Below are 57,671 nucleotides of genomic sequence, written 5' to 3' on the forward strand. Positions count from 1 at the left end.
TTGTTGTAACAACGGCGCTGGAATCGCAGCTGCTTCATCAACAATCAACCATTGCGCTGACCGCTCAGCGGTTGAAGCGAGAATGGCATCCGGAGCCATAAAATGAAAATGTTCACCGGCAAACGACGCCAGCACGTCAGTGGAAACTTTGGCCGGTGCCGTCACCAGGCAGTGCTGATTCTGTTGCGCCAGCATCCCGGCCAGCGCCGATTTGCCCCGTCCGCGCGCGGCGGTGATCACCGCCACACCAGAGGGCATCGACAGCAACCGTTGCAGGATCCGCGCCTGCTGCTGCGGTGCCTGGCATTGCCAATCGGGTAGGTCCAGCAACGCAGGTGCACGCGCAGGCTGGTGCTGGTGCTGCAACATGACCTGCGGATCCTGCTCAATCAACCGCTGCAGATGGTGGATAAAATGAGGCGTGGCGATGGGTTCGGCGACATCGGCCCAACGCAGGCTGTCGCAGTCCGGTTGCGTGGCCCACTCTTGCCACGGCGGCGTCAGTAACAATAACCAGCTTCCCGCACGCAACGTGCCCGCCAACGCCGCTAACGCCTCCGCATGGAAACCGCTGCGCGCATCGAAAATCGCATGCTGGAATTCACGCCCCAGCAGCGTGCGCAGGGCGGCGGGCGCCACGCGTTGGGGGAAATCATCGCTGTCGCTCAGCGTGAGCCAGTCGCCGGGCAGCGCCGCACGCCACTCAACGGCCTGTTGCAGCGCCCAGTCAGCTTCACCGGCGATCACACACAAGCGACGAATGCCCGCTCGCTGCATCACGGCGGTGATATCAACTAACGACATCAGTTGGCGGCGAAGGTGTTGCAGTCGCCCGGATTTCCGCTGTCAAAACCGCGTTTAAACCAGGTATAGCGCTGTTGTGAAGTACCGTGCGTGAAGCTATCCGGCACCACGCGGCCCTGGCTTTTCTGCTGTAGTCGGTCATCACCAATCGCTTCTGCGGTATCCAGCGCTTTCTTAAGGTCGCCCACTTCCAGCATATTTTGCTGCTGCACATAATGGCCCCACACGCCGGCAAAGCAGTCTGCCTGCAACTCCATTTTCACCGACAGCTGATTGGCCTGTGCCTGAGTGGCACCCTGCTGCATCTGGCGCACTTTAGGCTCGATGCCCAGCAGCTTCTGGATGTGATGGCCGACTTCATGAGCAATCACATAGCCCTGCGCAAAGTCACCGCCCGCACCTAGCTTGGTTTTCATATCATCGTAAAACGACAGATCGATGTAGACAGTTTGATCCGCCGGGCAGTAAAACGGCCCCATCGCCGACTGGCCAGTGCCGCAGCTGGTTGAGGTGTAGTTGCGGTACATCACCAGCTTAGGTGGCACATACTGTTTTCCCATTTTCTGGAACAGCGTGCCCCAGGTCTCTTCGGTGGTGGCGAGAATCACCTTAGTGAATTTGGCATCCTCATTATCCTGCGCAGAGTTCACCGGGCGCTGCTGCTGTTGCGTCACCGGAGTTCCCCCCTCCAGCAACGCGGTGAGGTCGTAACCGTAATAACCCGCCACGGCCACCACAATCAGCAGAATGATACCGCCCTTGCCGCGCGGAATGCGGATTTGCCGACCGCCGCCGCCCAATCCGGGTGAATCATTGCGACGATCTTCTACATTGTCGCTTTCACGACGACCTTGCCAGCGCATGGCTCGCTCCTGTTAAAAGGTTTTGCATGATTTTAGTTGGCGGCATCGCTAATCACCAGCGTTGCGGCGCATGTGTAGCGAGATTGAGAGAAAGGAGGCGTATTAGATAACGTGCAGGCAGGGCAGAAACAGAAAAGGCCGCCAGCGATGACGACCTTTCATTTATCACGACACCCTGTTTACAGTGCGCTGGAATGCGCACCAAAAAGATATCGCTGAAGACTTAATCCAATTTCACACCCAGGCGGTGCGCCACTTCTTCATAAGCTTCGATCAGGCCGCCGAGGCTCTGACGGAAACGGTCTTTGTCCATTTTGTCCATGGTATCTTTGTCCCACAGACGCGCGCCGTCTGGCGAGAACTCATCGCCCAACGTCACTTCACCGTTGAACAGACCGAACTCCAGTTTGAAGTCGACCAGGATCAGACCGGCGTCATCAAACAGTTTGCTCAGTACGTCGTTGGCTTTGAAAGTCAGTTCCTGCATGCGCGCCAGATTGGCTTTGCTGACCCAGCCAAAGGTCTCGCAGTAGGATTCGTTGACCATCGGGTCGTGTTTGGCGTCATCTTTCAGGAAGAGATCAAACAGCGGTGGATTGAGCAGCATGCCCTCTTCCACGCCCAGACGTTTTACCAGCGATCCTGCCGCACGGTTGCGCACTACGCACTCCACCGGCACCATCTCCAGCTTTTTGACCAGCGCTTCGTTATCCGACAGCAGCGCTTCCATCTGGGTCGGAATGCCCGCTTCCTGCAGTTTGGTCATAATGAAATGGTTGAACTTGTTGTTCACCATTCCTTTGCGATCAAATTGCTCGATTCGTGCACCGTCTCCTGCTGACGTATCGTTGCGGAATTCAAGTACCAGCAGATCCGGATTATCGGTGCTGTATACGGTTTTCGCTTTACCGCGATACAACTCAGCTCGCTTTTGCATCTCATTAACTCCAAACATGAAAGAACCCGTGTTCAGCGGTGTTTCACCGCGCGATGACTGCCTGACGCAATCGTTTACTTCGCCGGGCGCTATTATGCCAAATCCAAAACAAAAAGGCCGGAGAATCTCCGGCCCTTTGGCAATTTATTTGTTCAGTGCACCCTGGAACACCGCCACCAGCGCATCGTTCTGCGCCTGAGTAAGCACATGGCCCTTAGGATCAATGAACTGCAGACTGCTGCGGTTATCCAAATCACCCACCTGCAATTTGTAATCGCCGTTTGGCAGTTCAGGATCCTTCGCACCAATCGCGTCAAACGCGCTGCTACCCGGCTGCTTGTAGGTCACTTTCAGACTACCCTGCGAGCGGTTGTCATCGGTCACTTCCATGCCCACACGCTTCAGCGCCGCTGGCAGACGCTGCCAGGTGACGTTAAACGGTGAACGCAGCACCAGCAGTGGCAGACCGGTATCATCTGCGCCGCTCTGGACGTCAATCTGCCCGGTCGCACGGCCTGCAGCGGCATCGGCGCTGGCGGTATCAATCTTATCCAGACCGGTACTGATGTCGTTCAACATCTGGCCGGTATAGCGTTGGATCTGCGCAGGTGCAGTCACCGTCTCACCTTTCTGCTGCAATTCCAGCAGACGAACCGTCAGCACCTGCTGATAGCTCTGGTTCTGTACGCTGATCTGGTAGCGACCGCGATACTGGTTATCTTCATCCGCACGGTTCCACTGCACCCAATCGGTGGTCAGCTGCTGCCCAGCATCATCACGCTGTGCAATCGGGAACTTGTAGGACTGGATCACATTCACCACCTGTGACCAGATAGAGCCACGGCTGCTCTCAACCGCCAGCACTCCGGTATTACCGGTGAACTGTGCACGCGTGCCGTTGAGCAGCGCCAGAGGTTGAGCCGGAGGACGAATATCCAGTTCTTTCCCTACTGCACCCTTCGCAACAGTGTGCGGCACATCGTAATCGCCATTCTGCAGAGGCAGAATCATCCCCGCCGGGGCTTTTAAATCATGCAGTTCAGGCGCCTGCAGGTAAGATTCATCACCGCTGACCTGGCGCTTATAACGCTGATCGCTGGAACAAGCTGTTAGCAGCATCAGGGTGGACACGCCCACCACGGTTGCCAGCGTCGAGCGCTTAACTGAATAACTCATTGATTCTCCCTAATTTATCGCAGACCCGCTTTAATCAGCGCCTGAGCCGTTTTCGCCTGACCGGCTTCGGTCAGTGGCGTCATCGGCAAGCGCAGCGTGTCATCCGCGATTAATCCTAGCTGTTTCGCTGCCCATTTAACCGGGATTGGATTGGGTTCACAGAAAAGCGTCTGGTGCAGGTGCATCAGACGCTGATTCAGGCGACGCGCTTCGGCAAAATTACCCTGTTGCGCCAGCGCACAGAGTTCTACCATTTCACGCGCTGCAATGTTGGCTGTAACCGAGATTACGCCTTTGCCGCCCAGTTGCATGGAGTCCAGAGCTGTCGCGTCATCGCCGCTGACAATAATGAACTCATCATTAACCAGCTCTTGGATCTGAGAAATACGCGATAAGTTCCCGGTGGCCTCTTTGATTCCGATAATATTTTTAATTTCGGCCAGGCGAGCCACGGTTTCTGGCAGCATGTCGCAGCCAGTACGTGATGGGACGTTATACAGCATCTGCGGCAGATCGGTACTTTCGGCAATCGCTTTGAAGTGCTGGAACAGACCTTCCTGGGTTGGACGATTGTAGTAAGGCGTCACCGTCAGACAACCCACCACGCCGGTGCCGGTAAAGCGCTTAGTGAGAGAGATACCTTCAGCAGTGGCATTGGCGCCGGTTCCGGCGATAACCGGAATACGACCATCAGCCAGCTCCAGCGTCTGCATCACCACATCACCATGTTCTTCATGGCTGAGGGTGGCAGATTCGCCGGTGGTGCCAACAGAAACAATTGCCGCAGTGCCGCTGGCAACATGATAATCAATCAGTTTTTTCAAACTCTCGCGGCAGACATTGCCTTTTTCATTCATTGGCGTAATGAGCGCAACAATACTTCCGGTGAACATGGGCTATCCCCTCGACAAACAAGTGCCTCATGTTACGTTTTACCCCGAAAGAAAAGCAAGCGAGCCAAGCCATTCCTACCCTTGTCAGCAGTTTTTTTTATGTTTACCTTATGGTTATTAGCGAACGTACAGGAAACGCCATTTTGTCGCAGTCACAGCCTCACCATTTGGTGATCACCGCATTGGGCGTTGATCGTCCGGGAATCGTCAACACCATCACTCGCCATGTCAGTAGCTGTGGTTGCAACATCGAAGATAGCCGTCTGGCAATGCTCGGTGATGAGTTCACCTTTATCATGCTGCTTTCAGGAAGCTGGAACGCGATTACCCTGATTGAATCCACACTCCCCATGAAAGGTGCCGAGCTGGAGCTGCTGATTGTGATGAAGCGCACCAATGCACGCATTACCCCGCCGATGCCCGCCACGGTATGGGTGCAAGTGGAAGTGCCGGACTCACCCCACATCATTGAGCGCTTTACTGACCTGTTCGATAAACATCAGATGAATATCGCCGAACTGGTTTCACGCATTAAGCCAGCACAGGATGGTGTGCCTCCTACACTCTATATTCAGATGACCGCCCACAGCCCGGATAACCAGGCCAGCGCACCGTTTGAACAAGCCTTCAACAAACTGTGTGAAGAACTGCATGCACAAGGCTCAATTCGTCTTTATAGTGTCACCGACGATGCCAACAACACCCTGTAAACTAACGCCGGGTTATTTCTCCACACACTCTGCCATGCGGCATACCGTGTAGTGAAATAACCCAGAGGGTGGCACCCGCTGGGGCTTTTTGCCGCGAGGGTGTATTACCCACAGCATGAAGAAAAAAATGGAGAGTTGTGATGAATCCACTGAAAGCCGGTGATACCGCACCGAAATTTAGCTTGCCCGATCAGGACGGCGAACAAGTAAATTTGGCCGACTTCCAGGGACAGCGCGTTCTGGTCTATTTCTACCCGAAGGCCATGACGCCGGGTTGCACCGTTCAGGCCTGTGGTCTGCGCGACAACATGGATGCGTTGAAAACCGTGGGCGTGGAAGTGCTGGGCATCAGCACCGATAAGCCTGAAAAACTGTCACGCTTCGCCGAAAAAGAGGTGCTGAACTTCACCCTTTTATCTGATGAAGATCACCAGGTCTGCCAGGAATTCGGTGTCTGGGGTGAGAAAACCTTTATGGGTAAAACCTATGACGGTATCCACCGCATCAGTTTCCTGATCGACGGTAACGGCAAAGTTGAGAAAGTCTTCGACGACTTCAAAACGTCGAACCACCACGACATCGTGCTGGATTATCTGAAGTCGGCATAAAACAAAACGGGTGCACAATGTGCACCCGTTCTCTTTACCCCTGCTGATGCTCCAGCGCCGTTTCCGGCCAGGCGCGCACCACCGCCTTGATTAACGTCGCCAGCGGGATAGCAAAGAACACGCCCCAAAAGCCCCACATCCCGCCAAAAATCACCACCGAAAGAATGATCACCAGCGGATGCAGATTGACGGCCTCTGAGAACAGAATCGGCACCAGCACATTACCATCCAGCGCCTGTACCACCAGATAAACGATAAACATCGTCCAGAAATCAGTGCCTAAGCCCCACTGGAATAGACCGACGCCAATCACCGGAATCGTGACCACCATGGCGCCGATGTAGGGAATCAACACGGAAATCCCTACCAGCACCGCCAGCAGCAGCGCGTAGTTGAGCCCTAAGACCAGGAAGGCAATCCAGGTGACAAAACCTACCGCGACCATTTCCAGCACTTTGCCGCGAATGTAGTTGGTGATTTGCTGATTCATCTCCTGCCAGACCACGCCCGCCAAACCGCGATTGCGCGGTAATACACGGCGCACGGCATTGAGCATCTGCTCTTTATCTTTCAGCAGGAAAAACACCATCAGCGGCACCAGCACCAGATAGATCATCAGCGTCATCAGCCCCACCAGCGAGGCCAGTGAGTACTTCACTAATGATTCCCCCAGCCCGGTCAGGCGACTACGCAGATTCTCAACGATGATGTCGATGATGCCCGCATCCACCAGCGCCGGAAAACGCTTTGGCAATCCGGCGGCATACACATAGAGCTTGTTCAGCATATTCGGGAGATCACGCAGCAAGTTGATGCCTTGCTGCCAGGCTACTGGCGCGACAATCAACACCATCACCAGCAAAATACCGGCAAAAACAATCAGTACCATGCTGGTGGCACAGGTGCGGCTGCATCCCAGGCGCTGTAATCGAACGGTTGGCCACTCCAGCAGATAAGCCAGCACCAGCGCGACCAGCAACGGTGCCAATAAACCACTGAAGAAAAACAGGATACAGAACGCCATCAGCAGGATCACCAGCAGGCCAATCGCCTGCGGATCGCTAAAGCGACGTTTGTACCATTGGAAAAGCAGTGCCAGCATTTCACTTCCTTGACGCCAAAAACGGGATGATGATTGTACAGAAATTTACGGCGAAAACCTGATGTGCATAAACCTGCATCTTAAGAAACCCGATGAGGATCTGCGCTGAGGTGCAGGCGGCAATGCCTGCGCAGCTAGCGTCCAATCGAGCCTGATAAATCACTCGATAATGTGCGTTAATGCATACCGGATAAATTGCAGAATCTTGTGCGTCTGTGCACACCGGATAAATCCTGCACGCTGGTGATAGGGCCGCCATTTAGGTCGACCCTTGCGGCACTAGCGGGTAATACTGCTCACCAGCGCGTCCTGGCCGGCAATCATCACACAGTTACGTCCGGCATTTTTCGCCTGATAGAGTGCAGCATCCGCCTGTTTCAGGCTCACATCTTGCGGCTCGTTATCGGCCTCCCAATGTGCGATGCCCACTGAGAGCGTGATATGCCCAACATGGTCAATCCAGCTCTCGGCAATGCTGGTGCGCACGCGCTCGGCAATCACCCGCGCTTCTTCCGTCGAGGTGGCTGGCAGCAGCATCAGAAACTCCTCGCCGCCGTTACGGCACACCACGTCGGTCTGGCGCGCACTGTTACGCAGGGTTCGCGCCACCTGTTTGATCACTTCGTCACCGACATCATGGCCGAAGTTGTCATTCACCCGCTTGAAATGGTCGATATCCAGCGCCAGCACCGCAAAGGGCTGACGCATGGTTTCGAAGTAATCCAGCACCGCACTCAGGCCCCGGCGGTTAAGCAAACTGGTCATCGGATCGGTTTGTACTTCCGATTTCAGCCGACCGATTTTGTCCTGTACCAGTCCGATCCCGGTGAGCAAGGCGCGCTTCACCTGAGCCGCTTCGAAGTACCAGGCATGAATGCCGCCAATTTCACCCGATACGCCCTGGGTGTCCATCTGACTGGCTTTACGCGCCAGTTGCCACAGCGGCAAGGCAATCAGACGGGCGAAGATCACCGCCATTATTAGGGTCAGCAGCGCAAACGGCACAGAGTTTTTCAACACTTTCAGCAGCAAACCAGAGAGCGGTTGCAGGGTGACGTCCGTTGGCTTAAGTGCCACCACCATCCAGCCGGTGGTTGGCACGATGGCGTAACCCGCCAGTTTCGCCGTGTCCTCTTCTTTGACCTGCACCTCGCCATTGGTGCTCTCATTGCGTTGACGTTCGCTGACGATCTCCGGTGCAATTTTGCCTATCAGCTGACTGTTCTGGTGATAAAGCACCTGATTGTTGCGATCCAGTACATAGACGCGCGTGCCATCCCGGTAGAATTGCTCACCGAGTAAGGCATTAAGAATACTTTTCTTCTTCAGATAGATGGTGCCGCCCACATAGCCGAGATAGCGCCCTTCGTTGCTCCAGATCGGCCAGGAGACAAACACAATCAGATTGTTGGCCGCTGAAATTGTCGGCTTACTCACCATCGGTTGACGCTGTGCCAGCGCCTCCCGTGAAGCCTGGCTGGTGAGCTGCATACCTTTAAGCATCAGTGACTCAGGCGAAATCGCTTTGACTATCCCATTGGTGTCGACCACGGCAACGGAGTTAAAGCTATTGGTTTGCTCACGCAGACGGTTCACTTCCTGCTGCGCCAGCTCCGGATTATCAAAATCCTTGCCTAACTGGGTCGCGCTGTAATGCAACTGCGACTGCGCCAGCTGGAAAAAGACTTCTGTCGTCGCGGCGAGTTTAGTGGCATAGGCGCGGTTGGCCTCAAGGGTGCTTTCGATCAGCACCATACGCTGCACGCGCCAGGTGGCGTACAAGGTATTGGCGAGCGTAATGACGATACTGGTGATTGCCAGCAACGCAATCAGCGTACGCAGGTCAGTTTTTGGCCGGATGCGCATCAGCATGACGCAACCGCCCTGGTGTGAAAATTCATCATTCGCGTGCCTGACAATATAGTTATAGTTGGACGAGCTACCCCTGGTGAGGGAACCGCCAATTGTACACCTGCAAACCAAATTGAGCACGAACCATCCTGTCAGACACGCGTAATTATTCAGCAAACGTTGGCGCTAATCGATCAGACCATTCGCATCATAGAACGGCCACGGGCCTGGATAATCGCCGATAGCGCACTGGTGCGTCGTCATACCTTGCTGAGGATGCCAGCGATGTAGCAGGAAACCCGGCGGCTCCAGCACGAAATTCGCCGGACCGTTTTCAGACAAATCAAAGGCCACCTGATGCGACACGCCTGGCGCAACGCAGGCTATCGTACCCGCAAAGCGCGCCTGCACCGAACGATGCAGATGGCCGCTCAGCACACGTTCAACCTGCGGATGCTGGCGGATAATCGCCGCCAGCGCGTCGGGATTGCGCAGCGGCTGCTTGTCCATATGACCAATGCCGGAGATCAAGGGTGGATGGTGCAGCATCACCAGCGTGGGTAATTGTGGTTCGCGCTCCAACTGCTCTTTCAGCCAGGCCAGCTGAGCTTCATCCACGTAACCCCACGGCTGTTGCGGCACGCTGGAATCCAGTGCCAGCAGCTGCACCCCTTTCACCTGCGCCTGCCAGTTTAGGGTTTCGCCACGTTGCAGATAGTGGTGATCCGGGAACGCCGCGCGTAACTGCTGGCGATCGTCGTGGTTGCCCGCCATCAGCATGTACGGCAGTTGCAGACGACGCAGCGCCGTCCGCAGCGTTTGATACTCTTCTGCGGTGCCAAAATCCACCAGATCGCCGGTGATCACCACAATATCCGGGCGCGGCGTCAAACGATTCAGGGTGTCGATGACCCGCAACAGCGCCGCCTGAGTGTCGACTTTTTTGTAAGACAGGCGACCGTTCGCCTTGATGTGTAAATCGCTAATTTGCGCGATCAGCGTCAATGCTTCAGACACGAGTTTCTTCCTCAGGATGCAGAAAACTGCAGGGCGGCGTCTTGCGCCAGCGTCCAGCTCACCGGTTGCCCGGCATGCCAGGCTTCACGCGCATGGCGATCGACCTGAATCGGCATTGCAAGGCCGATGTCGATCATCAGCCGCTGCGACGCGCCTAAAAAGGTGCTGGCAAGGATAAAGCCCTGGCGTGCGTAGCGATTATCATCGGCGAGTAGCACATCTTCCGGACGACAGAAGCGCTGAGGATTGCCGCGCTTATCCACATCGATGCAGTTAATCGCCCCGACAAAATCCGCGACAAACTTCGAAGCAGGATGCTGATAGATATTTTGTGGCGTATCGATCTGCACCAGACGCCCCTGCTCCATCACCGCGATGCGATCGCCGAGCGCCATGGCTTCTTGCTGATCGTGCGTGACGTACACGGCGGTGATCGCCAGCTTCTTCAACAAGGTGCCGATTTCCAGGCGCAGGCGATCGCGCAGACGTGCATCCAGCGCAGCCAGCGGCTCATCAAACAGCAGTACTTTGGGTCTGGCTGCCAGCGCACGCGCCAGCGCCACACGCTGTTTCTGTCCGCCGGAAAGCTTATCAATGCTGCGCTGCGACAAGGCGCTGAGATCCACCAGCTCCAGCATCTCCTGCACGCGCGCTTCACGCTCGGCACGCGCCACGCCCTGCACTTTCAAGCCGTAAGCCACGTTCTCGGCAACGTTAAGATTGGGAAACAGCGCATAGTTCTGGAACACCATGCCAACGTTGCGTTTCTCAATCGGCAACGCGGTGACGTTACGATCGTCGAACCACACCTCGCCGCCCGCATCGCAGCGCTCAAGCCCGCTGATGATGCGCAAGGTGGTGGTTTTTCCGCAGCCAGATGGCCCGAGCAACACCAGGGTTTCCCCGGGATTCACGGTCAGATCGAGTGGATGCAGTGCCAGTTGGTGATTGAAGTGACGTGAACAACCACGCAGCGTCACGGTAACGGCTGCAGGATTCATGCCGCCTCCTTGTTTTGGCGCGATACCGCGCGGTTAAGCCAGTGATTCACCGCATTCAGCATCAGCAGCAGCGGCAAGATCATCAGAATGAAAATCAGCGTATACGCGGAACCCACTTCCAGTCGCATCGAGGCGTAACTGTCCGCAAGGCCGACCGGCAGAGTTTTGGTCAGCGGCGTATGCAGCATCCAGGTGATGTTGAACTCCCCCACCGACAGGGTGATCACCATAAAGGCACCGGCCAGAATGCCGTTGCGGCAGTTGGGCACCACCACGGTAAAGAAGCGCTGCCACAGGCTGGCACCGAGGCTGGCGGAAGCTTCTTCCAGACGCGGCATATCGATCGCCTGCATCACCGCCAGCACCGGTCGCATCATAAACGGCAGCGTGAACAGCACGTGACCAATCAGAATAAACACCCAACTGTCACGCAGGCCGGAAAACTGGCCGTAAAGCAGAATGATGCCGAGCGCAGTGGCTAAGCCGGGCAGCGCCACGGGCAACATCAGGCACTCTTCAATACGTGCTGCCCAGCGGCCGGGCGCTTTCAATAAACCCCACGCGGCTGGCACGCCAATCACCAGAGTGACCAGTAAGCAGAACAGCGCTATCAGCAACGACAGCCAAAAGGTGTCGGCATACATTTCCCACACCTGCTCAACCCATTTCAGGGTCAAACCGCTGCGCAGGCCGATAAAGTAGTTATTGGTGACACCTGCCAGCATTGACAGCACCACCGGCACAATCATAAACAGCGCGGTGAGCGTGGTGACCAGCAGCTGCAGGCTAAACAATCCGCGACGATTCATGCTGCCCCCTTGTGTGCCAGACGGCGCGCCAGCATGAGCGCCAGCCAGGCGACTGCGCCCATGACTACCGACAGTGCCGCCGCCGTAGCGAAGTTAGCGTAATTAGTAAATTCGCCATAAATAGTCAGCGGTAACACCGCCAAATTGGTGCCGAGGGTAAAAGCGGTACCAAACGCGCCCATGCTGGTGGCGAAACAGAGTGCGCCGGTCGAGAGCAACGCCGGCTGCAAACCCGGCACAATCACATCCCAGGTAATGCGCCACTGGCTGGCGCCGAGTGAACGTGCCGCCTCTTCCAGCGAGCGGTCAAGTTTTTCACTGGCCGCGACAAGCGTGACGATGGCGCGCGGCAGCGAGAAATAGAGATAGCCAATAAACAGGCCGGTCAGTGAGTAAGCCAGCGTCCAGCGCTCGTGCACCAGGCTCATGCTAATTTGCGCCAGCAAGCCCTGACGGCCAGCCAGCATCACCACCAGAAAACCGACCACGACGCCGGGAAAAGCCAGCGGGAAGGTCAACAAGGCGAGCAAAGTGCCGCGCCCCGCAAAGCGTTTACGCGCCAGAAAACAGCCGACAACAGCGGCAATCACCAGCGTCACGAGCGTGACAGCCAATGACAACAACACGGTATTCAACAGACTGAACAGGTAATTAGGCTGACTGATCACCGTCCAGTAGCCACTGTGCTGTGTGGTGCGATCGTTCTGCATACCGATTTGCAGCAGACGGGCAAACGGCAGCAGCCAGAAGGCACAGAAAAACAGCAGTGCGGGCAGCGTCAGCCACAGCCAGCGGCTGCCCGGCAAAGTGCGAGCCTGGCGGCGTGAAGCCGCCAGGGTGTCGGAAATCGACATGATCAGTGGATCTCGCTCAGGTACTTAGCAGAGAAGGCTTTCTGCGCATCGGCCATCTGCTGATAGTCGACGGTTTGGGCGCGGGCGTAGTCGCTATCCGGCAGGAAGAATTTTTTCGCTTCGGGTGACATCGCTGAAGTACGCACTGGTCGCAGGAAGGCATTGGCCCATATCGCCTGACCTTTGTCCGACAGCACATAATCGATCACTTTCTTGCCGTTGGCTTCGTGTGGCGCGTTCTTCACCAGGCTGATGACATAAGGAACCGTCACCGTGCCCTCTTTCGGGATCACAAACGCGACGTTGGCGTGATCTTTATACTTGGCGCGATAAGCGTTGAAGTCGTAGTCGAGCAGAATCGGGATTTCGCCTGAGATGAGACGCGCGTAGGCCGTCTGCTTTGGCACGATCGGCTGGTTGGCCTGCAGTTTTTTGAACCAGTTCAGCGCTGGCGTAAAGTCCTGCATGTTGCCGCCTTTCGCCTGGTTGACCGCTACCGCCGCCACATAGCCGACAAAGGCACTGGCCGGATCGAGGTAGCCAATCATCCCTTTGTACTCTGGTTTCAGCAGGTCATCCCAGGATTGTGGCACTGGCGCGCCGCCGAGCGCATCCACGTTGACCATAAAGCCCATGGTGCCCGAGTGCAGCGCGACCCATTTACCGTTCGGATCTTTCATTCCGGCGGGGATATCATCCCAGTGTGCGGGCTTATAGCCGGTGATGACGCCCGCGCTGTCGGCCTGGATGCCGAAACTGACGCCGTAATACACCACATCTGCCACCGGATTGCCTTTCTCCGCCACCATTTGCGCCAGCGCCTGGCCGGAGTTTTTGTTGTCTTGTGGCACGGTGATGCCGGTATCTTTGGCAATGGCTTTGAGCTGTGTGCCCCAGTCAGCCCACTCGGGCGGACAGTTGTAGCAGATCGCGGTTTCCGCGGCCTGCGTCATCATACTGAACAGCGAACCGGCGGTCAGCGCGATCGCTCCTGCAAAAATTTTCATTTTTCGTTGGAATTTCATGGTGGTTCCCTGGTGTTGGTATCAAAAAGCGGTGGCTGGCGCGGCGATACTCTCACCGCTCCGCAACCGATGGGCCAGCACGCGGGTGCCGCGACTGGCTTGTTGTAACAACATATCGATGGCACAGGCACCGAGCATGTCGGCTGGCTGAGTGACGCTCGCCAGTGACGGCGCAATCTGCTCGCCAATATCGATGCCGTCGAAGCCCATCACCGAAAGTTGCTGCGGGATGCGTACACCGGCACGCGCCGCCGCACCAATCAGGCTGATGGCGAGCAAATCATTGGTACATATCACCGCCGTCAGCGGTGCTGCGCCCTGCAACTGCGGTTGCAGCAGCGCGAAATCAGAATGGGTATGGCTGGTCATCTCAATCACCGGCAGCGCAGACAGCCCGGCACTGTGCATCGCGTCGCCATAGCCCTGATAACGCAGGCGCGCACGATCCGATTGCAGCATCGGCCCGGCGACCATACCGATATGGCGATGCCCGAGAGACAGCAAATGTTCTGTGGCTTCACGCATCGCCTGGCGGTTGTCGACGCAAATGGCGGGCCAGTGACTTTGCTGAGGGACGTTGTGCGCCAATACAAACGGCATGCTGGCTTCATGCAGCGTAGTCAGGACCGCGCTGTTATCCGCATCGGCCACGGTCAACACCAATCCCGCCACACGCTGGCGCAGCATATGTTCGACAATCGCCGCTTCACGCTCTGGCTGGTAATCACTGGTCGCCACCAGCAAACCGTATCCGGCCGCACGCGCCTGACGCTCCATCGCCTGTAACTGGCGTGAGAAAATCGGGTTAAGCAGCGAAGGCAGCAGCACACCCAGCGTGGTGGAGCTTTGCGTACGCAGTTGACGTGCAATGTGATTGGGGCGAAATCCGAGTTGCTCTGATGCCGCCAACACCTTTTCCAGCGTGTCAGGCCGCAACAGATGGGGATCAGAAAATGCGCGTGCGGCGGTAGCGCGAGATACGCCAGCCAGCTTTGCCACACTGATTAAATCGGACATGTTCGCCTCGTGAATGAGCAATGAGATCGATCTCATTGGCGCTTAAAATAGCGGCGAACTGTGACAGCAACATCGCGGAGAGATGACGAAAAAATGACAGCAGCGCGAACTGCTGTCAGGCAGGAATTACAACATCAGGAAGGCGTAACCTTCGTTTTGCAACGAGGCAACCGTGGTACCGCTGGAGAGGGTGTGCGTCACGCGGGTGTCGATCCAGTCCCGCTGTAGTTGATGGAAGGCCACCGACTGATCGCAGATTGTCACCTTCACACCCGCCTGCTTCAACTCATCGATCAATTTCAGGTTCGGGTTATCTGTGCCGTAAGCTTTGCGGAATTGATCGTTATTCAGCGCGGCAGGCACGGCATCGCTGTTGATTGACACCACAAAATTCAGCTGATTGAGCGGCACCCCGGCAGCGTAATAAAGGTTGGTGACACGCGCCACGCGTTCCAGTCCGAGGTTAGGCTGGCGCACATCCCCTTCCGTGCGGTTGATCTGAAAAACGATCTTATTGCTCAGGCCTGGCGTATTCGCGGGGTTGTAATCCGGCGTATTCACAAAATGGATTTTGCCGTAGCCCGCGATGGCTGGCGTGCTCCAGAAGTCCGCTGGCTCGCTTTTGTTGTCAGCAAACTTGCTGCTGACCTTATCCACCAGCTCTGGAAGCTGTAACACATTACCGCCCACGAAACCCGCCAGTGCGGCGATGACAATATAGGACGCTGGACGCATTTCACTTCTCCTCGATAGAAGACCCTAAGCCCAATTACATTTGCAGGAAGGCATAACCCTGATTTTCCAGCGTCGACACCGTGGTCGGACTGGACAACGCATGAATAACCGATTGATCAATCCAGTCTTTCGGGAAGTGATGGAACGCCACTGACTGATCGCACACCGACACTTTGACGCCTAATTTGTTGAGCTCGCCGATCAGCGCCAGATTGGGGTTTTCAGCTTTATAGAATTGCTGGAAATGCGCGTTATCCAGCATGGCAGGCGTGGCATCACCGGTCACAGAGACCACAAAGTGCAACTGATCGGCCGGCACGCCTGAAGCGATGTAGAGGTTGACGACGCGGGCGACGCGCTCCAGCCCAAGATTAGGCCGCTTCATGTCCCCTTCGCTTTTGGTGATTTGAAACACCACTTTGTTGCTCAGCCCGACGACCGGTTTAAAGGCGGCATCAGATTCGTAATGGATTTTGCCGTAACCATCGATAGCAGGCGTGCTCCAGAACCCGTCCGGATCGGTTGGCTCGGCAGAAAAATGGCTCACCACTCGCTGATAAATATCATCACTTTTGCTGACGGTGGCACCAACAAACCCACCCACGATCGCAATCAGGGCGTAAGAGACAACAGAACGCATAAAAACTCTCCGGCATGCACTGCGCTAATTCACAGTCCGTTTGAATAAAGTGCCTTATCTATATCACAGCGTGAGCAGGGCAAAAGTCCTGCAGTTTTGGCCTGTCCGGGGTTTTCATTGCAGAAATAATAATTAGTCAGGCTAATTGAATAATGCTTTCGATTGAGACGAAGAGATGCCTAAAAAAATAACTGGCTTGAATCGACTGCCAGCTGTTTAGGTTTTATCAAGCCAGTGGCGCTGAAAATATGACCATACTTAACTAAAATTTCGGCGACTCTATAAAAAATCACCATTAAAATCACTGATGGATAAAACAGGCCAGTTCACTGTTTTGACGTTTGTTTTTCAGAGTAAACCTGGAAAAGTTCATGCCAGATTCAATTATTTTGAGCAACTTTACGTAACTTTAACTTCTGAACCTGTAAAAGCGCTAACCTGGTCGTGGCGGACTATTCAATTTTTTGCTGCAATCAGCGCCCGCTGTAGCCATTTTTTCACTTTAAGTCTGTGTCGCTTCTTCATTTGCTTGTTACCACGCGCTGGTTAAGATAGAAGCGCTGCGTCAAAGGAAAGAACGCGCAGAACATTTGAACGACTTACCTGTCCAATTGCAGGTGACTTTTACAGGATCAAGGCATGTTTAACCGGTTGAAAAAATCAGTGCTGGCGGCCCTTATTCCTACGCTGCTGCTGACGCCCGCGCTCTCCGTGCGCGCGGACGTGAGTGATAATCTGCCCGATATGGGAACCACAGCGGGTTCGACGCTATCCATTAATCAGGAATTACAAATTGGCGACTTCTACGTGCGCCAACTGCGCGCCAGTGCGCCGCTGATTAACGATCCGCTATTAAATCAATACATCAATGAGTTAGGGCAGCGCCTGGTGGCGCATGCCAATTCGGTGCGCACGCCGTTTCACTTCTTTCTCATTCAGAATGACGAACTTAACGCTTTCGCCTTTTTCGGCGGCAACGTCGTGCTGCATTCATCATTGTTCCGCTACACCGATAACGAAAGCCAACTGGCGTCGGTGATGGCGCACGAAATTTCCCACGTCACCCAACGTCATCTGGCACGTGCGATGGAAGAGCAGAAGCGTAATGCGCCGCTCACCTGGGTGGGTGCATTGGGGTCGATTCTGCTCGCCATAGCCAGCCCACAAGCCGGGATGGCAGCATTGACCGGTACGTTGGCGGGCACGCAGCAGGGCATGATCAGCTTCACTCAAGCCAACGAGCAGGAAGCTGACCGCATCGGCATTCAGGTGCTGCAACGCGCCGGTTTCGATCCGCAGGCGATGCCGAGTTTCCTGCAAAAGCTCGCCGATCAAAGCCGCTTCTCTTCTAAACCCCCGGAAATTTTGCTCACTCACCCCTTACCGGATAGCCGTTTAGCCGATGCGCGTAACCGTGCCAACCAGATGCGCCCGGTGGTGGTTCAGTCATCTGAAGGCTTCTATATGGCGAAGGTGCGCTCGTTGGGTATGTATGCCACAGGCCGTAATCAGCTGACCGATGATCTGTTGAATGAATACGCTAAAGGCAATTCGCGCGAGCAGATGGCATCGCAATATGGCAAAGCAGTGCAGTTCCTGCAGGCGAAAAGCTTCGACAGTGCAAAAAAAATCATCACCCCGATGCTGGCGAAACAGCCGGATAACGTCTGGTTGCTGGATATCATGACGGATATCGACATCGGTCTGAACCAGCCTCAGCAGGCGATCAACATGCTAACCAGTGCCAAAGGTAGCAGCACCAATCCGGTGCTACAGCTCAACCTCGCTAACGCTTATGTCGAGGCGAAACAGCCCGCTAACGCCACGCGCATCCTCAATCGTTATACCTTTGCCCACCCTGATGACGTCAATGCCTGGGATTTGCTGGCACAAGCCTCGGCAGCACAGGGATTACGGGATGAGGAGTTGTCGGCACGAGCGGAAGGATTAGCACTCAATGGCCAGCTCGATCAGGCGATCACCACCCTGAGCAGTGCCAGCGCCCAGGTGCCACTCGGCAGCCTGAAACAGGCACGTTACGATGCACGCATCGATCAGTTCCGCGAACTGCAGAAGCGGTTCCGTCAGTATCAGAAAGGATAAAAATAATGGTGAGCATTTATCACAACCCGCGTTGCAGCAAGAGCCGCGAAACCCTGGCGCTGCTGCAGGATAAAGGCATTGAACCTGATGTGGTGCTGTATCTTGAGACACCGCCTGACATGCAGACGCTGAAAAAACTGCTGCGGCAGCTAGGCATGAGCAGTGCGCGCGACCTGATGCGCCGTAAAGAAGACCTTTATAAAGAGCTGAATTTGGCCGACGTGCAGTTGAGTGAAGAGCAGTTGCTCCAGGCGATGGTGGACAATCCCAAACTGATTGAACGTCCCATCGTGATCAACTGTGACCAGGCGCGTATTGGTCGTCCACCTGAAGCGGTGCTGGAGATTATTTAAAGCCCCAGCGCTTCTTTCACAAAGGGAATGGTGAGCTTGCGTTGCGCGCTGATAGAGGCGCGATCCAATCGATCAAGCGTATCAAACAGCGTGCGCATTTCGCGGTCGAGGCGTTTCAGCAGGAAGCGCCCGACATCTTCCGGTAACTCAAAACCACGCAACCCCGCACGCAACTGCATCGCCTGGAGTTTGTCTTCATCAGACAGCGGTTGTAAGCGATAAATCTGGCCCCAGTCGAGACGTGATGCAAGATCGGGAAGTGCAAGATTCAGCTGACGCGGAGGACGATCGCCAGTGATCAACAAACGCGTTTTGCCGATTTCAAGAATGCGATTGTAGAGATCGAAAATCGCCATCTCCCACTCCGCATCACCGGCAATGCATTCGATATTATCGATACACACCAGCGCCAGATTCTCCATGCCATCCAACACTTCCGGCACGAACCAGGTGCGCTTATCCAGCGGAACATAGCCTACCGCTTCGCCACGCGCCGACATCTCTGCGCAGGCCGCGTGTAACAGGTGGCTGCGGCCGCCGCCTTCGCGTGACCAGAAATAGAGATAGCTGCCGTGCTGCTGAGAAAGTGCGCCTTGCAGCGCCGCCAGCAAAGACGGATTTTCCCCCGGCCAGAAACTGGCAAAGGTTTCATCATCGGGTAAATAGAGTGGCAGTGAAAGCTGTGCCGGCGTGTTCAGAAGTACCTCAACGGATGAGCAGGCAGAAAACGGCGCAAGTTTATCACGATCCTTGCAAGAGATGAACCAGGCTTCCCTGCCCGGCAGAGCGCATTAGCTTTCGCGCTTTTCTTCGGCATCCAGTACCACTTCCTCGGGCCGTAATAGATTGATTACGCGGAAAATCAGTGCCAACGTGACGCCAACGATGGTGGCCAGCGCCATGCCTTTAAGTTCTGCAGCGCCGATATGCACTTTCGCGCCGCTGACGCCGATGATCAGGATCACCGAGGTCAGGATCAGATTCTGTGCTTTGTTGTAATCCACTTTAGATTCAATTAATACGCGAATACCGGAAGCCCCGATCACCCCGTACAACAACAGAGAAACACCCCCCATTACCGGTACCGGGATCGCCTGAATCGCGGCCGCCAGTTTACCGACGCAAGAGAGTAGAATCGCGAAGATCGCCGCCCCGCCAATCACCCAGGTGCTGTATACGCGGGTAATCGCCATCACGCCGATGTTCTCACCGTAAGTTGTGTTTGGCGTGGAACCGAAGAAACCGGAGATCATGGTGGACAAGCCGTTAGCAAACATCGAGCGATTCAGGCCGGGATCGCGAATCAGATCTTTTTTCACGATATTGGCGGTAACGACTAAGTGGCCAACGTGCTCAGCAATCACAACCAAAGCGGCAGGCAGAATCGTCAACATCGCGGCCCATTCGAAGCGCGGCGTGTAGAAGGTTGGCAGTGCAAACCACGGCGCATCGGCGACCGATTGCCAGTTCACAATGCCCATAAAGGATGAGAGCGCGTAGCCTGCCAGCACACCAATCAGAATCGGGATGATGGCGAGGAAGCCGCGGAACAGCACGGAACCAAACACCGTGACCGCCAGCGTCACCATGGAAATGATGATGGTTTTACTGTCAGGTGACGTGCCATCGGCTGGCAGCAGACCGGCCATATTGGCCGCCACGCCCGCCAGTTCCAAACCGATCACCGCAACAATCGCGCCCATTGCGGCGGGGGGGAACATCACGTCAAGCCAGCCGGTGCCGGCTTTTTTGACAATCAACGCCACCACGCAGAACAGGAAACCACAGAGAATAAAGCCGCCGAGCGCCACTTCATAACCCAGTGGCAACAGCAGCAGCACCGGTGAAATAAACGCAAAGCTCGAACCCAAATACGCCGGGATTTTGCCTTTACAGATAAACAGATACAGCAACGTACCGACGCCGTTGAACAGCAGCACGGTGGCCGGGTTGATATGGAACAGAATTGGCACCAGCACTGTGGCACCAAACATGGCGAACAGGTGTTGCAGGCTGAGTGGAATGGTTTGCAGCAGCGGTGGACGTTCGTCGACACCAATAGCCCTACGAGTCATCATTTATCCCCTTCCCCGTCATATTTCGAGCTGTAGCCGCGTTGGCAGCTCTCGCGCACCCGAATCACTTACTGATGTAAGCTCATCGGGATTTGCTCGTTTGCCGCCTTGCTACAGCTCGAACTATTTTGGGGATGATTGTTGTGTTTTTGCCAAAAAAAAGCCGACTCTCTGGCCGGCTGTATGCTTTATTTATTTCGTTCCGAAGATCTTATCGCCGGCGTCGCCGAGACCCGGAATGATATAGCCCTTCTCGTTCAATCCCTGATCGATTGACGCGGTATAAAGCTCAACGTCTGGATGCGCTTTTTCCAACGCCGCAATCCCTTCTGGCGCCGCCACCAGCACCAGCACTTTAATGCTGTTGCAGCCCGCTTTTTTCAGCAGGTCGATGGTTGCGATCATCGAACCACCGGTCGCCAGCATCGGGTCAACCACCAGCGCCAGACGCTCTTCGATGTTTGACACCAGCTTCTGGAAATAAGGAACCGGCTCCAGCGTCTCTTCGTCACGATAAACACCAACGACACTGATGCGCGCGCTTGGCACGTGTTCCAGAACGCCTTCCATCATGCCGAGGCCGGCACGCAGGATCGGCACCACGGTGATTTTTTTGCCTTTGATTTGATCGACATCAACCGGGCCGTTCCAGCCTTCGATGGTGACGCGCTCGGTGGCCAGATCGGCGGTGGCTTCATAAGTCAGCAGGCTGCCGACTTCTGAGGCCAGCTCGCGGAAGCGTTTGGTGCTGATATCATGCTCACGCATCAGGCCCAGTTTATGTTTGACCAGCGGGTGTTTGACTTCCACGATCTTCATGATTGTTCTCCCGGAATTGAGTTGAGCTAAAAAAAAATCGCCGGATTATACCGCCTTTTTGCCGCTGCGCCACTTGTCATTGGTCAATGGCTTAGCGCGATCCGCGTGATCATAAGGATTGGCGAAAAATCAGCGCTGTGCAAAGCGGCATGAGATGGGACTCGCAAACGTTTGCCTGCACTGGTAGAATTAGCGCGCTTAATTTTTGCCACCAACCGCAATTCGCGTGGGGATTCCGCAGTGACCGACAAAACCTCTCTCAGCTACAAAGACGCCGGTGTTGATATCGATGCTGGTAACGATCTGGTTGACCGTATTAAAGGCGTAGTAAAGAAAACTCGTCGCCCGGAAGTCATGGGTGGACTGGGTGGCTTTGGCGCGCTCTGTGCGCTGCCGCAGAAATACCGCGAGCCTGTGCTGGTCTCCGGAACCGATGGCGTCGGCACCAAGCTGCGTCTGGCGATGGATCTCAAACGTCATGACAGCATCGGTATCGATCTGGTTGCGATGTGTGTGAACGACCTGATTGTGCAAGGCGCTGAGCCGCTGTTCTTCCTCGACTACTACGCGACCGGCAAACTGGATGTGGATACCGCTTCTGCGGTGATCACCGGCATCGCCGAAGGTTGCCTGCAGTCAGGTTGTGCGCTGGTCGGCGGTGAAACCGCTGAGATGCCAGGCATGTACCACGGTGAAGACTATGACGTGGCCGGTTTCTGCGTCGGCGTGGTGGAAAAATCAGAAATCATTGACGGTTCGAAAGTGCAGGATGGCGACGTGCTGATCGCACTGGGCTCAAGCGGCCCGCATTCGAACGGTTATTCGCTGGTGCGTAAGATTCTGGAAGTCAGCCAGACTGATCCAGAAACCAAACAGCTGGAGGGCAAACCACTGGCCGATCACCTGCTGGCACCGACTCGCATCTACGTGAAAAACATCCTCAGCCTGATCGAACAGGTGGATGTGCACGCAATTTCTCACCTGACCGGTGGCGGCTTCTGGGAGAACATCCCACGCGTGTTGCCAGACAATACTCAGGCGGTGATTGACGAGAAGAGCTGGCAGTGGCCGTCCGTGTTCAGCTGGTTACAGCAGGCAGGCAACGTCAGCCGTCATGAAATGTATCGTACCTTTAACTGCGGCGTGGGCATGATCATCGCGCTGAGCCCGGCAGATGCCGATAAAGCGGTACAGCTGATGACCGACGCTGGCGAACAGGCGTGGAAAATCGGCGTGATTAAAGCCTCTGACTCAGAAGAGCGAGTGGTTATTAATCCATGAAAAAACTGGTTGTACTGATCTCCGGTAACGGAAGCAATCTTCAGTCCATCCTCGACGCCTGCGCAAGCGGGCGTATCAACGGCAGCGTCGCTGCCGTTTTCAGTAATAAAGCCTCGGCATTAGGTTTGTCGCGTGCGCAGGAAGCCAGCGTACCGGGTCATAGCCTCGCCGCCAGTGACTTTGCCGACCGCGATGCGTTTGACCGCCAACTGATGCAGGAAATCGATGCCTATGCACCCGACCTGGTGGTGCTGGCCGGTTACATGCGCATTCTCAGTCAGGCGTTTGTCGCGCATTATCACGACCGGTTGGTGAACATCCATCCGTCGCTGCTGCCGAAATATCCCGGACTGCATACCCATCGTCAGGCGCTAGAGAATGGTGATGAAGAACACGGTACGTCGGTGCACTTTGTTACTGACGAACTGGATGGCGGACCGGTGATTTTGCAGGCGCGCGTTCCGGTATTTGCTGAAGATGATGAAGAAGAGATCACCTCACGCGTGCAGCATCAGGAGCATGCGATTTATCCGCTGGTGATCAGCTGGTTCGTCGATGGACGCTTGCAGATGCGTGATGGAAAAGCCTGGCTGGATGGGCAACCGCTGCCACCGCAGGGTTACGCACACGACTGATTTTCACCTTTTTCAGCCGCTTGCAGACACGTTGCCCCGCTTAATTCACCCCAGTCACTGGCTGATGTCAGCGCCTGGGGCTGCTAAAACCTGCTGCCTTTCTACGCCCTGAAAACGTAGAGCAAGTGGCTTATCCCTTAACCAAATCTACCCGTAATGTAATCTTCGGTTTTACGCGCTTTTGGCGAGGTGAAGATACGATCGGTTTCATCAAACTCCACCAGTTGCCCGTTATGCATGAACGCCGTGTAATCTGACACACGTGCCGCCTGCTGCATGTTGTGCGTCACCAGCACCAGCGTGAAATGCTGCTTTAACGTGGTCATTAACTCTTCGATCACTAGCGTGGATATCGGATCGAGTGCCGATGTTGGCTCATCCAGCAGCAATACTTCCGGCTCAATGGCAATGGCGCGCGCAATCACCAGACGCTGCTGCTGACCGCTGGAGAGCGTCAACGCATTCTGCGCCAGCTGATCCTTCACTTCACTCCACAGTGCCGCCGCACGCAGCGCACGTTCACAAGCTTCATTCAGCACGCGACGATCGCGCACCCCTTGCAGCCGCAAACCGTACACCACGTTCTCATAGATCGATTTTGGGAACGGATTCGGCCGCTGAAACACCATGCCAATGCGACGGCGCAGCGCGGGCAGATCCTGATTGGCCTGCATCACTGCATGCTGATCCAACAGAATTTCGCCCTCTATGCGGCAACGATCAATCACATCATTCATGCGATTAAAGCAGCGCAGCAGCGTCGACTTGCCACAACCGGACGGGCCAATCAGCGCTGTGATGCGGTTTTTGGGGATGTGCAGATCGATATTGTTCAGCGCCTGGCGTTCGCCGTACCACAGCGACAGCTGGTTAACGGTTAACGCGATGTCGTAATCGGGCGTCATCTAAAAACCTTTCTAGTGCGTCATGAGGCGGTAACGCTCGCGCAGCCGATGCCGCAGCGCCATCGCCAGCAGATTGAGCGACAGGATAATCACCACCAGCAGCAAGGCGGTGGCGTAAACCAGCGGTCGGTCAGCGTCGATATTCGGGCTCTGGAAGGCCAAATCGTAAATCTGAAAACCGAGGTGCATAAATTTGCGGTCGAGGTGCAGATACGGGAACACCGCATCCACCGGTAGCTCCGGGGCCATTTTCACCACACCCACCAGCATCAGCGGGGCGGTTTCCCCTGCCGCACGCGCCACGGCCAGAATCAGGCCGGTGAGCATCGCCGGTACCGCCAGCGGTAACACCACGCGCCACAGCGTTTCCGCTTGTGTGGCACCCAGCGCCAGCGAGCCCTGGCGCAGATTATCCGGGATGCGTGACAGCCCCTCTTCGGTGGCGACAATCACCACGGGTAATGTCAGTAGCGCCAGCGTCAGTGCCGCCCACAGCAGGCCCGGTGTGCCATACGTCGGATTCGGTAGTGCGCGTGAGAAAAACAGCTGGTCGATAGTGCCGCCGATCAACCAGACAAAGAAGCCCAGACCAAACACGCCATACACAATGGATGGCACGCCGGCGAGATTCACCACCGCAATGCGCACCAGACGGGTTAAGGCATTACGTCCGGCATATTCGTGCAGCCACACTGCCGCCACCACGCCCAGCGGCATAACAATGATCGACATCAGTAACACCATCAGCACCGTGCCAAAAATCGCCGGGAACGCCCCGCTCTCGCCGCCGCCTGATGTGGGTGAATCGCTGACAAACTGCCAGATCTGACTGAAGAAGTGCTGCAACTTCTGCCCAAACGACATCGCATTTGGATACCAGGCATCCACCACCTGCGCCAACGGAATAACGTGATCCTGCCCCTGCACATCGCGCAGCACCAAGGTGTCGCGTTCGCTCTCATGTTGCAGATGGGTCAGCTGTTGCGCTAGTGCGCTAAAGCGCCGCTGCAGCGCCACGCTGTTGGCATCGAATTCCGATTGATCCTGCAGGGTGAACGTGCCGCGCTGACGTTGCTCATCAGCTTGCTGCTGCAGGCTTTCCAGCTGTGCATTAAGGCGTGCCATTTGCACACGACGAATATGGCTGGCCTGACGTAACTGCTCATGCACCTGCACCAACCGCTGGTGCAACAGCGCATCACGATCGCGTGCGGTCAGCACTTCGTTGTCTTCCCGCAACTCAATCAGCCAGCCGTAAGCATTGCCGCCGCTGCGGCGCTGTAACACCATCGCATCTGCTGGACGGCGCGTTTTCGCCGCGCCCTGGCTATACAGCACACGGAAATCCGGTGCGGCAAAATCGCGATTGCCGGTTTTCACCACATAGCGCCACTGCTCGCCCTGCGGCTGTTTGTGCAGCGTTTCGCCCAGCACCATCACCGCCGAGCCTTCCGGCGGCTGGAACAGGTATTGATCCACCGGTTGTGGCCAGAAGGCGCGCATGCCCTGCCATGCCAGCAGGCCAATCAGCAAGGTAAACGCCAGTAAACACACGGCCACCGCACCGGCTGTTAGCCAGCGCCAGCGATCGTTTTGACGCATCGCTTTCATCCCTGTCCCTCATGCTGGCTGTAGCGCTGGCGCAGACGCTGACGAATCAACTCCGCGACGGTGTTGATCACTAAAGTGAATATCAGTAACAACAGCGCACTCAGGAAAAGAATTCGGTAATGCGCACTGCCCGCTGCCGCTTCAGGCATCTCAATGGCGATGTTGGCCGAAAGCGCACGTAGCCCTGCAAACAAGCCGCCTTCACTGACCGGCGTGTTACCGGTGGCCATCAGCACAATCATGGTTTCACCTACTGCGCGGCCAAAACCAATCATCAGGGCAGCAAAAATCCCCGCCGATGCGCCTGGCAGCACCACACGCGTCAGGGTTTGCCACGGCGTGGCGCCCAGCGCCAGTGAACCTTGTCCCAGTGCGCCTGGCACGCTGAATAGGGCATCTTCAGACAACGTGAAAATCAGTGGAACCAGCGCAAAGCCCATCGCTAGCGCTGCGACCAATAAGTTACGTTGCTCATAATGCGCCAGCCGCTCGCCGATATCCGGCCACAGCTGCGTGGGCAACCACAGCGTTAACAGGGTCACGGCCAGCAATACCGGCAGCAGTAGAATTACTTCAAAACCGGGCCGACGCCAACGCAAGGGCAAGTGCGGACTGAGCACGCCGCACAGCAATAAAGTGACCGCCAGCACCAGCGGCAACAGCAGCACGCCGACCAGCGCAGTACTCACATGGGGTGCCAACCAAACCCCGGCTATCAATCCAATCACCACGCTCGGCAACGCACCCATCATCTCAATGCCCGGCTTCACCCAGCGGCGTAACCCCGGCGACATAAACCATGCGGTGTACATTGCCGCCGCCAGAGCCAGCGGCGTGGCAAACAGCAGCGCCAGCGAGGCGGCTTTGAGTGTGCCCAGCACCATCGGTATCAGACTGAATTTGGCCTGATAGCTGTCGCCAGCCGCAGTGGATTGCCATACCCAATCCGGCTGCGGATAGTTTTCGTACCAGATTTTTTGCCACAGATTGCGCCAGGTGAAATCGGGCCACGGATTATCCAGCGCAAACTGTTGCCACTGCCCTTCCCGCTCCACAATCAGCGCATCACCGCGGGGTGAAAATGCCAGCGCCTGAATACCGGGAGCTAACTGCCGCGTCAAGATTGGCCCTTGCTGCTTGCTGGCGAACAGTTTGATTTCCCCCGCCGCATTAAAGGTGGCAAACACACGTCGTTGCGCCTCAGGTACGATCTTCACCGCATCCTGGCTGTGCTCAAAGGTATGTATTTCCTGCAGCCGTGGCCCTTTATCGCTCGCAATAGCAAACCATTGTTTCACCCCCTGTGCATCCTGAATCAGCAGCGTGCGGCCGCCGGTGAGGATATGCAGGCTTTGCGGACGCTGGTTGAGGGTCTGCGTTTCACGCAGTTGTGCGCCTTCTGGTGTGATTTGCCACACATGCAGCAAGCGCCCTTCACTGGCGTACAGCAATGTGCCATCGGGGGATAACAGCAGATGCTCGGTTTGCTGCTGTGGAAGCAAAATCTGATTGACGGTTTGCTGGTTCTCCAGCGTCATTACACTGATGCCCGCAGGCGTTTGGGCGGCAATCCGCCACTGGTGATCGCTCAGCGAGGTCAGCGCCATGGTGGTCACTGCGCCCTGCGCCAGACGCAGCGGACGATCGCCAAACGGAAAGAACCACTGACCATGATTTTCGTGGATCAGCGGTTGCATCAGCAGCAGCGCGCCCTGCATATTGAGTAATACGCTACTGCTATTGCTGCTGTTGACCGCCGCATCAGGATGCTGTTGCAGCGCCAGTGCCTCAACGGCGGGCTGTCCATCGAGCGGAATAAAGCGCGCCTCATTGCGGCTGATGCGCCAGCCAAGCTGCCCATCGCTGCCCATCGCCAGCACCGGCGCTTTATCCCAAAGTTGAATATTAGTGATGGATTGCATACCCGGCGCGCTGAAAAGGGGTAACACCACCCAAATCAGCCAGAAGAAAAGCAGCAGCATCAGCAGTAAAATGCCCACGCCGCAGCTTGTCACCACGCGACGAACCAACTGATCGACAGCGCGGCGACGGCGGTCGCTGAAATGGACAGGGATACGATTTATGCTCATGCAGGCCAGGTTACAGGTGAAAACACGTCGCTATGTTGCCCGTAGCTGATTGATAAGACAACCTTTGGAGTTGGACAAGCTTGCCATACTCTCGCCATAATGGTGACGGACACTGAGCGGAGGCGCATTTTTGCGATTTTCCCGCCGGACAATCCGTCCAGCAACAGCCTCACGGAGTCAGAATGGGTCAGGAAAAGCTGTATATAGAAAAAGAAATAAGCTGGTTAAGCTTCAACGAACGTGTGTTACAGGAAGCAGCGGACAAGACTAACCCGCTGATTGAGCGCATGCGCTTCCTGGGAATCTATTCCAACAATCTCGAAGAGTTCTACAAAGTGCGCTTCGCCGATCTGAAACGTCGCATTCTGATTGGTGAGGAACAGGGCACGCCGACGACCCTTCGTCATATCTTGAAAAAAATTCAGCTGCGGGTGCAGAAATCGGATCAGGAATTCGATGCGCTGTACAACGACCTGCTGCTGGAAATGGCCCGTAATCAGATCTTCCTGATTAACGAACGCCAGCTGTCGCCGAATCAGCAAGAGTGGCTGCGCTATTACTTCAAACATCAATTACGCCAGCACGTCACGCCGATTCTGATTAACCACGACACCGATCTGATTGAATTCCTCAAAGACGACTACACCTATCTGGCAGTTGAGATTATTCGCGGCGACGATATTCGTTATGCGCTGCTGGAAATCCCGTCCGACAAAGTTCCCCGTTTCGTCAACTTACCGGCTGAATCGCCACGCCGCCGCAAACCGATGATTCTGCTGGATAACATCCTGCGCTATTGCCTGGACGAAATTTTCAAAGGCTTCTTCGATTACGATGCGCTGAATGCTTATTCAATGAAGATGACGCGCGATGCTGAGTACGATCTGGTTACTGAGATGGAATCGAGCCTGCTGGAATTGATGTCCTCCAGCCTGAAGCAGCGTCTCAACGCAGAACCGGTGCGCTTTGTGTATCAGCGTGATATGCCGGATGCGATGGTGGAAATGCTGCGCCATAAGCTGTCGATTTCGAACTACGATTCGATTGTGCCGGGCGGTCGTTACCACAACTTTAAAGACTTTATCGGCTTCCCGAACGTCGGCAAAGCCAACCTGGAAAACCGTCCTCTGCCACAAATTCGCCACATCGGCTTTGATGGCTTCCGCAACGGTTTCGATGCCATCCGTAATCGTGATGTGCTGCTCTACTATCCGTATCACACCTTTGAGCACGTGCTGGAGCTGCTGCGCCAGGCGTCATTCGACCCAAGCGTGCTGGCGATTAAGATCAACATTTATCGCGTTGCCAAAAACTCACGCATCATGGATGCGATGATCCACGCCGCCTACAACGGTAAAAAAGTCACGGTGGTGGTTGAGCTGCAGGCGCGCTTTGATGAAGAAGCCAACATTCGCTGGGCGAAACGCCTGACCGAAGCGGGCGTGCATGTGATCTTCTCTGCACCAGGCCTGAAAATTCACGCCAAGCTGTTCCTGATTTCACGTCGTGAAGGCGATGAAATCGTGCGTTATGCGCATATCGGTACCGGCAATTTCAACGAAAAAACCGCACGCATTTATACTGACTATTCATTGCTGACTGCCGATGCGCGTATCACCAATGAAGTGCGTCGCGTGTTTAACTTTATTGAAAACCCGTATCGCCCGGTGACGTTCGAGCACTTACTGGTGTCGCCGCAAAACTCACGCGACATGCTGTATAAGTTGATGGATGCCGAGATCGCCAATGCTCAGCAGAAAAAACCGGCCGGCATTACGCTGAAAATCAATAACCTCGTCGATAACGGCCTGGTGGATCGCCTTTATGCCGCGTCATCTGCGGGCGTGAAGATCAATTTGCTGGTGCGCGGCATGTGTTCTCTGATCCCTGATTTACCGGGCATCAGTGAAAATATTCGCATTACCAGCATCGTTGACCGTTATCTTGAGCACGACCGCGTCTATATTTTTGAGAGCGGCGGCGAGAAAAAGGTTTATCTCTCTTCCGCAGACTGGATGACGCGTAATATCGATCACCGCATTGAGGTGGCCGTGGCAATTCTCGATCCCCGCGTGAAGCAGCGCATTCTGGATATCATTGCCATTCTGTTGAGTGATACCGTAAAAGCGCGCATCGTGGACAAAGAACTGAGTAACCGTTATGTTCCGCGCGGCAATCGCAAGAAGGTGCGCTCGCAGCTGGCGATTTACGATTACATCAAGAAACTGGAACAACCCGAATAACGCCTATGCCAATTTCCCATAAAAGTACGCCGAAACCGCAGGAATTTGCTGCCATCGATCTGGGCTCAAACAGCTTTCACATGGTCATTGCCCGTGTGGTCGATGGCGCCCTGCAAGTGTTGGGGCGATTGAAACAGCGCGTGCATCTGGCCGATGGGTTAGATGCACAAAATCGCCTGAGCGATGAGGCGATGGAGCGTGGCCTGAGCTGCCTGGCGCTGTTTGCGGAGCGCTTACAGGGGTTCAGCCCGGCAAACGTCACCATTGTCGGTACCCACACGCTGCGTATCGCCACCAATGCTGAAGAGTTCCTGCAGCGTGCGGCGGAGGTGATCCCTTATCCGATTGAAGTCATCTCTGGCAACGAAGAAGCACGTTTGATTTTCATGGGCGTGGAGCATACGCAGCCGGAGAAAGGCCGCAAGCTGGTGATCGATATCGGCGGCGGTTCAACCGAGCTGGTGATCGGTGAGGATTTTGAACCGCAGCTGGTGGAAAGCCGCCGCATGGGTTGTGTCAGCTTCGCCAATCTCTATTTCCCGAAAGGGGAAATTTCGCCTGAACATTTCCGTCGCGCGCGTTTGTCCGCAGCGCAGAAGCTGGAAACCATGGCCTGGCAATATCGTCTGCACGGCTGGCAGTATGCGCTCGGCGCTTCAGGCTCGATCAAAGCGGCCTGCGAAGTGCTGCTGGCAATGGGTGAAAAAGAGAAGCTGATCACGCCGGAAACGCTGGAGATGCTGGTCTCTGAGGTGCTGAAGCACAAGTCGTTTAATGCGTTGAGCCTGCCGGGCTTGTCAGAAGAGCGGAAAGCGGTGTTTGTGCCGGGCTTAGCGATTCTGTGTGGCGTATTTGATGCGCTGGCAATTCGTGAACTGCGCCTGTCTGATGGCGCACTGCGTGAAGGTGTGCTGTATGAGATGGAAGGCCGTTTCCGTCATCAGGATATTCGCAGCCGCACCGCACAAAGTCTGGCAAACCATTACGCCATCGATAGCGATCAGGCGCGTCGTGTGCTGGAAACCACCGAGCAGCTGTATCTGCAGTGGCTGGATCAAAATCCTAAGCTGGCAAATCCACAGCTTTCCGCGCTGCTGAAGTGGGCTGCACTGCTGCATGAAGTCGGATTGACCATCAATCACAGCGGCATGCAGCGCCATTCAGCTTACATCCTGCAGAACTCCAACATGCCTGGTTTTAACCAGGATCAACAGATGTTGTTGGCCATGCTGGTACGCTATCACCGTAAAGCGGTGAAGCAGGATGAAATGCCCCGTTTCACCTTGTTCAAAAAGAAACAGTTCCTGCCGATGGTGTTCCTGTTGCGTCTGGGCACGCTGCTGAATAATCAGCGCCAGGCAACAACCAAGCCGGACTCGCTCAAGCTCAAGGCCGATGACAGCACCTGGACGCTGACTTTCCCGCGTGGCTATCTGAGCCAGAATACGCTGGTGCAGCTGGATCTGGAGCGCGAACAAGCTTACTGGAATGATGTTACCGGCTGGAAACTGACGCTGGAAGAGGAGTAATGCGGGCTGCTGGCCCGCTGTATCACTATGACAATACGCCCCGATAACTATTTCGCGGAAAAATATGGTCTGACGCCGACCCACTCCGAAGTGCTGGCTGCACTGCCAAAACTGGAAGTGGGCAAAGCGTTAGATCTCGGTTGCGGCCAGGGCCGTAACAGCCTGTTCCTGAATCAGCACGGCTTTGATGTGACGGCCTGGGACAGCAATCCCGTGAGCCTTGAGCGTCTGAATAGCATTATTCAGGAAGAGAATCTGGAGAACATTCGCACTGAGCTGTGCGATCTCAACCAGGTGCGTTTCAATGGCGGCTATCAGTTCGTGCTCTCCACGGTAGTGATGATGTTCCTGCAACCGGAATCCATCCCACAGCTGATCGCCGATATGCAAGCCAGTACGGTGAAATATGGCTACAACCTGATTGTGGCGGCGATGAGCACGGATGATTATCCCAACTCGCAGAACTTCCCGTTCACGTTCAAATCCGGTGAGCTGAGCCATTACTATCGCAACTGGCACATCGTGAAATACAACGAAGATATCGGTGAACTGCATCGTCGGGATGAAAACGGCGATCGCATCAAATACCGTTTCGCCACGCTACTGGCGCAAAAAGCCAGCTATTGATGACGAGGCCGCGAGATGCGGCCTAATCTGATTTTGATCAACGCAACTTTAACCGTTACTGCTCATTTTTCGCACAGCGATTGACCTGACGATCTAACTGTGACTAAATGTTGCCATCGCCCAGCCGGGCATTTACAGGAACCACCCCGCGTGAACAGCGCCATCCCTGCACGAAGACGTCCCAAAACCGGTACCATGACTCGCATTATTTTGCTGATCAGTTTCTTTATTTTGGTTGGCCGTCTGATTTTCATCATCCCCGGTGCGATTGAGCACCATCAGCAAAAAAAAGCCGCACCTGAGCCGGTCACCACACTGAGCACCAGCGATTCGCGCTAAGGAACTTGCGGGTCATCGTTGCTTACCGCTGCACATTGCCCGTTTGTGACAATGCCGCTAAATACGCCCTGATTACCCGCAACGCGCTACACTTTGACCTGACTTTACAGACACAAGGGACGCGTTATGTCTGCTCCGTATGCACAACAATTAACTGAAATCCGCCAGCGCATCTTGCATCTGCTCCTTAGCGAGGACGATCTCGTTGATGTGCTGCTGGATAAATCTATCGATCTCAATGCCGCCGAGCTGCGGGAGATCACCGACTGGCGCCATCAGCTGGAAGAAGAGCTGCAGCAGCTGCATGCTGCTGACTTAGCGGATATCCTCGAAGCGCTCCCTGAACAAGAACGTCTGGCATTATGGCGCCTTGTGCCCTCCGAGCAGCGCGGCCGCGTGCTGGTCGAAGCTTCAGAAACCGTCTGGGCCAGCCTGACGGAAGGTATGACTGATCGCGAGATTCTGCACGCTATTGAGCCGCTGGACATCGACGATCAGGTATATCTGGCACGCTATCTGCCGCGTGACTTAACCGGACGTTTGCTCACCACGCTAGAGCCAAACCTGCGTGCACGCCTGCTGGAAGTGATCGAGCTTGATCGCGACCGCGTGGGCCAGGTGATGGATTTCAACATTCTGACCGTCCGCTCTGACGTTACCCTCGCTACCGTGCAGCGTTTCCTGCGTAAGCGCAAAAGCATGCCGGATGGCACCGATAAAATCTTTATTACCGACGAACAGAACCAACTGCTGGGTGAGTTATCGCTTACCGACATTTTGCTCAACAAGCCTAAAACGCTGGTTTCTGATGTGATGAATGCGCGCCCGACCACCTTTCAGCTTGATGACAAAGCCGAAGAAGCGGCCAGTGCCTTTGAACGTTATAACCTGATCTCCGCCGCCGTTATTGATGCTAAAGGCAAGCTGATTGGGCGTATTACCGTAGAAGACGTGATCGATCTGGTCAATGAAGAGAACGAAAGCAACATCCGTAAGATGGGGGGTATCAGTCAGGGCGAAGATGTGTTCGCGCCCGTGCGCAAAGCGGTTGGCAAGCGCTGGGCGTGGCTCGCCATCAATCTGTGTACTGCATTTATCGCTTCCCGTGTGATTGGCCTGTTTGAAGAGACGATATCCCAACTGGTGGCGTTGGCGGCACTGATGCCCATCGTGGCCGGAATTGGTGGTAACACCGGCAACCAGACCATCACCATGATTGTGCGCGCCCTGGCGCTGCATCAGGTGGAACCCGGTAACTTCTCCTTCCTGGTGGTGCGCGAACTCGGCGTTGCCCTGATCAACGGGCTGTTCTGGGGCGGAATCATGGGCAGCATCACCTGGTTGATGTATGACAACCTGCAACTCGGTGGCGTGATGATGCTGGCAATGGTGCTTAACCTGCTGCTGGCGGCACTAATGGGCGTGCTGATTCCGTTGATCATGACCAAGATGAAACGCGACCCGGCGGTAGGCTCCAGCGTGCTGATCACCGCCATCACCGACACCGGCGGTTTCTTTATTTTCCTTGGATTGGCAACGGTGTTTTTGCTGCACCATTAAATCAAAGACAGTGCGCGTAACGTTGCAGCGCTTGCTGCAAATTGAGTTGTAACGTTGCGCGTGCCAGTTCGCTGATGCCTGGTGTTACGCGGGATGAGCCGCGTTGATTTAACCACTCGACCACATCGACAAGGTGCCACAGCGCGGTTTTACCATCATGAATTGGACGTGGAAACTGCGGGCTGTGAGTGAGCATTAACTTACGCATATTCTGGCGCGACACGCCAATCAACTCAGCAATATCCGTGAGGCCCACCAGATCGGGGGCCGCTTCAATCAGTTCAGCATCGGGTAAAGCCTGAGTGACTTCAGCTAAGGCATCGCGAATCGCTTGCTGCGCACTCTCCGCTTCCCGGCAGTACATCAGACTAAATTTGCCTGCTACGCCGTTGCCCACCAGCGCATCAGTGCAATCGGCAGCGCCGAGTCGTTCCAGGGCTTCGTCATCAGAAACGGCCTCACTCAACTGAAAACGCAACGTGAATTCAAATTCCATTTTTTCATCCTTATCGTTTCACTCTTGAGCAGTTATCCACCACTCGCTTTAACATCCTGGCGTGATTTTCAGGGCTCTTAGGCGTGCTCCAGATACAGGTAATACAGAAATCACCGCATCGACACTCTGCCGAATTCTCCGGACAATACATTTTGCCCCACGCATGATGCCCACCTTGCACAATTTTCCATCCCTGAACTTCCGCATAACGTAAAACACTCTCAATCTCTTTGTGCGGGTGTCGCTTCCGTTCTGACATTGCATGCCACATTATACTTTGATTTTATAGTTGTCAACTGACAACCATCACGAATATTCAGAGGCTATGTCAGCAGTATTTAAGGCGAGAAAAACAAGAAGTGTCTTGAGAATCCCTACTTATATTGTTGTTGGAAAACAGCGCACAAAATCGAGCGCGCCTGAGTTCAAGCGCATATACACTTAGCGCTATCACTGACCTGAGGGAGAAACAGTATGTTTAAAGTTGATGATTTTGTGCAGTCGAAGACCGGTGGCCCAAAGATGCAGGTCACACGGGTGGAAGGTGAGTTGCTATGGTGCGCGCGTATTGACGATCCCATCAAACGTGAGATCGAGGTCAGAGCAGATAGCGTGAATTTGTATCATGAAGAGGGCGATTTCGGCGTGTGCTGATGCTTCCGTTACGCGATAAATAGCGCCGCTACTGGTCAGTGCACCCTGCCATAGCGGTGTAATTTATTGTGTAATGCCTGGTTTTGATCGCCATGAATGTCGCCCTACATTGCTCGGTGCGGTAAATGACGCCCTTACATTGTTTAGTGCGGTTTTCGTAGAGTGCGCATTCATGCGTACCAGGTTAAATAGCACTCACTGGCTTAAGTGAGTGTCATTAGGCAATTTATTGCATGACGTGAACGCAGACAATCACGGATTGTCCTTTTGCAGATTATCTTGACCAATCCCGCCAATAAACGGCAAGCGCAGTTTTAATGGCGTGAAGTCCAGCCCCAGATTCAATCCCAGCATATTCACTTCCAGCCCTTCTTCCGCCCCCAGGGTGACGCCTAACACACCCAGCAAGGACACCTGTAACCCGCGCCCCGACGGTGGTAATCCAATTGGATGAAGCAGAGAGCGATAATCTTTGCCCAAAGCATTGGCAGGCAAATCCAGCTTCAACGCAGGCACTTCACGGCCAATATGCGCCATAAAGGTGTTACTGTTCGGTCCCGGCCAGGCATGATAGGTCGTTGGCCATGGGTAGGATTTTATCGCCGCTTCGATCTGCGGAATCATCGCTTCGGCTTCCCTACCACGATGCTCCACCAGTAAACGCGGTTTCGCACCGTACCAGTATCCATCCGGCAGGTTTGCGTTACGACGCACCTTATCCCCGCTGCCCCAGCTGATCACTTCGTAGCGGTTGTACTGCGTCTCCCCTGCACGCTTAAAAATGATCCACGGATGTACCGCGACAGCGCCCTTCCAGCCATAAGTGGGCGCGGCGTAGACCTGCACAATTGCCAGATTGGCATATTGGTGTGGGTCCGGCGCTAACCCGGCCGATTCCCGTCGCGCCGTCGCCCAACCACCGCGCTCGCTGGTCAACTCACCGGTGCGCGTGGCCTGCGCCAGGCTGGCTGCCAGCGAGAGCAACACAATACAGAGGAAAGAGAGTAGAAAGGCTTTCAATGGCAGCATCGACGGCATCCTGATGAGTAATCATTCACCCGCCATCATGCATTGGTTTAGGTGAGTTTGTATTCACTAACTATGCTTTGCTGTCTTGAAAAGAAAAAGCCCGCATTTAAGCGGGCTTGATCGGCAATTCATTGAGTGGAAATCATTCCCACTCAATCGTGGCCGGTGGCTTACCTGAGATATCGTAAACCACGCGAGAAATGCCGTTCACTTCGTTGATGATGCGGTTGGAGACACGGCCGAGGAAATCGTACGGCAGGTGCGCCCAGTGCGCGGTCATGAAGTCGATGGTTTCTACTGCACGCAGTGAAACAACCCAATCATATTTACGACCGTCGCCCATTACGCCAACAGAGCGCACTGGCAGGAACACGGTGAAGGCCTGGCTAACTTTGTTGTACAGGTCAGCTTTATGCAGTTCTTCGATGAAGATTGCATCCGCACGACGCAGCAGGTCGCAGTACTCTTTCTTCACTTCGCCGAGGACACGCACGCCCAAACCTGGACCTGGGAACGGATGGCGATACAGCATGGCGTATGGCAGACCCAGTTCCAGACCGATCTTACGCACTTCGTCTTTGAACAGCTCTTTCAGCGGCTCAACCAGGCCCATCTTCATCTCTTTCGGCAGACCGCCCACGTTGTGGTGCGATTTGATCACGTGCGCCTTACCGGTAGCAGAAGCAGCAGACTCGATCACGTCTGGATAGATGGTGCCCTGTGCCAGCCATTTCACGTCAGTCAACTTCAGCGCTTCTTCGTCGAACACTTCAACGAACACGCGGCCGATAATCTTACGCTTGGCTTCTGGATCGTTCTCGCCCGCCAGTGCGTCAAGGAAACGATTCTCAGCGGCAACGTGAACGATGTTCAGACCAAAGTGGTCGCCAAACATGTCCATGACCTGCTCAGCTTCATTCAGACGCAGCAGGCCGTTGTCCACGAACACACAGGTCAGACGATCGCCGATGGCACGGTGCAGCAGCATCGCGGTAACAGAGGAATCCACGCCACCTGACAGGCCCAGGATCACTTTATCCTGACCGACCTGCTCACGAATACGCTCTACCGCATCTTCGATGATCTTAGCTGGGGTCCACAGTGCTTCACAGCCGCAGATGTCGCGGATGAAGCGCTCCAGCATGCGCAGGCCCTGACGGGTATGCGTCACTTCTGGGTGGAACTGCACGCCGTAGAATTTCTTCTCTTCGTTAGCCATGATGGCGAACGGACAGGTTTCGGTGCTGGCAACCGTTTCAAAACCTGCTGGGATGGCGGTCACTTTGTCACCGTGGCTCATCCACACGTCCAGCAACGGTTTGCCGGCAGCGCTGATGGCATCTTCGATGTCACGCACCAGTGCGCTCTGGGTCAGCACTTCAACCTGCGCATATCCAAACTCACGCTCGTTGGAGCCTTCAACCTTGCCGCCCAACTGCATTGCCATGGTCTGCATGCCGTAGCACACGCCCAGCACCGGTACGCCAGCATTGAACACGTATTCTGGTGCACGTGGGCTGTTCAGCTCAGTGGTGCTTTCCGGGCCACCTGACAGGATGATGCCGTTTGGATTGAAGCTACGAATCTGCTCTTCGGTGACATCCCACGCCCAGAGTTCGCAGTAGACGCCCAGCTCACGCACGCGGCGCGCGACCAGCTGCGTATACTGAGAACCAAAATCGAGGATCAAAATGCGATGTTTATGAATATTTTCAGTCGTCATTGAGGCGTTTCCATTGGGATGGACTTAATAATAAAAGCGCCCGGCAGGTGCCGGGCGTTGAATCTTACGGGATTATGAACCCATGCGGTAGTTCGGTGACTCTTTGGTGATGGTCACATCATGCACGTGGCTTTCGTTGATACCTGCGCCACTGATGCGCACGAACTCAGCTTTAGTACGCAGATCGTTGATGGTTGGGCAACCGGTCAGGCCCATGCAAGAGCGCAGACCGCCCATTTGCTGGTGCACGATCTCTTTCAGACGGCCTTTGTACGCTACGCGACCTTCGATACCTTCTGGTACCAGTTTGTCGGCGGCGTTATCGGTCTGGAAGTAACGGTCAGATGAGCCTTTAGACATCGCGCCCAGTGAACCCATACCACGGTAAGATTTGAACGAACGGCCCTGATACAGCTCGATTTCGCCTGGAGATTCTTCAGTACCCGCCAGCATAGAACCGACCATCACAGCGGCTGCACCTGCGGCGATCGCTTTGGCGATGTCACCTGAGAAACGAATACCACCATCAGCCACAACCGGGATACCGGTACCTTCCAGCGCAGCAACCGCATCAGAAACGGCGGTGATCTGTGGTACACCTACGCCAGTCACGATACGCGTGGTGCAGATTGAGCCAGGGCCGATACCCACTTTCACCGCGCTCACGCCCGCTTCGGCCAGTGCCAATGCACCTGCACCGGTCGCCACGTTGCCACCGATGATGTCCAGGTCTGGATACTTCGCACGGGTTTCACGGATACGCTGCAGTACGCCTTCAGAGTGACCGTGAGAAGAGTCGATCAGCAGAACGTCAACGCCCGCAGCAACCAGTGCGTCAACACGCTCTTCGTTACCCGCGCCCGCTCCAACCGCAGCACCAACACGCAGACGGCCTTCCGCATCTTTACAGGCGTTAGGTTTACGTTCTGCTTTCTGGAAATCTTTAACGGTAATCATGCCCAGCAGGTGGAAGCTGTCATCAACAACCAGCGCTTTCTCAACACGTTTTTCGTGCATTTTCTGCAGTACGATGTCTCGCGCTTCACCCTCTTTAACAGTGACCAGACGCTCTTTCGGCGTCATCACTGCGGAAACTGGCAGGCTCAGGTCAGTCACAAAACGCACGTCACGGCCGGTGATGATACCGACCAGTTCGTTGTCTGTGTTCACAACCGGATAACCCGCAAAGCCGTTGCGCTCGGTCAGCTCTTGCACTGCCGCCAGCGTGGTGGTTGGCAGCACAGTTTGCGGATCGGTCACTACGCCACTTTCGTGTTTTTTCACTTTGCGAACTTCATCCGCCTGGCGCTCAATCGACATGTTTTTGTGGATAAAGCCCAGACCACCTTCCTGCGCCAGTGCAATTGCCAGACCGGCTTCGGTCACGGTGTCCATGGCAGCAGACAGCATAGGGATGTTCAGACGGATGTTTTTCGTCAGTTGGGTGCTGAGATCAGCGGTGTTCGGTAAGACAGTGGAGTGAGCTGGAACGAGCAGAACGTCGTCAAAAGTGAGGGCTTCTTTAGTGATTCTTAGCATTGCAATATCTCCACCTGGGGGCGATTAAAACAGATAAAATATTGCCGCGGCATTATACAGGCCGAAATCGATTGCCTCCAGTGTTTTTTAGGAAAAAGTCTTGATCCTTCGGGTGAGCAATGTAGTATCGGTTGATTAACCCTCTGATTTAAAATTTGATCTACATCACATGTCGCTACCGCCAACCGCCAATATTTTTACTGTCAGCCGCCTGAATACCACGGTGCGCCAACTGCTGGAAAATGAGATGGGCCTGGTGTGGCTCAGTGCTGAAATCTCAAATTTTAGCCAGCCCTCTTCCGGTCACTGGTACTTCACCTTGAAGGATGATGGCGCACAAGTTCGCTGCGCGATGTTCCGCAACAGCAACCGCCGCGTCACCTTCCGTCCCCAGCATGGTCAGCAGGTTTTGGTGCGCGCCAGCATTACGCTGTATGAACCGCGTGGCGACTATCAACTGATTATCGAAAGCATGCATCCAGCGGGTGAAGGCTTGTTGCAGCAGCAGTTCGAACAGCTAAAAGCGCGTTTGGCAGCAGAAGGGTTGTTCGATCAGCAGTTCAAACAGCCGCTGCCCGATCCGGCACGTCAGGTTGGCGTCATCACCTCCGCGACCGGCGCAGCGCTGCATGACGTGCTGCGCGTGCTGCATCGCCGCGATCCGTCGCTGCCCGTGATTATCTATCCCACGCCAGTGCAAGGTGTCGATGCACCCGCAGCCATCGTACGTGCCATTGAACTGGCGAACCAGCGTGATGAGTGTGACGTGCTGATTGTCGGCCGTGGCGGCGGCTCGCTGGAGGATTTGTGGAGTTTTAACGATGAGCGCGTGGCGCGTGCTATTTTTGCCAGCCGCCTGCCGATCGTCAGTGCCGTCGGCCATGAAACGGACGTCACCATCGCCGACTTTGTCGCCGATCTGCGCGCCCCTACCCCATCTGCGGCGGCAGAAGTCGTGAGCCGCAATCAGATCGAACTGCTGCGCCGTTTGCAGTCACAGCAGCAGCGTATGGAAATGGCAATGGATTTCTATATTGCAGAGCAGCAACGCCGTTTTACCCGCATACAACATCGTTTGCAGCAGCAGCACCCACAGTTGCGTCTGGCACGCCAGCAAACCACACTGTTCCAGCTGCAACGCCGCCTCGGCGAGGCAATGGATCAGCGCCTGCGCGTGGCTAATCGCCAGCAGGATCGTATGTTACAGCGCCTCAATAATCAGCAGCCGCAGGGCCGCATCCTGCGTGCACAGCAGCAGATGCAGCAATGGCAGTATCGCCTGCAACAGGGCATGGAGAAGCAGCTGAATCACAATCGTCAGCGCTTTGGTAATCTGGCCGCGCAACTGGAGGGCGTCAGTCCGCTCGCCACACTGGCTCGCGGGTTTAGCGTGACCACGGATACGCAAGGCCAACTGGTGAAGAAAACCCAGCAATTGCATAAAGGTGATTTACTGCGCACCCGCCTCGATGACGGCTGGGTGGAAAGCCAGGTGACCGCACTTGAACCGCAGAAATCACGCCCCCGTAAAGCACGCTCCTAGCTGAAAAACTATACTTCTGGCATGTTCCCTCACGGCCAGGAGTTAATATGACCTACAGCGTTATTCCTCCGTATATTCTTCGCAATATTATTGACCATTGTTCGGGTGCGCCGCAGGAGTCTGCTCGCCGCACCCTAACCCATGTTCAGCAACTGATGGCTGAACACAACCATAAAGCGGCCAGCGCGGCCACCTCACAGCCCGGCACCGTGCTGCGTGCCATCTATGATGCTGAAAATATGCAAAATCTGCCCGGCACCTTGATCCGCGATGAAGGCCAGCCGGGCAATGGCGATGTGGCGGCTGAAGAGGCCTGGAATTATCTCGGCATCACCTACGATTTCTACTGGCAAATCTTCAAGCGCAATTCACTGGATAACAAAGGCCTGAAGCTGGATGGCACCGTGCATTACGGCAAGGAGTATCAGAACGCCTTCTGGAACGGTCAGCAGATGGTGTTTGGTGACGGCGATGGCGAGATCTTTAATCGCTTCACCATTGCGCTGGATGTGGTGGCGCATGAACTCACCCATGGCGTGACGGAAAACGAAGCGGGACTGGTTTACTTCCAGCAGTCCGGTGCATTGAATGAATCGATGTCTGATGTGTTTGGCTCGTTGGTGAAGCAGTTCCACCTGCAGCAAACGGCCGATCAGGCTGACTGGTTGATTGGTGAGGGCTTGTTAGCCGCCGGCATTAAAGGTCGTGGGCTGCGCTCGATGTCCGCACCAGGCACGGCTTACGATGATCCGAAACTCGGCAAAGACCCGCAACCGGCGGATATGGATCATTACATAGAGACGCGTGATGACAACGGGGGTGTCCATCTCAATTCTGGCATTCCTAACCGTGCGTTTTACCTTGCCGCTAAAGCATTAGGCGGCTTTGCCTGGGAGCTGGCGGGTCATGCCTGGTATGACACTCTCTGCGACAAGACGCTGCCGCAGGATGCCGACTTCAGTACCTTTGCCCGTTTCACCATTGAACATGGTGGCAAGCGATTTAACCGCTCGGTGGCGGAAGCAATTCAATCCGCCTGGCAACAGGTAGGCGTAACGTGAATATTAAACTGACTGATGACGCCATTATCGAACTGGCGCGTGAAGGCGGCATTGCTTTTATCCCCAACCTGCGAGGCGAGCGCCGCTTTGCTCTGGCACAGCTGCCAGAACCGCAAAAACAGCGGGTGTGTAACGTGCTGGAGCAGGCATTACCGCTAGGTGAACCGGAAGATCAGGCGGCGAATCTGGGACGCGGAGATCAGCGTTATTTTCGTATTCAAATCACCTATGCCACCCATCATGAAGCGGGTTCCATCGTGATTTTGATTCCTGAAACCGCAGCCTCGCCTGAATTAGAGGCGCTTTGGCGCGACGGCCAGTGAAGAACTCGGAGATCTCCAAAGGCAACCTGTAACTTACTGACTATAATCATTAATGTGGCTAGCTAGTCCACGTCGAAGAAAACACCCTTAGATGAGGTCTCTGCTATGACACAAAAAAAGCAACGAGGTGGTGCCGGGAACTTTGCAGAGGACCCGGAGCGCGCCAGGGAAGCCGGCAGTGCTGGCGGCAAAGTCAGTGGGGGTAATTTCAGAAACGATCCTGAAAGAGCCAGGGAAGCTGGAAGAAAAGGAGGTCAAAAAAGCCGTCGCCCCTCCAAGCAGCAGTGAATAAGGTACCTTAAGGAGTGAAGTACGCCACGGAAGGTTAATAAAAAAAGGCCGACATCATGATGTCGGCCTTTCTTCTTACTGAGGCTTACTTGCTGTCTGGCAGCGCGTAAGCAATCACGTAATCACCACGGTCTGGTGACTGACGAGCGCCACCTGCGGAGATCAGGATGTACTGTTTGCCATTCTTCGGCGAAACATAGCTGATTGGGCCGCCCTGACTGCCGACTGGCAGGCGTGCTTTCCACACTTCTTTACCGGTTGAGCTATCGAAAGCGCGCAGATAGTAATCCTGCGTACCGGCGATGAACACCAGGCCACCCTGAGTTGCTAAGGTGCCACCCAGCGTTGGCATGCCGATTGGCATTTGTGCACGCATCTTAATACCGAATGGACCGGTATCCTGCACGGTACCGACTGGCACCTGCCATACGATCTGACGGGTTTTCATGTCGATGGCTGACAAGGTACCGAACGGCGGCGCCTGGCACGGAATGCCCAGCGGAGACATGAAGCGGTTTTTGTTAACAGCGTAAGGGGTGCCTTTCAGCGGAACGGCGCCCATACCCGTGTTGATCGCTTCACCGCCATTGCTGGCTGCATCTTTGCTGGTGTCCTGAGGAATCATCTGCACCCACAGGCCCAGACGCATGTCGTTGACGAACATGTACTGGTTGTTCGGGTCAAACGAGATGCTGCCCCAGTTCATACCACCCAGTGAACCTGGGAAGCTGAGTGACTTGTCAGTATCCGGAACGGTGAACAGGCCATCGTAACGCATGCCTTTGAAGGCAATACGGCACACCAGCTGATCGAACGGCGTTGCACCCCACATGTCAGACTCGGTCAGTTTCTGATTGCCAATGTTTGGCATTTCCACTGAGTGCGGCTGTGTTTTGGTGTACTGCTCGTTCGGGATGTGACCCTGCGGCATTGGCTGCTCTTCAACTTTCGTCAAAGGCTTGCCGGTCAGACGGTCCAACACCCAAATCATACCGGTTTTTGCACCGATAACGACGGCAGGCTTAGTGGTGCCATCCTTCATTGGGAAGTCGACCAGGCTCGGCTGCATTGGCAGGTCGAAGTCCCACAGATCGTTATGTACGGTCTGATAAACCCATTTTTGCTTACCGGTAGTCGCGTCCAGCGCCAGAATTGATGCGCCGTAGGTGTGATCCAGTTTGGTACGATTCGCACCCCACAGATCCACCGACGAGCTACCCATCGGCAGGAACACGGTGTTCATTGCCGGATCGTATGACATCGGTGCCCATGAGTTCGGGGTACTACGGGTGTAGTCTTTGCCCGGCATCAGGATGGCATTCGGGTCATCATTGCCTGGGTCAAACGCCCAACGCATCTGACCAGTAATGACGTCAAAGCCGCGCAGAACGCCACCAGGCATATCGGTCTGGACGTTATCTGCCACACGACCGCCAACCACCACGGTGGTACCGGCCAGCTGTGGTGCAGACGTCAACTGATACTGCGGATCGGGCGCTTTACCCAGACCTTTTTTCAGGTCAACCACACCGTGGTCGCCGAAGTTTTCACAGAACTCACCGTTGTCTGCATTGATAGCGATCAAACGCGCATCGATGGTGTTCATCAGAATACGACGCTGACAGGTATCACCTGCCGCCAGCACTGGCGCAAGAACCGGTGTTGAGCCCGGCTGGCTTGGCTGCTGTACCGGTTTGGTCGCATCGAAATACGCCAGACCACGGCAGCGGTTCCACACTTCAGCCTGTGCGTTGATTTCACGCTTCCAGATCTGCTTACCGGTATCCGCTGCCACCGCAATCACGTTGTTGTGTGGGGTGCAAAGGTACAGGGTGTTGCCCACCTGCAGCGGGGTTTCCTGATCTTCCGCGCCGTTACCGGTTGGGCTGATTGGGGTATCGCCAGTGTGGAAGGTCCAGGCAACCTGGAGATCTTTGACGTTGTCACGGGTGATCTGGTCGATCGCCGCAAAACGGTCACCTTCAGGCGTACGGCCGTAGCTGCTCCAGTCTTGCTGTGGCTTAGACTTGTCGACAGGAATCAGCGGCAGCTGTTTGCCGTCGAACGCGACGGTTGGGTGCGGCTGGAACATCTGCACGAAAGTGACCACCATGCCGACAGCGATGACCGCTGAGAGCACATAAGAAACTTTGGCCAGAGGGTTTTTGCCTTCGCGTTTACGCAGCGCTGGCCAGGTCAGGAAGGCCAGCAGCATCAGGCCCGCAGGTACCATCAGGCGTGAAACCAACTGCCAGAAATGGAAGCCCGCATCGAACAGCGCCCAAATCAGGGTGCCAACGAAGACCAGAATAAACAGGGTCACGGCGGATGATTTGCGGCGGAAGAACTGAATCGCCGACAGCAACATCACAATACCGGAAATGAGGAAGTACCAGCTGCCGCCCAGAGCGACCAACTTGCCACCGCCGATCGCGAAGAACAGACCGACAGCCAGCAGGACCAGCCCGAACAATACAGACCAGATACTCAACCCTTTGGAGGGACGAGCGGAATTTTCTGCCATAACAAAAACTCTCCTGAAAAAATAACGCGCTGGTGCCGGCTAACAGGCTGTAGCCGGTGACAATGCTCCTGCCAACGATGGGGGACAGGAACCAATCCGTTACGCTTTATTTTATATCTATTGGTACGGGTGCAATGCCCGTAATTCGGCGCTTGTGAGCAAGGACACATCGCAGGTGAGAGCGATTCTCGCTACAAGGCGGCAGGATTGTACCACCTGGTTCATTAGAAAGTGAACATCCATAACGAAGGAGTTACTGGGCAATAGCATTTTTGCTACAAAACCAGTCATAAGTTATTAATAAATATGAGGCTGAATCAAAGTGTAATTTTTGATGTTAAGAAGAAGTCAGAGTGGGATATATCGCTGGAATCGTGCGGTGGGGGCAAAAAAAAGGGCCCCATCAGGGCCCTCATCAGATTAACGCTTGTTCTTCTTCAGATGCGACATCAGTCGCTGGCGTTTGCGCTGCTGCGTCGGTGTCAGCAGGTTACGTTTGCCCGCGTACGGGTTGTCGCCTTCTTTAAACTGAATGCGAATCGGTGTACCCATTACGTTGAGTGAACGACGGAAGTAGTTCATCAGGTAACGTTTGTAGGAATCGGGCAGATCCTTCACCTGATTACCGTGAATCACCACGATCGGTGGGTTGTAACCACCAGCATGGGCATACTTCAGCTTCACGCGGCGACCACGCACCAGCGGCGGCTGATGGTCGTCAGAAGCCATAGTCATGATGCGCGTCAGCATAGCGGTGCCGACACGTTTGGTCGAACAGTCGTAAGCTTCGGTCACGGATTCGAACAGGTTACCTACGCCACTGCCGTGCAGCGCCGAGATAAAGTGAATGCGCGCGAAATCGATAAAGCCAAGACGGAAGTCCAGCATCTCTTTCACTTCATCACGCGCTTCCTGCGTCATGCCATCCCACTTGTTGACCACGATCACCAATGAACGACCGCTGTTCAGGATAAAGCCGAGCAATGAGAGATCCTGATCGGAAATGCCTTCACGTGCATCAATCACCAGCATCACCACGTTGGCATCTTCAATGGCCTGCAGCGTTTTGATGACAGAGAATTTCTCTACGGTTTCGGTGATTTTTCCGCGTTTACGCACACCAGCGGTATCAATCAACACATACTCGCGCTCGTCACGTTCCATTGGAATGTAGATGCTGTCACGCGTGGTGCCCGGCATGTCGAAGACCACGACGCGGTCTTCACCCAGGATGCGGTTAGTCAGCGTTGACTTGCCGACGTTAGGACGGCCAACGATAGCCAGTTTGATCGGCAATGTGGTCGGGTCGAAGTTTTCTTCTTCCTCTTCCGCCAGCGCCTTCTCGTCCTCTTCTTCTTCTAACGCGGCCCAATAAGCGGCGTTTTCTTCTTCTTCCGTCAACTCCACTTCTGGAACGGCTTCTTCCATCCATGGCAGCAACGCAGCTTCAAGCAGGTTGTTCACACCGCGACCGTGCGAAGCCGCAATCGGATGAATGTCACCCAAGCCCAGCGCATAGAAATCCAGCACGGCGGCATCAGGATCGAGACCGTCAGTTTTGTTCGCCACCAGGAAGGTGGCTTTTTCGCGCGAACGCAGGTGATTGGCGATCTGTTGATCGGCCGGCATCACACCCGCACGCGCATCCACCAGGAACAGCACCACATCCGCTTCTTCAATCGCCAGCAGCGATTGTTCTGCCATGCGGTTTTCGACGCCTTCCTCGGTGCCATCAATACCGCCGGTATCAATAACAATGAATTCGCGCCCTTCCACTTCGGCGCGACCATATTTGCGATCGCGAGTCAGTCCAGGAAAATCCGCTACCAGCGCATCACGAGTGCGCGTTAAGCGGTTAAATAGCGTAGATTTTCCCACATTGGGACGCCCAACCAGCGCGACCACAGGTACCATAACACTTGCCTCAGTTTTAAAAATAAATCGCCCGAATGGCGTGATTATAACGACATTTGCCAGAAGGCGTCAGGCTGAAGGCGCTAAGAATACCATGCCTGACTAAAAACGAAACGGCCCCTGACGAATCAGGAGCCGTATTAGCGAGCAGGAAGCCGGTTCCTGCAAAGCCTAATCTTAACGAGTGATGGCGTAAACTTCGCCGCCCTTCGCCTGGATCAGCAGCTTGTCACCCGCAACCACCGGGTCAGTCTGGAAGCCATCGCTGTCCAGTTTCTGCTGCGCAACAAAGCGCCCGTCCAGGGTGTTGATCCAGTGCACATAGCCTTCGCTATCGCCGACCACCAGATAACCGTTAAACAGCGCTGGTGAAGTCAGGTTGCGATGCAGCAGATCGCTCTGACGCCAGATGGCCACGCCACCGTCGGCATTGAGGGCAATCACACGGTCATCCTGATCGACCAGGTAAATACGACCCGCATCAACCACCATGTCTTTCACGCCGCCGATTTCGCGTTTCCACAGAATCTGGCCTGAACGCAGTTCCAGCGCGGTCAGATTGCCGTTGTAAGCCAGCGCGTAGATCACACCGTTAACCACAACTGGCGTCGTATCCACATCGCTCAGACGATCAATCTCTGTTGCGCCGCTTGGCTGCGAAATACGCTGCTGCCAAATCAACTGCCCCTGGTTCATGATCACTGCGCTCACGCGGCCATTGTCACCACCGACAATCGCACCACCGAATGCCACGGTCGGCGCAGATTCACCGCGCAGTGACAGCGCAGGCATATCGAGGTTCACGCTCCACTTGATCGCGCCAGTGCTCTGGTCCAGCCCCTGCAACATACCGTTGCTGGTGTGGATCAGCACCAGGCCATCGCTCACGACTGGACGCGACAACGCTTCACCGGCGACTTTCGTCTGCCAGGCGATGCTGCCATCGCTATTGTTCAGTGCAAAGACCTGGCCGCGCTCGCTGCCGATATAGATGCGATCGCTGGTAGCGGTGATGCCGCCAGAGAGAAGAGCTGAGATGTTTTTCGAGAAGAAGCCGGTTTTCTCAGAGAGATCGACTTTCCATTTCTCTTTACCGTTGCTGGCATCCAGGGCTTTTACTACGCCAAAGCGGTCGGCCGCATAGACGGTGCCGTCCTGCCAGGCCGGATGCAGATTGGAATAGAAATCGCCAACGCCATCACCCACAGAGGTGCTCCAGGCAGTCTGTGGCGTAAACTGGTTTTCCACTTTCGGCAGCGGAGCCATTTTTACTACATCTTCTTCGCCGCTGAACAGCGAGCAACCGCTGAGCAGAGTGACTGAAATCAGCCCTGGCAGCAGGTATTTACGTAATTCCATGTGCGCTCTCTTGACTGGCTTAACTTAAGTTATTCATCTTCATCTGCAGCATTTGCTTCAACGCAGGAGAGGCCTGCGATTCAGCACCTTTGCTCCAGGCATCACGTGCGCCCTGCTTGTCGCCTTTGCTCAGCAGTGCTTCGCCACGAATGTCCGCAATAATGGCTGTCCAGCCATCACCCTTAACATTGTTAAGGGTTGAAAGTGCGGCATCGGCCTGATTTTGCTGCAGTTGAATGCGCGCCAGACGCAGGTTAATCACCGCCTGCAGGTTGGCATCTTTGGTATCTTTCAGCCCGCTCTGAAGCAGCGTAATGGCTTTATCTAACTGATTCGCTTCAACGTACTGTTTCGCTAAATCGAGCGAAGCCAGTGCGCCATAAGTGTTGTTATTTTCATTGGCAAAGGCGGCAACCGCTTCCAGCGTTTGCGGCTTGTCCGCCTGCATCGCGGTGGTCAGTTGTTGATACTGTGCCGACGCAGCTTTATCCGCACCATCCTGATGACTGGTCCAGAAACGCCAGCCACCCAGTGCAGCAATGCCGATGATCACACCCACAGCCAGCGCTTTGCCGTTATTCGCAAAGAACTGACGCAGTGCGTCAACCTGTTCGTTTTCGTTGCTGTAAACTTCCACGCAATCCCTCTCCTTTAAATGGCTGTTGCAGTGCTGCGTTTACTGCAGCAGCGTGCGCAATGTCGCAGCGGCTTCGCTTTGGGCAACGGTTTGTTGATCGCCAGTGCTCAGGTTTTTAATCACCACCTGGCCCGCTTTCACTTCGTCTTCGCCCAGCACCAGCGCAATGCGTGCGCCCCACTTGTCTGCACGGCCAAACTGCTTCTTGAAGTTACCACCACCGAAGTTGGTCATCAGCTTCAGTGCCGGATCTGCATCACGCAGTTTTTCCGCCAGTTGCATCGCGGCGGACTGGACGCCCTGCCCCGAAGCGATAACATAGACATCAACAATGCGCGTCGGTTCAAATTCTGGATTAACCGCTTGAACCAGCAATACCAAACGCTCAAGACCCATGGCAAAACCGACCGCTGGCGTAGCGCGACCACCCAGCTGTTCAACCAGACCATCGTAGCGTCCACCGGCACAGACGGTGCCCTGTGAACCTAAGCTGTTGGTCACCCACTCGAACACGGTGCGGTTGTAGTAATCGAGGCCACGCACCAGACGCTGGTTCACGGTGTAAGCAATACCCGCGTCATTCAGCAGGCTGCACAGCCCGTCGAAGTGCGCGCGTGAGTCTTCATCGAGATATTCATTCAGCGTCGGCGCATCGTTCAGCAACAGCTGGATGTCAGGATTTTTGCTGTCGAGTACACGCAACGGATTGCTATACATACGACGTTTGCAATCTTCATCCAGTTTGTCTTTATGCTGCTCAAGGAAGGCCACCAGCGCATCGCGGTAGTTTGCGCGTGCTTCCAGTGAACCAATAGAGTTGAGTTCGAGACTCACGTGTTCAGCGATACCTAACGCTTTCCACCAGCGCGCGGTCATCATAATCAGTTCAGCATCGATGTCCGGGCCTTGCAGACCAAACACTTCCGCACCAATCTGATGGAACTGGCGGTAACGGCCTTTCTGCGGACGCTCATAGCGGAACATCGGACCGATGTACCACAGACGCTGTTCCTGATTGTACAGCAGACCATGCTCAATACCGGCGCGCACACAGCCTGCCGTGCCTTCCGGACGCAGGGTCAGACTTTCACCGTTGCGGTCGTCAAAGGTGTACATCTCTTTTTCAACCACATCGGTGACTTCACCGATAGCGCGTTTAAACAGCGGGGTCTGCTCTACAATCGGCAAACGGATTTCACTAAAGCCATAACTGGCCAGCACCTGCTTCAGGGTGCCCTCAATACGCTGCCAAATCGCGGTGTCCGCCGGCAGGTAGTCGTTCATCCCACGGATCGCTTGAATATTCTTCGCCACGTTAGAATCTCTTAATACAAAAAAACCTGTCCGGCATCATACCTTATGAGGATGAAACCGCACAGGTTCAATCACAAACTGGCGCGCGGCGGGCGCGCACCGTCCTTTATTTTTCCAGCTGCTGCACGTTAATGCGGCGGCTTTCATCCAGCATGCTGGCCTTGGCACGAATACGTGCTTCCAGCTGGTCGATCATGTTGTCGTTATCGAGGCGATCGCGCTGGCGCACGCCGTCTTCATAGAAACCACTTTTGCGGCTGCCGCCGGTCACGCCCATGGTCGAAACCGTAGCTTCGCCAGGACCGTTCACCACACAACCAATAATCGAGATATCCATTGGCGTGATGATGTCTTCGAGACGTTCTTCCAGCGCATTCACCGTGCCGATCACATCAAATTCCTGACGTGAACAGGTTGGGCAGGCAATAAAGTTAATGCCGCGAGAGCGAATGCGCAGCGATTTCAGAATGTCGTAACCGACCTTGACTTCTTCCACCGGATCCGCCGCCAAAGAGATGCGCAGCGTATCGCCGATCCCTTCCGCCAGCAGCAAGCCCAGGCCGATCGCTGATTTTACTGAACCGGCGCGCGCGCCACCCGCTTCGGTAATACCGAGATGCAGTGGCTGATCGATAGCTTTTGCCAGCAGACGATAGGATTCAACGGCAAGGAATACGTCAGAGGCTTTTACACTCACTTTGAACTGATCAAAGTTGAGGCGATCAAGGTGATCAACATGGCGCATCGCGGATTCGAGCAGCGCCTGTGGCGTTGGCTCACCGTATTTTTCCTGCAGATCTTTTTCCAGTGAACCGGCATTCACGCCGATACGAATAGGAATGTTGTAATGGCGGGCACAATCCACTACCTGGCGGATACGCTCATTGTTACCGATATTGCCGGGGTTGATGCGCAGGCAATCGACGCCATATTCGGCGACTTTCAGTGCGATACGATAGTCAAAATGAATGTCCGCCACCAGCGGCACATTGACCTGTTGCTTAATCAGTTTGAACGCTTCCGCCGCATCCATGGTTGGAACAGAGACGCGCACGATATCGACACCGACACGCTCAAGCTGGCGAATCTGGTTAACCGTGGCGTCCACATCCGTGGTGCGGGTGTTGGTCATTGACTGAACGGCAATGGGCGCGCCATCACCAACCGGCACCTTGCCGACGTAAATCCGTGTTGATTTGCGACGGATAATGGGTGCTTCGTTATGCATATTCTCTCTCCACAATTACCCGGAAAGCGCGCTGCGCGTTATTGCGCACCCAGCGTCAGACGGGCAACCTGGTTATTACGGATAAAACGACTTAAATCAACGGGCTGATTCTGATATTGCACGTCAACCGCACTCGGTGCGCCAATTTTCAGACGATACGGAGCCGTTCCGGACAAGCTGAGCTTACCGCCGCTACGTTGCAATCCGCTGAACAGCTTCTTGCCAGTGGCGTCGGTGACTTCCAGCCAGCAATCGGCTTTGAAATTCATCACAACCGCATTTGGGTCGCCCGCAGGCTGACTGACCGCCGCGTTGCTGGTCGGCATTTGGCCGGCCGGAACACTGTTGGCAGGTGCCGGAGAGGTGGCCGCTGGCGGTGCGTTATCGATCGGTGCCTGGCTCGGTGAAACCACGGCGTTATCGCTGCTGGTCGCAGGCGCAGTGGTGTTGGCTGCCGAAGCCGCGTTGTTGCTGGTACTCGGTGTCGCAACCGCACCGGCACCGTTATCCACCGGCGTACCCGCGGCATTGGTATCACTGTCAGTCGCGCTGTCAGTGCTGTTTTCACCCAGCGGAATAGACTGACTGTTATCGTTGCTGCTGCCATTCTGGTCAGCCATTGAGACCAGATCGGCCTGCGAGGCTTTATGATTTTGCCACCACCACGCGCCGGTCAGACCGATGACGACAAAAATCACCAACCAGGTGAAAATCATCAACCAGCCATCACGCTTTTTACGGCGCTTACCTAACGAGAAGCTCTGCATTGGCTCAATTTTGGCCGCGCGCACGGGAGCCTGCTTCGCCATCATCGGCAACAGGTCATCTTCCGGCACATGCACCAGACGAGCATAAGAACGAATGTAACCGCGCAAGAACGTCGAAGCTAAATCAGCTGGCGACTTATCTTCTTCAATGTCTCGTACGGTAGAAAGTTTCAGGCACAGGCGTTCAGCGACATTTTGCTGAGTCAGCCCCATCTGCTCACGGGCCAGACGCAGGCGTTCACCTGTGGAATGTACTGCAGAATTCTCTTGAGTGGCTTCAGTATTCATTAGCTAAATAACGCTGGTACTGTATCGATTGTGGAAAACTTCGCGCCAACCGGTCGCCATAACGTGTAACGTCAGCAGCGTTTCCCTGTTGCGCGGCGAAACGTATTTGTAACCACTGGCTCTCTGCCGTTGCGGGCAAACGCTGGTGGTACACTTCTAATAGCAGCGGAACCGCCATGCGATCCTGCTGTTCAAGCCGCCTTTCCACTTCCAAAAGCAGTTGACTGCCCTGCTCCGGTGCGGCAATCAGCGCGTTGCTCAAAGACTCGCGCGCTGAGGCACTCTCTCCAGCCTGCAGGTAACAATAGCCCGAAAACAGAAATGCATCCTGACGAGCTTCGATTTCCTGTGCAGCCATCGCCAGCTTAAACTGTTGATGCGCTTCGCCATACTGCCTTAAACCGCAAAGAAACGCACCGTAATTGTTAGCGATGTAGCCATTCGCTGGCGCTAACTGCTGGGCGCGTTGGTAGTGCCAATGGGTCTGCGCGCTATTCTGCTGCGCCTGTGCCAGCCGTGCAAGCGCCAACGGCACACGATAATCTCGCGGTGCTGCCCGCTCAGCACGTAATAAATTACGCTGTGCTGCAGCAAAATCTTTCACTGCCAGGTAGTGCAACCCTAGCTGTAGCCTGATATCTGCAGCACCTTGCTGAACCGGCGGGTTGACACAACCGGTTACAACAAAGCCCGCCAACACTACTGCCGATAATCCTTTGTGCATTTCAGTCTCTCCCTCTGACATCGAGCGGAGAGACTGGCATGGCTTACGCCTGGTGGGTATCACCAGGCACTGTGTTTCAGAGCGCCTTCACAGAGATGGCTTCACCGGCCATCTTCTTACGCAAGGTGCGCTTGGTACGGTCGATAACATCACCCGCTAACTGACCACAAGCCGCATCAATATCATCGCCACGCGTTTTACGCACAATGGTGGTAAAACCGTAATCCATCAGCACTTTGGAGAAGCGATCGATACGGCTATTTGAGCTACGGCCATAAGGCGCGCCTGGGAACGGGTTCCATGGAATCAGGTTAATTTTGCACGGCGTCTCTTTCAGCAGTGCAGCCAGCTCGTGCGCATTGTCGGTGCTGTCATTGATGTGATCCAGCATCACATACTCAATGGTCACGCGGCCCTGATTGGCGTTTGACTTGCCGATGTAACGTTTAACCGCACCGAGGAAAGTTTCGATGTTGTACTTTTTGTTGATCGGCACAATTTCGTCACGGATAGCATCGTTTGGCGCATGCAGTGAAATCGCCAGCGCCACGTCGATCATATCGCCCAGTTTATCCAGCGCCGGCACGACACCCGAGGTTGACAGCGTCACGCGACGTTTAGACAAACCAAAACCGAAGTCGTCCAGCATGATGTCCATCGCTGGTACCACGTTGTTGAGGTTGAGCAATGGCTCGCCCATGCCCATCATCACCACGTTGGTGATCGGACGCTGGCCGGTAATTTTCGCCGCGCCGATAATTTTCGCCGCGCGCCATACCTGACCAATGATTTCGGAAACGCGCAGGTTACGGTTGAAGCCCTGCTGCGCAGTCGAACAGAATTTGCACTCCAGCGCACAGCCTACCTGTGAGGAGACGCACAGTGTTGCACGGTCAGCTTCCGGGATATACACGGTTTCGACCAGCTGATCGCCCACGCGAATCGCCCACTTGATGGTGCCATCGCTGGAACGCATCTCTTCCGCCACTTCCGGCGCACGGATTTCAGCGCGTTGCATCAATTTGCCACGCAGCACTTTGTTGATGTCAGTCATCTGCTCGAAATCATCGCAGCAGTAGTGGTACATCCACTTCATGACCTGATCGGCGCGGAACGGCTTTTCACCCATCTCTAAAAAGAATTCGCGCATCTGCTGACGGTTAAGATCCAGCAGGTTAATTTTTTCGTTTTTTGGGGAAACAACCACGGGGGAAGCGGACGACGGCGTCACAATCTGTTCGGACATAATGTTCTCTGGCCTCGTTGTTACACGTTACGGCTCTGGTTAAGAATAGGAAAAAAACAGCGCCCTCGCTGAGACAGGCTCAACAAGGGCGCATTATTGTACTACATCTGCTGCATGATGCCAGGGGAACGACTTTACCGATGTTGAAAAGGTGTAAAGACGTTTATCCGCATCGGCAGCAACGCACTTAGCGAGTGCGTGGGCAAACTTCGTTTTCAGCGAAGAAGTAAGCGATTTCGCGTGCAGCAGATTCAGCTGAGTCAGAACCGTGGGTCGCGTTCTCGGTGAAGCTGTCAGCGTAGTCAGCACGCAGAGTACCGGCCAGCGCGTTGTCTGGGTTGGTTGCACCCATCAGGTCACGGTGACGCTGAACGGCGTTTTCGCCTTCCAGAACAGAAACAACAACGGGACCAGAAGTCATGAACTCAACCAGACCATCGAAGAATGGACGGCCTTTGTGCTCAGCGTAGAAACCTTCAGCCTGCTCTTTGGTCAGGTGCAGCATTTTCGCGCCAACGATTTTGAAGCCTGCGCTTTCAAAACGGTTGTAGATAGCACCAATCACGTTCTTAGCGACGGCGTTTGGTTTAACGATTGAGAAAGTACGTTCGATTGCCATGATGACCTCTAGTTAGCATCCTGAAGAAACCGGGAACTCGCTCCCGGTAAGAAAACGCGCCGATTATAGGGACATCATCGGGCGTTGCCTATTGCCGATTGGTGGAATTATCGAAAATAATTGATTTTTGTCGGGGCGAACACGCACAGAATCTGGCATACGCGGCTATTTAACCCCGAATAAATGAGACGGATGCCAGTTGACCCGATTCATCCATGACCACCAGTTGATACTGGCCCGGTTCACTGAGGACCAGCGCCGCACTGTTTTGCCCCGCTTGCTGTTCGACCGGCTGCCCGTTCAAAAACCACCAGCGCTGCGATCCCCTTCCGCCCTGTACGGCAACCGGCAGCACCAAGACCACTTTGCCCGGCAACGGCTGCACGCGTTGCCCCTCTATCACCCCCGTGATTAAGAGCGGTGGCGCGCTGCCCTGATTTAAGGGTGGGCAGCGAGAATCGACCGGCGGCAGGCGCTGCTCGCGGCGCTCGGACAGCGGCAGCCAGGGTTCCAGCGGCAGTGGCCACATCAGACTCTCCTGGCTCTGTGCGCCGGGGCAATCTGCCGCCACACGTAAGCCCTGAAGGTTGACCCAATAACGTTGACGTAAACCATTCACACCTTCCTGACCGGGTGCCAGCAGTGTGGGTGGCACAGTTCGGTTCAGTATCCAGCTCTGGCGACGCTGGCGACAGTTATCGTCACCCACTGGCAAGGGTTGGCCTCCGGGCCAGCAAATGCTCATGGCGCTGACTGAATCCGGCCGCGGATCGCGCGGCGCACCGCGCACTGACATATGCCCCGCCAGCAGATTATTGACCTGGTTCATCACCGGTACCGCAGAGGCAAAACCAAACTGACCGGCAACCGGTGTGGCATCCGGTCTGCCAACCCACACGCCGATTAAATAGCGGGGCGTAATGCCAATCGTCCACGCATCGCGGTAGCCATAACTGGTGCCGGTTTTCCAGGCCAGCGGTGCAATATCCGGAACGGCGCCCGATGGCTGAGCTTCTCCAGCCAGAATGCGCCGCACAATCCAGGCTGCGCCCGGCGAAAGCAGTGGCCGCTCTAGCAATGGCTGATTGGGCAGCCAGCGCAGCTGCGCGGCACTCCCCTGACGGGCAAAAGCGCTATATGCCGCGACAATCTCATCCAGCCGCGCACCCGTGCCGCCGAGCACCAGTGAAAGATTGGGTTCGGCCCCTGCCGGAAAGCGCAGATTCAATCCAACGTTACGCAGACGCGCCGCCACCGTTTTCGGGCCAAGCGCATCCAGAAGTTGGACTGCAGGTAAATTCAGTGAACGCTCCAGCGCCTCGCTGGCACTTACCGGGCCGTGAAAACCGGCGTCAAAATTACCGGGACGATAATCACCAAAACGGCGTGGCACATCCTGCAGCAGTGATTCACCGTGGATCAGCCCCTCATCCAGCGCCATGCCGTAAACAAAAGGTTTCAACACCGATCCGGGGGATCGCACGCTGGAGATCATATCGACATGCCCAAAGCGACTGTCGTCATCGAAGGACACTGATCCTACATAGCCGCGCACTTTCATGCTGCGGTGATCCACCACCAGCAACGCCAGCGAGGTGCGCGGTGGCAGCTGGTTTTTTAGCGATGACGCCAGACTTTCCAGCTCGCGCTGCAGCGACACATCAATGGTCGAACGAATTTTGTTGTCGGGTGAGAGCGACAACAGGCGACGCGCCAGCAACGGTGCCATTTGTGGAACCTGACGCGGCGGTAGCCACACCGCTTCCTGTTTGATCTCCGCTACATCCTGCGCTGACCACACCTGATACTCTGCCAGTCGATCCAGCACTTTATTGCGCGCCACTTCCGCACGTTGCGGCCAGCGATCCGGGCGCAGACGGCTCGGTGCCTGTGGCAGCACGGCGAGCAACGCGGCCTCACCTTTGGTGAGCTGAGACGGCGGCTTGCCCAGCCACATCCAGCTTGCTGCGCCAATGCCTTCCACCGTGGCGCCAAATGGCGCACGATTGAGATAGAGTGTGAGAATATCGCGCTTGGATAAGTGCCACTCCAGCTGTAGCGCTCGCCAGGCCTGCACCACCTTGCCACGCAGCGTACGCGGTTGTGGATCGATCAACCGCGCTACCTGCATGGTCAGCGTACTGCCACCTGAGACGATGCCGTGATGCAGCAGGTTTTGC

General features: G+C 55.2%; 53 protein-coding genes (2 of these 53 cut by a window edge). 16 read left to right on the forward strand and 37 right to left on the reverse strand.

Annotated elements, in window-relative coordinates; translation table 11 throughout:
* The 5 genes from IAE30_RS23310 to dapA all read right to left on the reverse strand — a co-directional run.
* A protein-coding gene (locus IAE30_RS23310) for a tRNA(Met) cytidine acetyltransferase TmcA (RefSeq protein WP_200681092.1) crosses the window boundary here: on the reverse strand, window positions 1-804 show its beginning. It extends 1,158 nt beyond the left edge of the window; the window shows 804 of its 1,962 coding nt (coding positions 1-804); it begins with the start codon at window positions 802-804; its stop codon lies beyond the left edge, outside the window.
* Window positions 804-1,667, reverse strand: coding sequence for a neutral zinc metallopeptidase (locus IAE30_RS23315; RefSeq protein ID WP_038645493.1), 864 nt, complete (start codon window positions 1,665-1,667; stop codon window positions 804-806). The genes IAE30_RS23310 and IAE30_RS23315 overlap by 1 nt, the downstream gene beginning before the upstream one ends.
* A gap of 223 nt (window positions 1,668-1,890) precedes the next feature.
* The gene (gene purC, locus IAE30_RS23320; protein ID WP_200538108.1) at window positions 1,891-2,604 is read right to left on the reverse strand and encodes a phosphoribosylaminoimidazolesuccinocarboxamide synthase; all 714 of its coding nucleotides are present in this window, start codon (window positions 2,602-2,604) and stop codon (window positions 1,891-1,893) included.
* A 144-nt stretch (window positions 2,605-2,748) separates the two neighbouring features.
* Window positions 2,749-3,780 (reverse strand): outer membrane protein assembly factor BamC, encoded by a 1,032-nt coding sequence (bamC, locus tag IAE30_RS23325; RefSeq protein ID WP_045814889.1) that lies wholly within the window; start codon window positions 3,778-3,780, stop codon window positions 2,749-2,751.
* Between the two features lie 14 nt (window positions 3,781-3,794).
* Complete coding sequence (gene dapA, locus IAE30_RS23330) at window positions 3,795-4,673, reverse strand: 4-hydroxy-tetrahydrodipicolinate synthase (protein ID WP_034825765.1); 879 nt, start codon at window positions 4,671-4,673, stop codon at window positions 3,795-3,797.
* Window positions 4,674-4,816: 143 nt separating this feature from the next.
* Between dapA and IAE30_RS23335 the strand changes: the two genes are divergently transcribed.
* Together IAE30_RS23335 and bcp are read left to right on the forward strand one after the other, a co-directional pair.
* On the forward strand, window positions 4,817-5,383 hold the full coding sequence (locus IAE30_RS23335) for a glycine cleavage system transcriptional repressor (RefSeq protein WP_200681093.1): 567 nt from the start codon (window positions 4,817-4,819) through the stop codon (window positions 5,381-5,383).
* 140 nt (window positions 5,384-5,523) lie between these two features.
* A complete protein-coding gene (gene bcp / locus IAE30_RS23340; RefSeq protein WP_034825761.1) occupies window positions 5,524-5,991 on the forward strand; it encodes a thioredoxin-dependent thiol peroxidase in 468 nt (155 codons plus the stop codon).
* Window positions 5,992-6,025: 34 nt separating this feature from the next.
* On the opposite strand, the gene IAE30_RS23345 is transcribed toward bcp, so the two are convergent.
* From IAE30_RS23345 to IAE30_RS23390, 10 genes are all read right to left on the reverse strand, one after another.
* Window positions 6,026-7,093: an AI-2E family transporter gene (locus IAE30_RS23345; protein ID WP_038645487.1), complete on the reverse strand. Its 1,068-nt coding sequence runs from the start codon at window positions 7,091-7,093 to the stop codon at window positions 6,026-6,028.
* A 279-nt stretch (window positions 7,094-7,372) separates the two neighbouring features.
* Window positions 7,373-8,965 (reverse strand): diguanylate cyclase, encoded by a 1,593-nt coding sequence (locus IAE30_RS23350; protein WP_038645483.1) that lies wholly within the window; start codon window positions 8,963-8,965, stop codon window positions 7,373-7,375.
* A gap of 165 nt (window positions 8,966-9,130) precedes the next feature.
* Entirely contained in the window at window positions 9,131-9,961 is an 831-nt protein-coding gene (locus IAE30_RS23355; RefSeq protein ID WP_200681094.1) for a phosphodiesterase, read from the reverse strand.
* 11 nt (window positions 9,962-9,972) lie between these two features.
* Window positions 9,973-10,962 (reverse strand): ABC transporter ATP-binding protein, encoded by a 990-nt coding sequence (locus IAE30_RS23360; protein ID WP_200681095.1) that lies wholly within the window; start codon window positions 10,960-10,962, stop codon window positions 9,973-9,975.
* Complete coding sequence (locus IAE30_RS23365) at window positions 10,959-11,771, reverse strand: ABC transporter permease (RefSeq protein WP_034825754.1); 813 nt, start codon at window positions 11,769-11,771, stop codon at window positions 10,959-10,961. The genes IAE30_RS23360 and IAE30_RS23365 overlap by 4 nt, the downstream gene beginning before the upstream one ends.
* The gene (locus IAE30_RS23370) at window positions 11,768-12,625 is read right to left on the reverse strand and encodes an ABC transporter permease (protein WP_200681096.1); all 858 of its coding nucleotides are present in this window, start codon (window positions 12,623-12,625) and stop codon (window positions 11,768-11,770) included. The genes IAE30_RS23365 and IAE30_RS23370 overlap by 4 nt, the downstream gene beginning before the upstream one ends.
* A gap of 2 nt (window positions 12,626-12,627) precedes the next feature.
* A complete protein-coding gene (locus IAE30_RS23375) occupies window positions 12,628-13,632 on the reverse strand; it encodes an ABC transporter substrate-binding protein (RefSeq protein ID WP_234472851.1) in 1,005 nt (334 codons plus the stop codon).
* A gap of 39 nt (window positions 13,633-13,671) precedes the next feature.
* Window positions 13,672-14,667: a substrate-binding domain-containing protein gene (locus IAE30_RS23380; protein WP_038645473.1), complete on the reverse strand. Its 996-nt coding sequence runs from the start codon at window positions 14,665-14,667 to the stop codon at window positions 13,672-13,674.
* Between the two features lie 126 nt (window positions 14,668-14,793).
* Window positions 14,794-15,402, reverse strand: a complete 609-nt coding sequence (locus IAE30_RS23385; RefSeq protein ID WP_038645471.1) for a DsrE family protein — start codon at window positions 15,400-15,402, stop codon at window positions 14,794-14,796.
* 34 nt (window positions 15,403-15,436) lie between these two features.
* Complete coding sequence (locus IAE30_RS23390) at window positions 15,437-16,042, reverse strand: DsrE family protein (protein ID WP_200681098.1); 606 nt, start codon at window positions 16,040-16,042, stop codon at window positions 15,437-15,439.
* A gap of 639 nt (window positions 16,043-16,681) precedes the next feature.
* On the opposite strand from IAE30_RS23390, the gene IAE30_RS23395 reads away from it, so the two are divergent.
* Window positions 16,682-18,145 carry a M48 family metallopeptidase gene (locus IAE30_RS23395; protein WP_038645466.1) on the forward strand — a complete coding sequence of 488 codons (1,464 nt, stop codon included), beginning with the start codon at window positions 16,682-16,684 and terminating at the stop codon, window positions 18,143-18,145.
* 5 nt (window positions 18,146-18,150) lie between these two features.
* Window positions 18,151-18,498, forward strand: coding sequence for an arsenate reductase (glutaredoxin) (gene arsC, locus IAE30_RS23400; RefSeq protein WP_200681099.1), 348 nt, complete (start codon window positions 18,151-18,153; stop codon window positions 18,496-18,498).
* Here the strand turns inward: arsC and hda are convergent.
* The 3 genes from hda to upp all read right to left on the reverse strand — a co-directional run bounded on the left by hda (window position 18,495) and on the right by upp (window position 21,392).
* Entirely contained in the window at window positions 18,495-19,196 is a 702-nt protein-coding gene (hda, locus tag IAE30_RS23405) for a DnaA inactivator Hda (protein WP_034825971.1), read from the reverse strand. The two genes, arsC and hda, sit on opposite strands and share 4 nt — an antisense overlap.
* Before the next feature lie 93 nt (window positions 19,197-19,289).
* Window positions 19,290-20,573, reverse strand: coding sequence for a uracil permease (gene uraA / locus IAE30_RS23410; RefSeq protein WP_200681112.1), 1,284 nt, complete (start codon window positions 20,571-20,573; stop codon window positions 19,290-19,292).
* A 192-nt stretch (window positions 20,574-20,765) separates the two neighbouring features.
* Window positions 20,766-21,392 carry a uracil phosphoribosyltransferase gene (gene upp / locus IAE30_RS23415; protein ID WP_034825735.1) on the reverse strand — a complete coding sequence of 209 codons (627 nt, stop codon included), beginning with the start codon at window positions 21,390-21,392 and terminating at the stop codon, window positions 20,766-20,768.
* A 240-nt stretch (window positions 21,393-21,632) separates the two neighbouring features.
* Between upp and purM the strand changes: the two genes are divergently transcribed.
* Both purM and purN read left to right on the forward strand, forming a co-directional pair.
* Entirely contained in the window at window positions 21,633-22,673 is a 1,041-nt protein-coding gene (gene purM / locus IAE30_RS23420; protein WP_200538100.1) for a phosphoribosylformylglycinamidine cyclo-ligase, read from the forward strand.
* Complete coding sequence (gene purN, locus IAE30_RS23425; protein ID WP_200538099.1) at window positions 22,670-23,308, forward strand: phosphoribosylglycinamide formyltransferase; 639 nt, start codon at window positions 22,670-22,672, stop codon at window positions 23,306-23,308. The genes purM and purN overlap by 4 nt, the downstream gene beginning before the upstream one ends.
* Window positions 23,309-23,445: 137 nt before the next feature.
* Here purN and pstB read toward each other — a convergent pair whose 3' ends face one another.
* From pstB to IAE30_RS23440, 3 genes are read right to left on the reverse strand one after another with little or no spacing between them, the layout of a single operon-like run.
* Window positions 23,446-24,213: a phosphate ABC transporter ATP-binding protein PstB gene (gene pstB / locus IAE30_RS23430; RefSeq protein WP_038645455.1), complete on the reverse strand. Its 768-nt coding sequence runs from the start codon at window positions 24,211-24,213 to the stop codon at window positions 23,446-23,448.
* A 12-nt stretch (window positions 24,214-24,225) separates the two neighbouring features.
* Window positions 24,226-25,824 (reverse strand): phosphate ABC transporter permease PstA, encoded by a 1,599-nt coding sequence (gene pstA / locus IAE30_RS23435; RefSeq protein ID WP_200681100.1) that lies wholly within the window; start codon window positions 25,822-25,824, stop codon window positions 24,226-24,228.
* Window positions 25,821-27,914, reverse strand: a complete 2,094-nt coding sequence (locus IAE30_RS23440; RefSeq protein WP_200681101.1) for an ABC transporter permease subunit — start codon at window positions 27,912-27,914, stop codon at window positions 25,821-25,823. Before IAE30_RS23440 ends, pstA begins: the two co-directional genes overlap by 4 nt.
* 182 nt (window positions 27,915-28,096) lie before the next feature.
* Between IAE30_RS23440 and ppk1 the strand changes: the two genes are divergently transcribed.
* From ppk1 to mgtE, 5 genes are all read left to right on the forward strand, one after another.
* Complete coding sequence (gene ppk1, locus IAE30_RS23445; protein ID WP_200681102.1) at window positions 28,097-30,157, forward strand: polyphosphate kinase 1; 2,061 nt, start codon at window positions 28,097-28,099, stop codon at window positions 30,155-30,157.
* Window positions 30,158-30,162: 5 nt separating this feature from the next.
* A complete protein-coding gene (gene ppx / locus IAE30_RS23450; RefSeq protein WP_045814904.1) occupies window positions 30,163-31,686 on the forward strand; it encodes an exopolyphosphatase in 1,524 nt (507 codons plus the stop codon).
* Window positions 31,687-31,713: 27 nt separating this feature from the next.
* Window positions 31,714-32,313, forward strand: coding sequence for a tellurite resistance methyltransferase TehB (gene tehB, locus IAE30_RS23455; protein ID WP_200681103.1), 600 nt, complete (start codon window positions 31,714-31,716; stop codon window positions 32,311-32,313).
* A 150-nt stretch (window positions 32,314-32,463) separates the two neighbouring features.
* The gene (locus tag IAE30_RS23460) at window positions 32,464-32,652 is read left to right on the forward strand and encodes a YfgG family protein (RefSeq protein WP_034825717.1); all 189 of its coding nucleotides are present in this window, start codon (window positions 32,464-32,466) and stop codon (window positions 32,650-32,652) included.
* A 126-nt stretch (window positions 32,653-32,778) separates the two neighbouring features.
* Window positions 32,779-34,212, forward strand: coding sequence for a magnesium transporter (gene mgtE, locus IAE30_RS23465; RefSeq protein WP_038645445.1), 1,434 nt, complete (start codon window positions 32,779-32,781; stop codon window positions 34,210-34,212).
* Window position 34,213: 1 nt separating this feature from the next.
* On the opposite strand, the gene IAE30_RS23470 is transcribed toward mgtE, so the two are convergent.
* Entirely contained in the window at window positions 34,214-34,708 is a 495-nt protein-coding gene (locus IAE30_RS23470) for an AlpA family transcriptional regulator (protein WP_038645442.1), read from the reverse strand.
* 10 nt (window positions 34,709-34,718) lie between these two features.
* Window positions 34,719-34,967 carry a hypothetical protein gene (locus tag IAE30_RS30140; RefSeq protein WP_071845604.1) on the reverse strand — a complete coding sequence of 83 codons (249 nt, stop codon included), beginning with the start codon at window positions 34,965-34,967 and terminating at the stop codon, window positions 34,719-34,721.
* Between the two features lie 215 nt (window positions 34,968-35,182).
* On the opposite strand from IAE30_RS30140, the gene IAE30_RS23475 reads away from it, so the two are divergent.
* Complete coding sequence (locus IAE30_RS23475) at window positions 35,183-35,362, forward strand: hypothetical protein (protein WP_034825711.1); 180 nt, start codon at window positions 35,183-35,185, stop codon at window positions 35,360-35,362.
* A gap of 252 nt (window positions 35,363-35,614) precedes the next feature.
* Here the strand turns inward: IAE30_RS23475 and IAE30_RS23480 are convergent, their stop codons facing one another.
* The 3 genes from IAE30_RS23480 to guaB form a co-directional block, all read right to left on the reverse strand.
* Window positions 35,615-36,391, reverse strand: a complete 777-nt coding sequence (locus IAE30_RS23480; RefSeq protein ID WP_200681104.1) for a DUF3750 domain-containing protein — start codon at window positions 36,389-36,391, stop codon at window positions 35,615-35,617.
* Between the two features lie 142 nt (window positions 36,392-36,533).
* Window positions 36,534-38,114, reverse strand: a complete 1,581-nt coding sequence (gene guaA, locus IAE30_RS23485; protein WP_038645431.1) for a glutamine-hydrolyzing GMP synthase — start codon at window positions 38,112-38,114, stop codon at window positions 36,534-36,536.
* A 72-nt stretch (window positions 38,115-38,186) separates the two neighbouring features.
* Window positions 38,187-39,653: an IMP dehydrogenase gene (gene guaB, locus IAE30_RS23490; protein ID WP_034825688.1), complete on the reverse strand. Its 1,467-nt coding sequence runs from the start codon at window positions 39,651-39,653 to the stop codon at window positions 38,187-38,189.
* A 169-nt stretch (window positions 39,654-39,822) separates the two neighbouring features.
* Between guaB and xseA the strand changes: the two genes are divergently transcribed.
* From xseA to IAE30_RS23510, 4 genes are all read left to right on the forward strand, one after another.
* Window positions 39,823-41,196, forward strand: coding sequence for an exodeoxyribonuclease VII large subunit (xseA, locus tag IAE30_RS23495; protein ID WP_200538092.1), 1,374 nt, complete (start codon window positions 39,823-39,825; stop codon window positions 41,194-41,196).
* A gap of 47 nt (window positions 41,197-41,243) precedes the next feature.
* Window positions 41,244-42,257 carry a M4 family metallopeptidase gene (locus IAE30_RS23500; RefSeq protein ID WP_038645425.1) on the forward strand — a complete coding sequence of 338 codons (1,014 nt, stop codon included), beginning with the start codon at window positions 41,244-41,246 and terminating at the stop codon, window positions 42,255-42,257.
* Window positions 42,254-42,580: a protealysin inhibitor emfourin gene (locus tag IAE30_RS23505; protein WP_038645423.1), complete on the forward strand. Its 327-nt coding sequence runs from the start codon at window positions 42,254-42,256 to the stop codon at window positions 42,578-42,580. Before IAE30_RS23500 ends, IAE30_RS23505 begins: the two co-directional genes overlap by 4 nt.
* A gap of 105 nt (window positions 42,581-42,685) precedes the next feature.
* Window positions 42,686-42,868: a general stress protein gene (locus tag IAE30_RS23510; protein ID WP_045814915.1), complete on the forward strand. Its 183-nt coding sequence runs from the start codon at window positions 42,686-42,688 to the stop codon at window positions 42,866-42,868.
* 88 nt (window positions 42,869-42,956) lie between these two features.
* On the opposite strand, the gene IAE30_RS23515 is transcribed toward IAE30_RS23510, so the two are convergent.
* The 11 genes from IAE30_RS23515 to pbpC all read right to left on the reverse strand — a co-directional run.
* Entirely contained in the window at window positions 42,957-45,395 is a 2,439-nt protein-coding gene (locus IAE30_RS23515) for a glucose/quinate/shikimate family membrane-bound PQQ-dependent dehydrogenase (protein ID WP_200538091.1), read from the reverse strand.
* A 420-nt stretch (window positions 45,396-45,815) separates the two neighbouring features.
* Entirely contained in the window at window positions 45,816-47,309 is a 1,494-nt protein-coding gene (der, locus tag IAE30_RS23520; protein WP_034825679.1) for a ribosome biogenesis GTPase Der, read from the reverse strand.
* Between the two features lie 177 nt (window positions 47,310-47,486).
* The gene (bamB, locus tag IAE30_RS23525) at window positions 47,487-48,668 is read right to left on the reverse strand and encodes an outer membrane protein assembly factor BamB (protein WP_038645419.1); all 1,182 of its coding nucleotides are present in this window, start codon (window positions 48,666-48,668) and stop codon (window positions 47,487-47,489) included.
* A gap of 19 nt (window positions 48,669-48,687) precedes the next feature.
* A complete protein-coding gene (locus tag IAE30_RS23530; protein ID WP_045814917.1) occupies window positions 48,688-49,305 on the reverse strand; it encodes a YfgM family protein in 618 nt (205 codons plus the stop codon).
* Between the two features lie 39 nt (window positions 49,306-49,344).
* A complete protein-coding gene (gene hisS, locus IAE30_RS23535; protein WP_038645415.1) occupies window positions 49,345-50,619 on the reverse strand; it encodes a histidine--tRNA ligase in 1,275 nt (424 codons plus the stop codon).
* A gap of 106 nt (window positions 50,620-50,725) precedes the next feature.
* Window positions 50,726-51,847: a flavodoxin-dependent (E)-4-hydroxy-3-methylbut-2-enyl-diphosphate synthase gene (ispG, locus tag IAE30_RS23540; protein WP_034825671.1), complete on the reverse strand. Its 1,122-nt coding sequence runs from the start codon at window positions 51,845-51,847 to the stop codon at window positions 50,726-50,728.
* 38 nt (window positions 51,848-51,885) lie between these two features.
* The gene (gene rodZ / locus IAE30_RS23545; RefSeq protein WP_045814918.1) at window positions 51,886-52,902 is read right to left on the reverse strand and encodes a cytoskeleton protein RodZ; all 1,017 of its coding nucleotides are present in this window, start codon (window positions 52,900-52,902) and stop codon (window positions 51,886-51,888) included.
* On the reverse strand, window positions 52,892-53,626 hold the full coding sequence (pilW, locus tag IAE30_RS23550) for a type IV pilus biogenesis/stability protein PilW (RefSeq protein ID WP_045814919.1): 735 nt from the start codon (window positions 53,624-53,626) through the stop codon (window positions 52,892-52,894). The genes rodZ and pilW overlap by 11 nt, the downstream gene beginning before the upstream one ends.
* A gap of 76 nt (window positions 53,627-53,702) precedes the next feature.
* Complete coding sequence (locus IAE30_RS23555; protein ID WP_038645409.1) at window positions 53,703-54,872, reverse strand: bifunctional tRNA (adenosine(37)-C2)-methyltransferase TrmG/ribosomal RNA large subunit methyltransferase RlmN; 1,170 nt, start codon at window positions 54,870-54,872, stop codon at window positions 53,703-53,705.
* A gap of 187 nt (window positions 54,873-55,059) precedes the next feature.
* On the reverse strand, window positions 55,060-55,491 hold the full coding sequence (gene ndk / locus IAE30_RS23560; protein ID WP_007884899.1) for a nucleoside-diphosphate kinase: 432 nt from the start codon (window positions 55,489-55,491) through the stop codon (window positions 55,060-55,062).
* Window positions 55,492-55,660: 169 nt separating this feature from the next.
* Window positions 55,661-57,671 carry the 3' portion of a peptidoglycan glycosyltransferase PbpC gene (gene pbpC, locus IAE30_RS23565; RefSeq protein WP_200681105.1) on the reverse strand. Its footprint extends 308 nt past the window's final position, so only the last 2,011 of its 2,319 coding nucleotides appear in the window; the start codon falls outside the window, past its right edge; its stop codon occupies window positions 55,661-55,663.

The sequence above is a fragment of the Pantoea sp. S61 genome (genome assembly GCF_016625145.1).
Lineage (GTDB): Bacteria > Pseudomonadota > Gammaproteobacteria > Enterobacterales > Enterobacteriaceae > Pantoea > Pantoea rwandensis_B.

What these genes read in the sequence shown, in the direction of transcription:
- IAE30_RS23315 (WP_038645493.1), bottom strand. Translation starts at nt 1,667, where the DNA reads ATGCGCTGGCAAGGTCGTCGTGAAAGCGACAATGTAGAAGATCGTCGC.
- purC (WP_200538108.1), bottom strand. Translation starts at nt 2,604, where the DNA reads ATGCAAAAGCGAGCTGAGTTGTATCGCGGTAAAGCGAAAACCGTATAC.
- bamC (WP_045814889.1), bottom strand. Translation starts at nt 3,780, where the DNA reads ATGAGTTATTCAGTTAAGCGCTCGACGCTGGCAACCGTGGTGGGCGTG.
- dapA (WP_034825765.1), bottom strand. Translation starts at nt 4,673, where the DNA reads ATGTTCACCGGAAGTATTGTTGCGCTCATTACGCCAATGAATGAAAAA.
- bcp (WP_034825761.1), top strand. Translation starts at nt 5,524, where the DNA reads ATGAATCCACTGAAAGCCGGTGATACCGCACCGAAATTTAGCTTGCCC.
- IAE30_RS23345 (WP_038645487.1), bottom strand. Translation starts at nt 7,093, where the DNA reads ATGCTGGCACTGCTTTTCCAATGGTACAAACGTCGCTTTAGCGATCCG.
- IAE30_RS23350 (WP_038645483.1), bottom strand. Translation starts at nt 8,965, where the DNA reads ATGCTGATGCGCATCCGGCCAAAAACTGACCTGCGTACGCTGATTGCG.
- IAE30_RS23360 (WP_200681095.1), bottom strand. Translation starts at nt 10,962, where the DNA reads ATGAATCCTGCAGCCGTTACCGTGACGCTGCGTGGTTGTTCACGTCAC.
- IAE30_RS23365 (WP_034825754.1), bottom strand. Translation starts at nt 11,771, where the DNA reads ATGAATCGTCGCGGATTGTTTAGCCTGCAGCTGCTGGTCACCACGCTC.
- IAE30_RS23370 (WP_200681096.1), bottom strand. Translation starts at nt 12,625, where the DNA reads ATGTCGATTTCCGACACCCTGGCGGCTTCACGCCGCCAGGCTCGCACT.
- IAE30_RS23375 (WP_234472851.1), bottom strand. Translation starts at nt 13,632, where the DNA reads ATGAAAATTTTTGCAGGAGCGATCGCGCTGACCGCCGGTTCGCTGTTC.
- IAE30_RS23380 (WP_038645473.1), bottom strand. Translation starts at nt 14,667, where the DNA reads ATGTCCGATTTAATCAGTGTGGCAAAGCTGGCTGGCGTATCTCGCGCT.
- IAE30_RS23385 (WP_038645471.1), bottom strand. Translation starts at nt 15,402, where the DNA reads ATGCGTCCAGCGTCCTATATTGTCATCGCCGCACTGGCGGGTTTCGTG.
- IAE30_RS23390 (WP_200681098.1), bottom strand. Translation starts at nt 16,042, where the DNA reads ATGCGTTCTGTTGTCTCTTACGCCCTGATTGCGATCGTGGGTGGGTTT.
- IAE30_RS23395 (WP_038645466.1), top strand. Translation starts at nt 16,682, where the DNA reads ATGTTTAACCGGTTGAAAAAATCAGTGCTGGCGGCCCTTATTCCTACG.
- arsC (WP_200681099.1), top strand. Translation starts at nt 18,151, where the DNA reads ATGGTGAGCATTTATCACAACCCGCGTTGCAGCAAGAGCCGCGAAACC.
- uraA (WP_200681112.1), bottom strand. Translation starts at nt 20,573, where the DNA reads ATGACTCGTAGGGCTATTGGTGTCGACGAACGTCCACCGCTGCTGCAA.
- upp (WP_034825735.1), bottom strand. Translation starts at nt 21,392, where the DNA reads ATGAAGATCGTGGAAGTCAAACACCCGCTGGTCAAACATAAACTGGGC.
- purN (WP_200538099.1), top strand. Translation starts at nt 22,670, where the DNA reads ATGAAAAAACTGGTTGTACTGATCTCCGGTAACGGAAGCAATCTTCAG.
- pstB (WP_038645455.1), bottom strand. Translation starts at nt 24,213, where the DNA reads ATGACGCCCGATTACGACATCGCGTTAACCGTTAACCAGCTGTCGCTG.
- pstA (WP_200681100.1), bottom strand. Translation starts at nt 25,824, where the DNA reads ATGAAAGCGATGCGTCAAAACGATCGCTGGCGCTGGCTAACAGCCGGT.
- IAE30_RS23440 (WP_200681101.1), bottom strand. Translation starts at nt 27,914, where the DNA reads ATGAGCATAAATCGTATCCCTGTCCATTTCAGCGACCGCCGTCGCCGC.
- ppk1 (WP_200681102.1), top strand. Translation starts at nt 28,097, where the DNA reads ATGGGTCAGGAAAAGCTGTATATAGAAAAAGAAATAAGCTGGTTAAGC.
- ppx (WP_045814904.1), top strand. Translation starts at nt 30,163, where the DNA reads ATGCCAATTTCCCATAAAAGTACGCCGAAACCGCAGGAATTTGCTGCC.
- tehB (WP_200681103.1), top strand. Translation starts at nt 31,714, where the DNA reads ATGACAATACGCCCCGATAACTATTTCGCGGAAAAATATGGTCTGACG.
- mgtE (WP_038645445.1), top strand. Translation starts at nt 32,779, where the DNA reads ATGTCTGCTCCGTATGCACAACAATTAACTGAAATCCGCCAGCGCATC.
- IAE30_RS23470 (WP_038645442.1), bottom strand. Translation starts at nt 34,708, where the DNA reads ATGGAATTTGAATTCACGTTGCGTTTTCAGTTGAGTGAGGCCGTTTCT.
- IAE30_RS30140 (WP_071845604.1), bottom strand. Translation starts at nt 34,967, where the DNA reads ATGTCAGAACGGAAGCGACACCCGCACAAAGAGATTGAGAGTGTTTTA.
- IAE30_RS23475 (WP_034825711.1), top strand. Translation starts at nt 35,183, where the DNA reads ATGTTTAAAGTTGATGATTTTGTGCAGTCGAAGACCGGTGGCCCAAAG.
- IAE30_RS23480 (WP_200681104.1), bottom strand. Translation starts at nt 36,391, where the DNA reads ATGCTGCCATTGAAAGCCTTTCTACTCTCTTTCCTCTGTATTGTGTTG.
- guaA (WP_038645431.1), bottom strand. Translation starts at nt 38,114, where the DNA reads ATGACGACTGAAAATATTCATAAACATCGCATTTTGATCCTCGATTTT.
- guaB (WP_034825688.1), bottom strand. Translation starts at nt 39,653, where the DNA reads ATGCTAAGAATCACTAAAGAAGCCCTCACTTTTGACGACGTTCTGCTC.
- xseA (WP_200538092.1), top strand. Translation starts at nt 39,823, where the DNA reads ATGTCGCTACCGCCAACCGCCAATATTTTTACTGTCAGCCGCCTGAAT.
- IAE30_RS23500 (WP_038645425.1), top strand. Translation starts at nt 41,244, where the DNA reads ATGACCTACAGCGTTATTCCTCCGTATATTCTTCGCAATATTATTGAC.
- IAE30_RS23510 (WP_045814915.1), top strand. Translation starts at nt 42,686, where the DNA reads ATGACACAAAAAAAGCAACGAGGTGGTGCCGGGAACTTTGCAGAGGAC.
- IAE30_RS23515 (WP_200538091.1), bottom strand. Translation starts at nt 45,395, where the DNA reads ATGGCAGAAAATTCCGCTCGTCCCTCCAAAGGGTTGAGTATCTGGTCT.
- der (WP_034825679.1), bottom strand. Translation starts at nt 47,309, where the DNA reads ATGGTACCTGTGGTCGCGCTGGTTGGGCGTCCCAATGTGGGAAAATCT.
- bamB (WP_038645419.1), bottom strand. Translation starts at nt 48,668, where the DNA reads ATGGAATTACGTAAATACCTGCTGCCAGGGCTGATTTCAGTCACTCTG.
- ispG (WP_034825671.1), bottom strand. Translation starts at nt 51,847, where the DNA reads ATGCATAACGAAGCACCCATTATCCGTCGCAAATCAACACGGATTTAC.
- rodZ (WP_045814918.1), bottom strand. Translation starts at nt 52,902, where the DNA reads ATGAATACTGAAGCCACTCAAGAGAATTCTGCAGTACATTCCACAGGT.
- pilW (WP_045814919.1), bottom strand. Translation starts at nt 53,626, where the DNA reads ATGCACAAAGGATTATCGGCAGTAGTGTTGGCGGGCTTTGTTGTAACC.
- IAE30_RS23555 (WP_038645409.1), bottom strand. Translation starts at nt 54,872, where the DNA reads ATGTCCGAACAGATTGTGACGCCGTCGTCCGCTTCCCCCGTGGTTGTT.
- ndk (WP_007884899.1), bottom strand. Translation starts at nt 55,491, where the DNA reads ATGGCAATCGAACGTACTTTCTCAATCGTTAAACCAAACGCCGTCGCT.